This is a genomic window from Nocardia sp. NPDC052112, assembly GCF_040680135.1.
Lineage (GTDB): Bacteria > Actinomycetota > Actinomycetes > Mycobacteriales > Mycobacteriaceae > Nocardia.
Window position 1 is genome coordinate 1 of record NZ_JBFAWD010000041.1, and the last position, 57,519, is coordinate 57,519.

General features: G+C 63.7%; 34 protein-coding genes. 19 read left to right on the forward strand and 15 right to left on the reverse strand.

Annotated elements, in window-relative coordinates:
* Nucleotides 1-279: 279 nt before the first annotated feature.
* The 4 genes from AB0L58_RS40570 (at nucleotide 280) to AB0L58_RS40585 (ending at nucleotide 26,170) form a co-directional block, all read left to right on the forward strand.
* Nucleotides 280-24,918 carry an MFS transporter gene (locus AB0L58_RS40570; protein ID WP_364396208.1) on the forward strand — a complete coding sequence of 8,213 codons (24,639 nt, stop codon included), beginning with the start codon at nucleotides 280-282 and terminating at the stop codon, nucleotides 24,916-24,918.
* Nucleotides 24,919-25,180: 262 nt separating this feature from the next.
* Nucleotides 25,181-25,489, forward strand: a complete 309-nt coding sequence (locus AB0L58_RS40575; RefSeq protein WP_364396211.1) for a PadR family transcriptional regulator — start codon at nucleotides 25,181-25,183, stop codon at nucleotides 25,487-25,489.
* A complete protein-coding gene (locus tag AB0L58_RS40580) occupies nucleotides 25,486-25,842 on the forward strand; it encodes a DUF1048 domain-containing protein (protein ID WP_364396213.1) in 357 nt (118 codons plus the stop codon). The genes AB0L58_RS40575 and AB0L58_RS40580 overlap by 4 nt, the downstream gene beginning before the upstream one ends.
* 1 nt (nucleotide 25,843) lies before the next feature.
* Nucleotides 25,844-26,170 (forward strand): DUF1048 domain-containing protein, encoded by a 327-nt coding sequence (locus AB0L58_RS40585; protein ID WP_364396215.1) that lies wholly within the window; start codon nucleotides 25,844-25,846, stop codon nucleotides 26,168-26,170.
* 237 nt (nucleotides 26,171-26,407) lie between these two features.
* Here AB0L58_RS40585 and AB0L58_RS40590 read toward each other — a convergent pair whose 3' ends face one another.
* The 3 genes from AB0L58_RS40590 to AB0L58_RS40600 all read right to left on the reverse strand — a co-directional run bounded on the left by AB0L58_RS40590 (nucleotide 26,408) and on the right by AB0L58_RS40600 (nucleotide 29,937).
* A complete protein-coding gene (locus AB0L58_RS40590; protein ID WP_364396217.1) occupies nucleotides 26,408-26,845 on the reverse strand; it encodes a DoxX family protein in 438 nt (145 codons plus the stop codon).
* Between the two features lie 663 nt (nucleotides 26,846-27,508).
* Nucleotides 27,509-29,569, reverse strand: coding sequence for a heavy metal translocating P-type ATPase (locus tag AB0L58_RS40595; RefSeq protein ID WP_364396218.1), 2,061 nt, complete (start codon nucleotides 29,567-29,569; stop codon nucleotides 27,509-27,511).
* Complete coding sequence (locus AB0L58_RS40600) at nucleotides 29,566-29,937, reverse strand: metalloregulator ArsR/SmtB family transcription factor (RefSeq protein WP_364396219.1); 372 nt, start codon at nucleotides 29,935-29,937, stop codon at nucleotides 29,566-29,568. The genes AB0L58_RS40595 and AB0L58_RS40600 overlap by 4 nt, the downstream gene beginning before the upstream one ends.
* Before the next feature lie 137 nt (nucleotides 29,938-30,074).
* Here AB0L58_RS40600 and AB0L58_RS40605 point away from each other — a divergent pair, with 137 nt between their 5' ends.
* The 6 genes from AB0L58_RS40605 (at nucleotide 30,075) to AB0L58_RS40630 (ending at nucleotide 33,889) form a co-directional block, all read left to right on the forward strand.
* Complete coding sequence (locus tag AB0L58_RS40605; protein WP_364396221.1) at nucleotides 30,075-30,689, forward strand: isoprenylcysteine carboxylmethyltransferase family protein; 615 nt, start codon at nucleotides 30,075-30,077, stop codon at nucleotides 30,687-30,689.
* Between the two features lie 35 nt (nucleotides 30,690-30,724).
* Nucleotides 30,725-31,087, forward strand: coding sequence for an alpha/beta hydrolase (locus AB0L58_RS40610; protein WP_364396223.1), 363 nt, complete (start codon nucleotides 30,725-30,727; stop codon nucleotides 31,085-31,087).
* 199 nt (nucleotides 31,088-31,286) lie between these two features.
* Entirely contained in the window at nucleotides 31,287-32,714 is a 1,428-nt protein-coding gene (gene rox / locus AB0L58_RS40615) for a rifampin monooxygenase (RefSeq protein WP_364396277.1), read from the forward strand.
* A 162-nt stretch (nucleotides 32,715-32,876) separates the two neighbouring features.
* Nucleotides 32,877-33,554: a hypothetical protein gene (locus AB0L58_RS40620; RefSeq protein WP_364396225.1), complete on the forward strand. Its 678-nt coding sequence runs from the start codon at nucleotides 32,877-32,879 to the stop codon at nucleotides 33,552-33,554.
* A gap of 75 nt (nucleotides 33,555-33,629) precedes the next feature.
* Nucleotides 33,630-33,752 carry a hypothetical protein gene (locus AB0L58_RS40625; protein ID WP_364396227.1) on the forward strand — a complete coding sequence of 41 codons (123 nt, stop codon included), beginning with the start codon at nucleotides 33,630-33,632 and terminating at the stop codon, nucleotides 33,750-33,752.
* Between the two features lie 11 nt (nucleotides 33,753-33,763).
* Nucleotides 33,764-33,889, forward strand: a complete 126-nt coding sequence (locus AB0L58_RS40630) for a hypothetical protein (protein ID WP_364396229.1) — start codon at nucleotides 33,764-33,766, stop codon at nucleotides 33,887-33,889.
* A gap of 7 nt (nucleotides 33,890-33,896) precedes the next feature.
* Here AB0L58_RS40630 and AB0L58_RS40635 read toward each other — a convergent pair whose 3' ends face one another.
* The gene (locus AB0L58_RS40635; RefSeq protein ID WP_364396231.1) at nucleotides 33,897-34,157 is read right to left on the reverse strand and encodes a hypothetical protein; all 261 of its coding nucleotides are present in this window, start codon (nucleotides 34,155-34,157) and stop codon (nucleotides 33,897-33,899) included.
* Nucleotides 34,158-34,581: 424 nt separating this feature from the next.
* Here AB0L58_RS40635 and AB0L58_RS40640 point away from each other — a divergent pair, with 424 nt between their 5' ends.
* Both AB0L58_RS40640 and AB0L58_RS40645 read left to right on the forward strand, forming a co-directional pair.
* Nucleotides 34,582-35,667 carry an acyl-CoA desaturase gene (locus tag AB0L58_RS40640; RefSeq protein WP_364396233.1) on the forward strand — a complete coding sequence of 362 codons (1,086 nt, stop codon included), beginning with the start codon at nucleotides 34,582-34,584 and terminating at the stop codon, nucleotides 35,665-35,667.
* Nucleotides 35,668-35,916: 249 nt separating this feature from the next.
* A complete protein-coding gene (locus AB0L58_RS40645; RefSeq protein WP_364396235.1) occupies nucleotides 35,917-36,288 on the forward strand; it encodes a hypothetical protein in 372 nt (123 codons plus the stop codon).
* Between the two features lie 591 nt (nucleotides 36,289-36,879).
* Here AB0L58_RS40645 and infA read toward each other — a convergent pair.
* Nucleotides 36,880-37,113, reverse strand: coding sequence for a translation initiation factor IF-1 (infA, locus tag AB0L58_RS40650; protein WP_364396237.1), 234 nt, complete (start codon nucleotides 37,111-37,113; stop codon nucleotides 36,880-36,882).
* Nucleotides 37,110-37,907 carry a GNAT family N-acetyltransferase gene (locus AB0L58_RS40655; protein ID WP_364396239.1) on the reverse strand — a complete coding sequence of 266 codons (798 nt, stop codon included), beginning with the start codon at nucleotides 37,905-37,907 and terminating at the stop codon, nucleotides 37,110-37,112. Before AB0L58_RS40655 ends, infA begins: the two co-directional genes overlap by 4 nt.
* A gap of 992 nt (nucleotides 37,908-38,899) precedes the next feature.
* Here AB0L58_RS40655 and AB0L58_RS40660 point away from each other — a divergent pair.
* The 6 genes from AB0L58_RS40660 to AB0L58_RS40685 all read left to right on the forward strand — a co-directional run bounded on the left by AB0L58_RS40660 (nucleotide 38,900) and on the right by AB0L58_RS40685 (nucleotide 45,627).
* A complete protein-coding gene (locus AB0L58_RS40660) occupies nucleotides 38,900-39,541 on the forward strand; it encodes an HD domain-containing protein (RefSeq protein ID WP_364396241.1) in 642 nt (213 codons plus the stop codon).
* Between the two features lie 256 nt (nucleotides 39,542-39,797).
* Entirely contained in the window at nucleotides 39,798-40,919 is a 1,122-nt protein-coding gene (locus AB0L58_RS40665; protein ID WP_364396243.1) for a hypothetical protein, read from the forward strand.
* Between the two features lie 93 nt (nucleotides 40,920-41,012).
* Nucleotides 41,013-42,158: a LuxR C-terminal-related transcriptional regulator gene (locus AB0L58_RS40670; RefSeq protein WP_364396280.1), complete on the forward strand. Its 1,146-nt coding sequence runs from the start codon at nucleotides 41,013-41,015 to the stop codon at nucleotides 42,156-42,158.
* Nucleotides 42,159-42,205: 47 nt separating this feature from the next.
* A complete protein-coding gene (locus AB0L58_RS40675; RefSeq protein ID WP_364396245.1) occupies nucleotides 42,206-43,024 on the forward strand; it encodes a class I SAM-dependent methyltransferase in 819 nt (272 codons plus the stop codon).
* Between the two features lie 922 nt (nucleotides 43,025-43,946).
* The gene (locus AB0L58_RS40680) at nucleotides 43,947-44,252 is read left to right on the forward strand and encodes a hypothetical protein (RefSeq protein ID WP_364396247.1); all 306 of its coding nucleotides are present in this window, start codon (nucleotides 43,947-43,949) and stop codon (nucleotides 44,250-44,252) included.
* 1,066 nt (nucleotides 44,253-45,318) lie between these two features.
* Nucleotides 45,319-45,627: a hypothetical protein gene (locus AB0L58_RS40685; RefSeq protein ID WP_364396250.1), complete on the forward strand. Its 309-nt coding sequence runs from the start codon at nucleotides 45,319-45,321 to the stop codon at nucleotides 45,625-45,627.
* A 91-nt stretch (nucleotides 45,628-45,718) separates the two neighbouring features.
* On the opposite strand, the gene AB0L58_RS40690 is transcribed toward AB0L58_RS40685, so the two are convergent.
* Complete coding sequence (locus AB0L58_RS40690) at nucleotides 45,719-46,675, reverse strand: LLM class flavin-dependent oxidoreductase (protein WP_364396253.1); 957 nt, start codon at nucleotides 46,673-46,675, stop codon at nucleotides 45,719-45,721.
* Between the two features lie 244 nt (nucleotides 46,676-46,919).
* On the opposite strand from AB0L58_RS40690, the gene AB0L58_RS40695 reads away from it, so the two are divergent.
* Entirely contained in the window at nucleotides 46,920-48,392 is a 1,473-nt protein-coding gene (locus AB0L58_RS40695) for a catalase (protein WP_364396255.1), read from the forward strand.
* Between the two features lie 164 nt (nucleotides 48,393-48,556).
* Here AB0L58_RS40695 and AB0L58_RS40700 read toward each other — a convergent pair whose 3' ends face one another.
* The 8 genes from AB0L58_RS40700 to AB0L58_RS40735 are packed head-to-tail and all read right to left on the reverse strand — an operon-like array spanning nucleotide 48,557 to nucleotide 56,058.
* Nucleotides 48,557-49,690, reverse strand: a complete 1,134-nt coding sequence (locus AB0L58_RS40700; protein ID WP_364396258.1) for an MSMEG_0565 family glycosyltransferase — start codon at nucleotides 49,688-49,690, stop codon at nucleotides 48,557-48,559.
* Nucleotides 49,690-50,541 (reverse strand): carbon-nitrogen hydrolase family protein, encoded by an 852-nt coding sequence (locus AB0L58_RS40705; protein WP_364396261.1) that lies wholly within the window; start codon nucleotides 50,539-50,541, stop codon nucleotides 49,690-49,692. The genes AB0L58_RS40700 and AB0L58_RS40705 overlap by 1 nt, the downstream gene beginning before the upstream one ends.
* Nucleotides 50,542-50,550: 9 nt before the next feature.
* The gene (locus tag AB0L58_RS40710; RefSeq protein WP_364396264.1) at nucleotides 50,551-51,831 is read right to left on the reverse strand and encodes an MSMEG_0569 family flavin-dependent oxidoreductase; all 1,281 of its coding nucleotides are present in this window, start codon (nucleotides 51,829-51,831) and stop codon (nucleotides 50,551-50,553) included.
* A complete protein-coding gene (locus AB0L58_RS40715) occupies nucleotides 51,828-52,145 on the reverse strand; it encodes an MSMEG_0570 family nitrogen starvation response protein (protein WP_364396267.1) in 318 nt (105 codons plus the stop codon). Before AB0L58_RS40715 ends, AB0L58_RS40710 begins: the two co-directional genes overlap by 4 nt.
* Nucleotides 52,138-53,061 carry a carbon-nitrogen hydrolase family protein gene (locus AB0L58_RS40720; RefSeq protein ID WP_364396283.1) on the reverse strand — a complete coding sequence of 308 codons (924 nt, stop codon included), beginning with the start codon at nucleotides 53,059-53,061 and terminating at the stop codon, nucleotides 52,138-52,140. The genes AB0L58_RS40715 and AB0L58_RS40720 overlap by 8 nt, the downstream gene beginning before the upstream one ends.
* Nucleotides 53,055-54,464, reverse strand: a complete 1,410-nt coding sequence (locus tag AB0L58_RS40725) for an MSMEG_0567/sll0787 family protein (protein ID WP_364396271.1) — start codon at nucleotides 54,462-54,464, stop codon at nucleotides 53,055-53,057. The genes AB0L58_RS40720 and AB0L58_RS40725 overlap by 7 nt, the downstream gene beginning before the upstream one ends.
* A gap of 1 nt (nucleotide 54,465) precedes the next feature.
* A complete protein-coding gene (locus AB0L58_RS40730; protein ID WP_364396274.1) occupies nucleotides 54,466-55,524 on the reverse strand; it encodes an MSMEG_0568 family radical SAM protein in 1,059 nt (352 codons plus the stop codon).
* Between the two features lie 9 nt (nucleotides 55,525-55,533).
* Entirely contained in the window at nucleotides 55,534-56,058 is a 525-nt protein-coding gene (locus tag AB0L58_RS40735) for an MSMEG_0572/Sll0783 family nitrogen starvation response protein (RefSeq protein ID WP_364396286.1), read from the reverse strand.
* Nucleotides 56,059-57,519: the final 1,461 nt, after the last annotated feature.

Sequence of the window (57,519 nt, forward strand, 5' to 3'; positions counted from 1 at the left end):
GAATCACCGCAGCAGCGGCACACAGCCACACCACCCCTCGACGTGGATACCAACGATCCCGCAGCACAACCGATCCCACCAACAGCCCCTACCGGAGGCGCCATACCACCGAGCGGACGTGGACCATCGAATCCCGGCAACACACCCGACACCCCGACTCCACCACCCGCGATGTCAGGTGGGCAGCCCACCGACAACGACCAAACCCCAAGCGACCCTGAACAACACCCACACATCGGAAAACCCCCAGGCGAAAACGGGACCTTCGCCACACCTCCGATGCCCGCTTACATCCCCACAGAATCACAGGGCGACGAATACCCGAAAAAAGAACACGACTACTACACCCCACCATTCACCGACTACAACATCCTCGGCAATCCCTACGCATCACACGACCAACCCCCCGACGCTCCCCCGATCGTCAAGCACCCAACCACCACCGCGGTGCCCGAACCCCGACCCGCGATCCCCCTCACCGACCGACCACAAACCCCGGCCCGCGACGACACCCCCATCCCCGGGGCACCCACCGAAAACGACGACCAAAAACCCCGCGTCCACGACTCCGAACCACCACTACCCCGCCACAACAACACCCCTGCACCGCGCCTGCCCGCCACACCCGCCGACCACCCCACCGAACTCAACCCACCCAACGACTACGCCACCACAGCCAATCCCGATCCCCCCGGCGCTCCGCGAAAGCCCGCAGCACCGCAGCTGGACCCGCACGGACTCCAAGAAATCCCACGTGAAAGTGGCGTCCCCGCCATCGGCGGAGTCCCACCCTTGCAACCCGCCACGCCACCCAAAAACTCGGTGGAATACCGAAGCCTGGTCCACATAACGATGGGCGTGGACCCCCGCAACAAACCCAAGAAACGCAACGGCAAACAAGACACGCCACCACCCGAACCACCACAGACTCCTAACAAACCACCGGAGACGCCCACCCCCAGAACGCCGAAACCCGCTGCTGCGCAGCAACCCCGTAAGCGCAGCGGCCCGGCTGCGTCACCTATCCGCGAACTATTCATCGTCCGCCGAGACGGAGAAGATACCGGCGCAGTAGGTGAGAAAGGAGAGTGGGTCCGCGCCGCCGGACGTACTCGCGCCTGGGTGCGATCGCTGCCGCAGAAGTTCCCCTGGCTCACCGAGGATCTGGTCGAAACCGCGATACTGCTGGTTTCGGAGACGGTGACGAATTCGCTGCGGCGGACCAAGGACGAGGTCGCGGTCATCCTCACCGTGACCGACTCCGACGACGTCCGCAAAGTCCGGTTCACGGTCACCGACAAAAGCCCAATCGTCCCAGAAGACACCGACATGCCCGACTGGGACGCCGAACACGGCCGCGGCCCGTTGGTAGCCATGCTGTCGGCCGACCACGGAACCACCGTTAAGGCCAACGGCACCGGCAAATCCACCTGGTTCGAACTGCATACACCACACGGGGACGCATCAGGCCTGGGCATTCCGGTTGCCCCTCCGGACAACGACCGCCCCGGCTCCGGCGCTTCGGGGCGTGCTGCCGGGCTCCCGGATACAGATACGGCCTCGCAACTGGCACAACACAGCGATACGTCGGCGCCCCAGGACCTGCGCGAGCAGCACGGGCAAGACATATTCAGAGGCGAAGGCGCCGTTGGTGATCCGGACGGCGTGCAGGACAGCAGCGTGGCGCATGGATCTGGGAGCGGCAACCGTGACGGCGGCGGTCGAGCCGAACCGTCGCGGAATCTGAGCGCGCTGTCCAAGGAAGCACGCGAGACACTCGATGAAGCGGGCGCCGAGTTGCGCGACCTCGGTTCGGCCGACCAACTCGCGCTGCCCCCGCGTTCGCTTGTCGTCGGGCTGGCGGCTGCGCTGTATAGCGTTCGAGCTGCCGAGCAGCCCATTGCAACCGCCGGATATGACATCGTCCTCGATACCACCACCGATCGGGCCTGGCAGGGCGCGCATGCCGGTAGCGCTCGAGTCCCCTTGGCCACCACGGACTTCCACGCGCTTCCGGTCGACGTGCTGTCGGAGTATCTGCGCCTGGCCGAGGTCGCACTGCCGGTCGTACTCGACGCGTTGAGTTCGGGTACCGATATTTCGAGCGACGAATTCGTCGAGCACCTCAGCAGCCGGATCCACGATGGGCGGCTCCAGCAACATTGGCGGACCGCCACCGCGGAGCAGCGGCTGCCGTATGAGGATCCCGGCTACTCCGAGGCGCTGCGCGAACAGCATCGGCGTTTCGCGCGTGCGGTCCGCGATTTCGTGGTGTCGGCCAGTGCCATCGATCGTTCCGTACCGGACCCGTTCGCATCGTGCGCGACGGGCGCGGAGGTCGCCGCGGAGATGTGGCGCCGACATGCGGTGCACATGCTCGAATTCGATTTGCCCGGCGTGGCGGTGGAAGTCGTTCGTGAGTTCGCCCGCGCGATTCATGTGCTGTTGACGAAGTACCCCTACGTCCAACTACTCCAGATAGGGATCGGGCCCGTCTCGGGCAACCGACGATTCATCGCAAGCGACTATGTCGAGGGCACCGATACGAGATACCCGTCGACGCGGTCGGTCACGTTGTCCTACGACTTTGTCAGCGACCCGGACTCGACATGGTCGGAGATGGTGCACGCCGGAACCGCCGTGGGACCTCTCGATCAGGCGATCTATGGCTTGGTTCTGGGTGAGTTCGGCTACTCGCTGAGCAACATCGGCGGGGAGGATGCGGGCTATTACGCAATCGGACTCGCCGGCCATCATCGGCGTAGTCACCAGGGGCCGAAGCGCTGGTCGCCGGATGCGATGTATGCCTGGCGGAAGGGCGAGTTCCGCGCCTACGGAAAGGATCGCGACGGGCGATTCAGCGCGACCGCGGCACTGGGCGGAGCGTTCGCGGCCATGGAGCACGACCCGACCAGCGCCTCGGTCGGAGAGCAGATCCTGCACGACCTGTTGACCAGCACCGCCATGAAGAAAGCCGCGTACTACCGTCGACTGCGGAAACTGATGGCGGAATACCGTCCGGTGACACCGGCGGAGCAGCAAGCCAAGCTGGCCAAGATCGCGGAAATGCGCGGCAACCATGGTTTCCGCATGGTCGATTTCCACAATCCAGGCATCACCGCGGATACCGTCGGTCAGGTTGCCGAGGCCGTACAGCACATGCGCACCGAGTTCCTGGTGCTCACCGAATTGTCGGAGTTCAGGAGCGCTCCCGGGGACATCGACGAATTCGCCCATGAATCCGCTGACGGTATCGAATTCAACGAATTGTGGCTCACCGCACCGGCGCGAATGCGCGCCCACGTCATAGAACAAGTCGCGGCCGGACAGCTGCGCTATGACCCCGATCTCGCCTACCGTTGCATCACCGTCCACGAATTGGCGCATCGCCTGCGCAGGCTGGCCTCGACCACCACGACGGATGCGTACGCCGTGGTGCAAAACCACTTCGAAACGACCTACGGCTCGAAGGACGTCGCGAGCCTCGAGGCGTGGATGGCGCGGCAATTCACCTCGTCCGATCCGGAGGAGTTCGAGGCGGAGTCGATGGTGGCCGCCGAGGTCGCCACCCTGACGCCGACCGAGGGCGAGACGGTAGTACACGACTATCTCACCGCACTCGCCGCCGCCGAGGCCGAACGGCGCGGCCTCACTCCGCCCCCGGCGAGCACGGAGATGCCGGATTGGACGCCGCCTCCCTATGTCGAATACGAAGTGCGGCAACCGAACGACCCGGCAAAATACCAGCCGCAGGCGGTCGTGGGCGCCATAAGGCGCGCGATACGACGGCCGACCGTCCGGGGTGGGCTGTTCTACGGCCAGGACGGCCAGAAGTACACCACCCATGGATGGGAATACTTCCTGATCGGCGCCGACCCGGAGGATATCCGGACGGTCAGCTACGCCGAGATCCGCGACACCATGCCGGGGCTTCCCGCAGCGCACGCGGTGCTATACAGCACGTATTCGAATGCTGATGACTTGCCGATCATCTTCGGCTGCTGGCAGATCAATAACGGCGTGCTGGAGGAGTCGAGCCCAGCCTTCAGCGGAACGTTCCTGAGAGGTGAGCAGGATCACGGTGTTCAACTGAGATTCTCCACGCAGTACCGGAAATGGCTGATTGCCCATCAGATCGATCCGTCGCCGATCAAGATCGGGACCTACGGCACCCTGGATGGCGAGCTGTGGCGCCCCTTGGGTGTCGGGTCTGTGCCGCGTGTCCGTGAATTGCTCGATCGAGATGGGTTGAACGCCGAGACGGTATTCGGCAGCAGCGGCAATGAATTCTGGGTGACCGTCGGCACCGTGCAGTCGACTTCGACCCAGCTATCGATCCCGTTGACAATCAACCTCTTCGACGGCGGCAGCGGAACATTCACTCTCGAGCTCACCGAAACCACAGCCCGGGTGTCGGATTCGGATCTCACACACCAACCACACGCGACAGAACTCACCGCCGCATCCGACATCCTGCACACCCACCTCACCGCCCCGTGGCTGGCCGCATCAGGCATCGCGTTCTCCGCGCCGCCGCTGCTGAGTCAGTTCCCGGACGCCGACGCTACCGAATCCGAATCAGCCCGCACCACAACGGATTCCGGCGTTTCCACTGAGGCTTCCGATCCGCCCGCGGCAGTTGCGGAAAACAGCCAGGTCTACCACCGACTCGTGGCCCAAGTCGGCAACCCACGAATCGCGCGAGACCTCGCCGCCAAAGTCCACGCCCGCGCCGCACAAGAACAACAACCAACCGACACCGAAGCCGCCGCACAACGACTGCGCGACATCGCCGAAAACGTCCTGGCCGAACACCGAACCGCCATGGCACAACTCGACCAGGCCGGCGGCAACCAACCCACACCCAGAAAGCAACCGCGCCTCCTCCCTGTACAACACGACGGCCGCTTCTTCCACAACCTCCCCGAAAACCAACCACCCACCCCCGAAAACCCGAACGAACCAGCAGCATCCGCCCCACGAAGCAAACCCACACCCAGTACCGACGGGTCCGTAACGCGACCGAATACCGACTTCCTGCAATGGATCCGGAGTAAGGCCCCCAAGAACAAGGATCTCGCCTTGCATTACGCCGGCGCGGGCATCTCCACCATCGGCGGCGTCGGCTTGGGCGCCTATATCCCGGTGCTGGTCGATCAGATGGGCAATTCGGTGCAGTTGACCGGCCTCGTGATAGCCACCACCCAGGGCGTTGGGCTATTCGCGCAATTCGCGGCCGGAAACCTTGCGGGCCGGCATGACAACCGCCGAATGCTGCAAATCGTATTGCCCGTCGGAGTCGCGGCCACGAGCATTACCGGCGGCTGGCTCCTCGCCGGCCTACCGGGCGCGCTGGAGGCCGTCATCGGATCGGCGGTTGTCGTCACGATCGTCGATGCCATCGGCGGAAACAGCAATACGAAGATCGGGCGGATGCTGACCCGGACGGAGGAAGAGAAAAAGGATGCGATAACGCTGTCACTGCTGGAGCGTCAAGCGTCCGCCACGGTGGGCAGCTCCACCCTCCCTCCGCTCGGATATTTTTTGCCAGGGCTCCCGTTCCTGGTCGACGCGCTGTCCTACGTGGTTAATCTCCTGACGCTGCGCAAACTTCCCCTGGCGCCGCCGCCACAGGAAGAAGAACAGGAAGAAGAGCAGCCCGGCGCGTTCGACGGTTTCCGTGCCGTGTGGAAGGACCCATTCCTGCGCGGACGCGTCGGGATGCTGATTCTCTCCGGCACCGCGGTTACGACCAGTACCATACAGTCGGCAAACATCATCAACACCGCAGGCTATTCTGCGGCTGCGACGGGGTTGGTCATGGCTTCCGGCAGCGCCGGAATTCTGTTCGCGGCATTGACACCGAAACGGTGGCGCCGACGCATGAACGTCAGGTGGATCCATCCAGTCGCCATGACGACGTGGGCAACCCTCGCGGCCGCGCAGGGGATAACAACCGACCCGTTGATCCTGGCGGCCAACTCGGCAGCCGTGGGCGTGGCCCTCTTTTACAGCAACCAGAAAATCGGCGAGTACCAGCAAGAAATAGTTCCCGAGGAGACCCTCCAGGCAGCGATCTCAGTAGGTACGATCGCCAATACTGTCGGCGGAATTGTCGCGGGCGCATTCGGTGCCTACGTGCTGGAAACGGCCGGCGCCCGCATGACCGGGTTCGCAGACGCCGCAATTTTCCTTTCCCTGGCAGGCGGCTCGGCGGCACTCGGATGGTTTACACGTCCCGGACGCGGTCGGCGCAATGAACCCGGACCTACCGGTGATGGCTCGACCACGCATGTGGTGCCGGACAGCGGCCTCACCCCCGAGGTGATCAGAGACTCCGCAATCCAATTCGCCCGCGTCGACCGAGCGCTGGCACTCATCAACGACGGTTCACCCGAACCCGACCCCGAAGACCCCGTATTGGACTCCGACAAAAACTGGAAGCCCATCGAAGCCACCCGCGGAGCCCAACTGCGACCGATCCGATATGACGGTGACCCCCGCTTCACCACCCTCGCCGAAACCGTTCGCACCAAACGAAACGGTATCGATAGGGCCGACATCGTTGCCGACGACGGCACAAACGCACACATCATCACCTTCGTAAACGTCATGCGTGCGGACCAGAATCCGGACAGCGAGAGCGTCGAAGGCGAGGTTCTGGTCTTCGACACTCTCATCGAAAAGCCCGACAACCAGAGCCAGAGCGAAACACGCCATTCCACCTCGCCAGCTCACACCACAGCGCAAAACCGAGAAATACCCGTCCCCCGCGTCCGCAATCACCAGGGCGACGAAAACGGCGAAAACAAATGGGAACCGAAATTCGACAACATCAAAGATGTCTATGTAATCCTCAGTGGCGATGGCACGCCCATCCCCATCCCGGACATCCACAAACCACTCCCCAGATATCGACACCTTCGACGCCGACACCCACACAAGCTCCAAACACCACCCAGCAGTAAACCCACGCAGCTGGACACCTTGTCGGGCAACCGGCTCGACGGGCGCTCTCATTCGCAGGAATCGGTTCCGGACTTGCCCGGACGACGCCCCGCCGCACAAGCCCACCGTCAACTCCCGCACTTGGTCCCCAACCCCGAAGACGACATATTCGGTGACCTCGGAAACCCCCTCAACCCCGGCTGGCGGCGCGCAAAGAAACGAGTCCAAGAACTCGGCACAGTCCATGTCGACGGCGCCGGCTTCGGGCCGGATCCGAACCTCCAAGGCCGACCCGCAGATCCGCAGGTTCCATCCGATCCCCCTGCCGCATCGCAGGAGGCCGCCCGGCAGACGCCATGGAGCCGTCGTCAACCGACCAAAGCAGGTGCGGCATCGCACGAGCGCAAACACAGCAGGCCAACGCCATGGTCCGACACGGGCGGGCCCCAGCCCGCAAATGGAACCAGCGAAACCGATTCGTCAACTCACAGTTCCCACCACGAGTCGACAGCTCCTGAGAACGAGCCCGCATCGACTCCTCCAACGAACCGGCCCGCACGGCTCGGCACAGCCGATGCGGCGGCCACACCCGAGGGACCGTATGACCGCCAGCCGACCAGTCCGTGGTCTGGGCAGAGTGTCGAATCACCCGCCGGCGAACCCGCACCGAACCGACCCGCCGCCGCAGAACCGCGGCACCACCCCCTCATCGGCTGGGGCGACGGAGTCCCCGACCCCGACGCCCCCTGGGACGGAGGAGAATTCGAATTCACGCCCGCACGCAAGCAGGCACCTCGACTCGGCGAGGTACACATCGACGGCGGCGGCGCGGACCGTGGCAACCCTGAACCCGACCAATCGCACGGTCTCTCACCGATTGAACCGGCTGAGCCCGCGAGTCCCGACACCGACGATCGAACAGCGGACCAGCAGACCAGCACAGAGCTCGTCAGCCGACGCGAGGTAGCCATCTCCCGCGAAGAATGGGAAACCGGCCAGGGCATTGTCGAGGCGCTCCTGCCACAGTATTGGATGTTGGGGGGCAATGGGCCGGTCGCTGTTCGCATGATCTCCGCGTTGTTGAACAGTGCGTTCGAGCATGGCGACAGCGCGCGGGTGGCAATTGCGTACTCGAAGGTCGATTCGTCGACGGCCGCCATGCGGTTGTTCCGCGGGTGGTTGGTTAATGCGTTCGGGGACCACGATGGCGGGCAGGCCTTGGTGGAGCTCGATTCGTTGGAATGCACGATCACTACCGATAGCCGCACGTGGCCGACACCGGATGTGCCGGGGCCACAAAGTCCTTGGGTCGTGGAGTTGGACGGCTCGGCCACGTCGTGGGGATATGTGTTGCGGCGGACCCCACCGGGTCGGGAGGTCAGCTTCGTCCTCCCGGTCTTTCGTGATCAACCGGCGGATGAGTCGGACTGGTGGGCTGCCCGTTACAGCGAGGCCCAAGGTGGAAACGCACCGTTGGATCTGGCGACCGGCGTGCTGATCGGCCGGGGACAGCTCCATTTGATCGAGGCGGTTCGCACCGCAATTGCGCAGCTTGCGGATGCGGCGCCGAGTCAGACATTGCTTCCGGAGTTGGCGTTCTCGGCGCTGGTCGACAACGTGTTCCGGTACACGGACGGGGGCGCCTGGGTGCGCGCAACGGTCTCGGACCGGGGCGTCCTGCGGGTCGAAGTCACCGATAACAGTCAGGTCCTACCGGTGCTCGTCGACGGGGAACAGGTGCCGAGCCGGGGCGTGGTCATGGTGAACAGCACTGCCGACGGCTGGGGCGTAGACCTGGATCGACGAGGCAAGACGGTGTGGTTCGAGCACCGCGTCGACCGGGCCGTAGTTGATGCTGATTCCGACGCGCGGGCTGTCGCGGTGACAACAGTCCTCGACGACTCCGGCGACTGGCCGGACCTGGAGGTGTTGCGTGGCGTCACGATCCTCGAGGTCGCCGAATGGGCGAAGCGCAAATGGCATGTCGAGTTGGCCGGTTTCACCCAACCAGAGCAGGCTTGGATCGTTTCGCGCGGCATGAGCGACCTGCTGTCCGAATATCCGCAGTTCGTGGTACAGAGTGGCGCTCCCATCACGGTCGGCAAAGTCGCCGGCGGTATGGGCATCGGTGTCGTAGCGCATCGCGACGACACTGGCCGGATTCTGATCGAGTCGATAACGGTGGACCCGCGGCTGCTGGGTAAACCGGACACATCCGGGGGTAGACAACTTTATGCATCGGTGGTCGGCGCGATCGGCGCCGTACTCGTCGATTCCGGCGTGGGTGTCGTCCGCGAACATGGATTCCACTACCTCTTCATGCACTACCTCCGATCTCGGCCCCAGCCGACCGGCGATACCGAGAACACGTTCGAGGAATGGGCGCACCGTCAGCTCGGCGAATTCGAGGAGTGGGTGCGCGGTCAACTCGGCGAATCGGTTGTCCGGCCCCGGGGTCTGCGACTTGGTCGGCATGCGCAGTTGCCACATCGTTTCGATGTAGCGCGCGCCGCCCGTGCGGCGACAGCCGATGTGCTGGTCAACGGTTGGGACAACGCCTCGGAGGCGGCGCGGACACTGTATCGGCTGCTGTTCGCGCAACTGCGCATCGACCCTCAGGCACGGGATATCCTCGACACCGATTCGCCGGAGTTCCATCGTCCCGAACGGCGCCGCAGAATCGTCGAAGAAGATTCCCTGTCGGACGTGGTCGCGGAGTTCGAGGCGGTGCACGGCGTCCCGATAGCCGGGGCCGATATCCCGGGTGTCGATGCATTGAACTTCTTCAGATTCCTCGGGGGACTGGAGTCCATGCTCGACTCCTTCCCCGGAATGATCGAAACTCGCGCGGCGGGTGTTCGAGAAGATATGTCGACAGCGGCCACACCGGACGAAAATATCAACACCACCACGAATGAAATATTCTTCGACAAGAAATACATCAACGATGAGTATGAATACGATTACTCCAATAAATTCAGATTCGGTCGTGGATACAATCATTCCAGCGAGGCCAAGTACCGCTTCGCATTGGAAATGGTGGCCGCTGCGGGCAATGCGGTATTGGACGATGCGCTCCCCACGCTACTCTCCCGATGGCTCCATGGGCGTGCCAACGGAGAACGGGGATACGCCAAGAATTTTAGCGATTGGCTGCGCAAACAATTCACCCTGTACTGCTATCCGATTCCCAGTGGACGTGTCGACCGATCGCCGCACCTGAACGAGCGGGCAGCACTCGCAGAGTCGGTTGTCAAGGCGGTGGGCGGATCTATAGGAAATAACACAGACCTCGCGGACAAGGACCCCACCGACGGACATCGAGTGCTCTACGCGCTGCTGATGAAGCATTTGAACGCACCTTCCAGGAAACGCCCTGCCGTGCGCCCTGGGCCGCAGGGGCTGAAGCCGGAGGTGCACGATCGAGGCGCCGACGACGACGTATCGGGGAAGCCGATGTCGCGCGACAACGACGCCGGTGCCACATCTGCCGATACCGGCAACGCCCCGAGGCCACATGGCGGGGGCGGTGCCAACCCACCCGGACCCGCCGTCCCCTTCCACGAGTCCGACCTCCACGCCGCACTCGATCTCCCCGCCCCACGCAGACCGCGCCGAACACGCATGGGCGGGCCTGGATTCGCCGGAATTCCGGACGGCGGAGTCGCTTTCCATCATGGATGGGGTCCCGCCGAACACGAGCCGACGCCGGAAGTTGACGCGCCAGCACAGGAACCGACCGATAGCCGCCCCGCCGAGGTAGGGGATGTGGCCGCTCGACGGGCACGGCTGGTTCGGCAGCGCGAGCAGGTGCGCGAAGCGCGCGACGCCGCACCGATCGACGAAAGTGGGCTCCTCCCTCGTGAGTTCGAGGTGCTGGAGCTGATATATGCGGGTCTGTCGCGCAGTGAGATCGCAACAAGGCTGAGTCTGAACCCCAGGACCGTCTCGAATTTGAACAGCAGTGCGGCCAGAAAGTTCGGTACCGCGGGCGTAATTGCCACCGTCGTCGAGGCCAGGCGCCGGGGCCTGCTCTCGAATACCGACACGTCGGAATCGACGGTCTTCAATCTGTCCCGTGTGGACAGGCAGTTGCTCCGACTGATAGCCGAAGGCAAGACGAACGAGCAGATCGCCGAGAAAAAGAAGGTGGCGCCCAGTACCATCGAGCGCTACTATGCGAAAATCGGTGAGAAGCTCGGAGTTTCCGGGCGGGTGCCGATATTCATGAAGGCACTGCGTCTCGGAATAATCGACGAGGACGACGGTTCCAATGCGACCGAGCCGTCCGGGCAGAATGCATCCGATAATGCAGTATCGGGTGGTGAACCTGGTGTTTCCGTCCCATCGGAAACCTCGGTCGTTTCCGCCGCCAGCGACCGCGCTGAATACATGGAGACATCTGCGCTGGCGTCCGGATTGTCGGAAGAGGATGTAGCACTCGACGCAGAGATACGTGAGCTGGAGCGTGCGCTCGGCATCGAAACCGATGCCGAGCGCACGCTCGAACTCATGCTCTATATGGAGGACAAGTTCCGGGATGTCGCCATCGCCGCCGGCCAGGATCGACCCGAACTGCTGTTCGGGCGCAAAGAGTGGCTGAGCTGGCTGGACGCCCGGCACTACGCAAATCAGCATCTCGACGACGACTTGAGTGCGGAATTCATCCTAGAATTGCACCGACGGCTCGGTTGGCGGACAAATCCGAACGGCGCCGGGAAGTTCAGCCACGCGCAGAATATAAACCTCGGTGTACTGCACTGGCCCGCCAGCGAATATGAGAAATCCGCGCTCGATGAGAATCGGTTGCTCACCTATGTGCCTGGTCCTGTGGAATCCGGCGAATACGGGGTCGCGTTGTATCCGGCGGTAGCGGGACAGCCTGGGGCCCGCGGGATGCGTAAGTTGGAGTCACCGCTGACCGAGGCGGAGATCGCGGAAATCAAGGACAACCCGTTACTGGGATACATACCCGCACCGTTCCCCACGTGGAAACACGGAATCATCCTGTACCCCAACTTCGGCGGCCTGGACGGAGTACACGCGGACGTGGAAGCGATGTGCCGCGCGTACAACAACGCGGTCAGCGCAGGTCACGATCCCTATGAAACCGCTGTAGACCTCGAACTCTGGAGCATTTCCGGCCACCACGGCAAAGGCGACTACCACGGCCGACTGTCCAGGATCCTGTTGAACTGGGCGCTGGAGAAGGCCGGGAAGTCGCCCAGCGCCATCCCGGAATTCGACGAAGACCTGCTCACCACCCGACAGGACTGGGTGGAGAAGGTCAAGGCGGGAAGCCTGCGCTACCGGCTGCGCAAAGCCGAAGTCGAGCAATCGGGCGGCACGGTGGACCCGGTGACGCTGCTCGGTCTCGAGCGGGCGCGACAGCGCTATGAGCAGATGGGGGGCAGGCGTTCACCGTTCGTGCCGGGAGAACAACACAATGCCCACGCATGCAGGCAACTGCTCGCGATGCTGCACTTCGAAGGGTCTGTCGCCGATGGCGACGAACAAATACGGGCGATCATCAATGACCTCGCATCAGGGCGCACCGCAGCCGATTCCAACGATCCAACACCAGCCGAACCAACCAAGGCAGCGGAGCCCGCAGTCGGTCCGACCCCCCGGAGCGAGGCCCAGCCCACTGGCGGCACAGCACACCCGATCCCCGACCCCCCTGTGGGCGGAGGAGAATTCAAATTCACGGCGGTACCCGCATCACCTGAGGGTGACGAAACCGACTCGACCACAACGGAAACCGATGCGGGCCCGACCGACACCGATCCGGTCGAATTGAGCCAGGCCGTCGTCGATCGGATCGCGATCCTGCAGCAACGAGCTATCGAACTGATCCGTAGGAGTGTGCAACTCACGCGGGAAGGCATCGCGTTTCGGTCCGATCCCCTGAACGAAGCTCAGGACCAGATCCTCGCCGAGATAGCACGTCTGAGAACGTTCGGGACAATAATCGATGACGTGCCCGTGGCCGCCGGTCCGGACACGGGGCTGGCGCTCGATTGGGTGTTCGCCGACCGCCTGGTGGCACGGGCGCGCAACATGACATTGGCCTATCTCGTCAGCCGCCGGAGTGCGACACGGGCTGAGGCCCACGAGATGCTGACCGAACTGATGCGGGTGGTCACGCGCGCCACCGAACTGTCCCTCGGTACCGACCACGCCCGCGATGCCGCCGAATTAGAGTCCCTCACAGTGATTTTCGACTGGACCGATCAGCTGACCGCTGGAGGCCAACCGGCACCTGTTCTGCTCGATCCGGCCGATCCTGCGGATGACGAAATTCCCACGACGCCGACACCACGACCGCTCGAACACCCCAGTACCGCTTCGAACAGCGCGAAGAATCCGAAGACCGTTCGGCAGGAACATGATTCGACCGACAGTGCACGATACCTCTACGGCCACCGCGCAGTGCTGCCCGAGGACAAAGTGCGCGCGGTGCGCGAGCCCGTCGAAACGGCCGATCTGGGCCAGATCTCGACGCTCTACGCAGCGCGGATGCCGGACGGCAGGACCGTGCATTTCCGTCTGCTCGGCGACCCGCGTGGTTATCCGATCCTGGTGTCTCCCGGCACTCCGGTCGGGATCGACGGTCCACTGCCGGATGCCGGCGAGTTGGCCAAGCGCGGATACACACTTATCGTCGTGGAGCGACCAGGGTACGGCGACTCCGACCCACTGCCCGGACGCACGGTGGCCGACTGCGCCCGCGACATCATCCACATCGCGACAGAACTGTTCGCCTTCGACCACTACTCGGTACTCGGACGCTCCGGCGGCGGCTCGGTGGCGATCGCCGTCGGTGCGCTCGACCCCGAGCATGTCGACAAGGTCGTCTCGCTGGTCGGCACGTCACCCGTCCTCGATGGCCGCGACACTTGGATGGCGAACATGGCCGAAGCCAACCAGGCCATCTACCGGAGCCCGGATCTGCAAGCCATGGTCGCCAAGCTCACGGACATGGCCGAACAGATCGCGCGGGACGGGACCTGGCTGATCCGCTACAACCAAGATGCTTTCAAGACCCTGGATGAGATGTGGATGGGCATGCATTGGGGTCTGCTGGCCCGCGGCTATCAACGCGGTGTGCGCAACTACCCGCACGCATGGGCCGACGACTCGCTGATGTTGGTCCAACCCTGGGGCATCGAATTCGACGACTACCGCGTGCCGGTGGCTATCGTGTACGGCGGCCGAGACCAGTTCTCGCCGATCAGCCACAGTCAGACCAATGCCGCGCTGATCCCCACCTCGACGCTGTATCTCTTCCGCGGCGTCACCCACATGATGGGTATGGACTCGCTGCCCGTCATCGTCCACCACTTCCGCGCCCAACGAGACGCGTTCTGGAGTCAGGATGTGCCAGGAAACGAACGGCGACTATCGGAAATCCACCGCACTGAATCCGAGCCACTGCCGTTACCGGCTTGGACATATTGGACCCGCGGCCGCTGGGATGCGGTCGCGGACTATGACGATGCCCCGGTGCGTCGACCGACGGGTCACCGCCTTCCGGCACCACCCATAGCGTCTGGGCGAAATGACAGCGAAGCCGATCCGTCGCGCGGCGACACAACCGAACTCGAGCCGACCGCCGGCAACGGCCAACCGGACACCGTCGAACCGGGCCAAGTGCGAGCGCCGGCGGGACGGACGATCATCGAAGGTCTCGGCCTGCCCGCCGAGGTAGCCACAGCCGAGATCATCGGCGAGGATCCGACGGCGGCGCTGCTCCCGGAGGAGCAGGTACTGCTGGATGCTCTCGAGACAGATCCGGACGGGGTACGCCGCCGCGAAATCGTGTACGGACGCACGGTCGCGCACCGCGCGCAGGCACGCCTCGGTGTGCCGGTCGCGCCGGTGCTCCGTGCGGGTGGGGAGGCGACTGGAATGCCACTCTGGCAGCCCGGCCTCGTCGGAAGCATCAGCCACAAACAGGGCCTCACCCTTACCGGCAAAACCGGCTACTTCGTCGCCGCGGTATCCCGGCACCATCGCGCGGTAAGCATCGACGCCGAATACAACGAGCCGATCGCCGATGATCGGCGCGATGGCATGGCGCTGGACGCGGAGCTCGCCTGGCTCGACCGGATCGGTACCGACGGTGACGTGCACTGGGACCGAGTGTTGTTCTCCGCCAAGGAAGCTGCCCTCAAGGCGTGGTACCCGCTGACACATCGCCGGCTCCGCTTCAAAGACATACTGATCACGTTCGATATCGAACGAGGCGAATTCACCGCACAACTGCTGATCGCGGATCGCTCCACCCTGGACGGCCCACCACTGACCGAATTCCACGGTCGATTCCTGGTCGAAGGCGGCATCATCCTCACCGGAATCGCTGTGCCGCAATCGGATTCGGAGACCGCCTCACCAACACCCGGCACTGAAGCAGCCGACGTCACCGGCGCTGACAGCAGCGGGCACACGGACACCGAATCCACCGCGAAGCCTCGGGCCGCATCCCCGACCACCGAGCCCCCCGCCGAGATGGCCTTCCACCACCCGGGCCACAACCCCTTAGCCGACAAACCCCACCGCGTCGCCGGCCTCAATCGACCGAACCACATGCTCAACCAACACTTGGGCCACATCGACAACGACGAGGTCCAAGGCGACCACATCCCATGGAACAACCCGAAACAACTGCGCCGCACGCCGACGTCATCCACCTCCGAAACCGCGCCCGACGCCGCCGACACTCCAACGTCGGCCGCAGGGTGGATGGACTCCGAAGACCTGGCGACGATCTGGGATTTCCTCCGAAATGATCCGAAGTGGGCGTTCGATGCCGGACGCGACTACGGTGCCGTTGTCGTAGTCGGTAGCCCAGACGACGGCGGGTCGGCCGTCGCCGCGAACTTTGTGCACGAGCGGGGACTCGGTGAAATCCCGGTGGTGTTCTCCGGTTGGGACCGGCAGGCCGGCCGGGCGGATCGTGAACAGCGGCACTGGGCGACCGAGGCCGTCAGATTCGGATTGGCCGCGACCAAAATGGGCCTGAACCCCGACCGAATCATCGAGGAACCGCACGCACGCAACACCAGGCAAAATGCGGCGCTTTCCATAGCTGCCCTGCAAGAGCACGGTCATGATGTCGAATCCATCGTCGTCGTCTGCACACCACAACACGCACGGCGAGTATGGGCGACGATCAAGCGGCAGTGCCCAGATGTCCAGCACATCGCCATTGTCGGGGCCGAGGTTTCCGTGGACAACTACATCCGCTACGGACTGCGATCCGATGCCGATGCGCATCCCACGCCACGTGAGGTGGTGACGGAGATCTTGTCCGAGATGAAGGGCCTGATGGAGACGCCGCGCAAGGGGCACATCGTCGGACAAGTGATTCCGCGCGAAGTGCTCATGGCCTATCGCAGGCTGACCGAGACGTTGGATATTCCCGCGGCAGACAATCTTGCCGAGCATCTGCACCCCGTCCCCCTGTCCGAACAGGAAACCGAGATCCTCCCGATGCTGGTGGCGGGCCGATTCTTCACGGAGATCGCAGCGGCACTTGGCATCAGCTCGGCAGAGGTCCGCACACACGCACAACATATCCACCGCAAGTGGCGAATAAGTGAGCGGACGCAGCTCGCGGTGGCGGCGGGGCAGGCGGGAATCGATCTGGATACAACCACATCGGTTGATCTCGGCGATGCCACGAACCCCGGGGAAGCCGGACCACACGCTGCCCAGACCCTCAACGACCCGACAGCCGACGAGGCCCCCAGCGGTACAGCCACGCCAGCACCGGGCTCCGGACCGCCTACCGGCGGACACACTGCCACACTCGATCGACTCCTGACAAACACCCAAACGCAGGAGGCGATCGAACAGACGCTGGCGCTGCTGCGCCGGACGGGCGACCCCGGGGATACGGATCGCCCAACCACACCACCGATTCCGAGCAACCCTGGCGACCGACCAGAGGTGACGGCCCCGGATGAGCCGACCGCACAAACCCGCCCCCGAACCACCACCGATCCTTCCGGCACCGCGGGTGCGCCCGGACTCGGCGACCCCCAAGGACCCGAGCTGCACTTCGACGGCGGCATCGACCCTGCGGTACTGGACCTCCCCGCCCCGAAGCGTCGCGGACGACTCGCCCGCGGACACCTCGGCCCGGTAGTCAACGCCATCGGCCCCAACCCCGAGGGACACGCATTCGACCCACCCGGCCGACAGCCCGAAAAGCAGCCCGAACCGGCGACCGACTCGGAAAGCTCCGAAACCGACCCTTCAGCCCTACCACCGCAAGAGAGTGCCGCTACCGTGGAGCAGCAGCCCGATCCCGATACGGCACTCATGCGGGTTGTGCTCGAAGAAGTACATGGATTGGTGGGTGACGAACTCGTCGCGCAGGACATTGCGGCCGAGGCATTTTCGCAGGCAGGTGCACAAGGTGCCGACGCGCTGCTCGCCGTTGCCCGGAATCTGGCCATAGAGCATGTGCGCTTCGCCCGATTCCGGCAGGCGCTCTTGGTCGCTCTCATCATCGATGCGAAGGTCGACATATCCGATCCCATGGTTCGCGCCTTGGCCGAGGCGAGCCACAACGATCTGACCCGTTGCCTTGATGAATTACCCGATGAACGCGACTTTCTTCACGCGCGATTCTGGGACGGACTGACTCGCCGACAGACTGCCGATCGGCTGCGTCTGGACAAGGCTCCGTGGGCGGTGGAGCGCCGCGCACTTCGGCGCGTCGCCACACAACTGACCGCGACGCTGGTAGCGCGGGACAACCAGATATCCGAACTCGCACCGGACCCGGCGCCCGAACATCCGATACCTGGCCCGCCGATCGAGGATCTACGGCCCCTGGGCTGGTCGGACGGCATCGACATGCCACCCGAAATGGCGGCAGCCATCATCGCGGAAGCGCTGCGCAAACTGCCGTCGGCGCTGGACGGAAACTACAATCTGAATATTCGGGTCGGCCCATTTCTGGTACGGATCCGGAAGGCGGGCGTCGATAGTATGGACGCCAGACTGACCTCCGAACCACGGGTGCTCGAATGGATCGCCAAACGCGATATCGAGGTCGAGATTCCACTGTTGTACTATCTCAAGAATGGTGTCGTGATGCCTAATGGAACTGTCGTCGATGGCGTACAGATCCAGGGATTCGTGGATAATGCCGATCTACTTCACGATCTTCCGGAAAAGCCGATCGCTCTTGTGGTCGCGAGTCTCGCGAAACTACATGACCAGACGAGTATGCGCTCGGCGACTATGAACCTCCATAGTTTCGTCCAGAAGCTGGTCGACGAGAAAATGAATATCTTCACAAGAGTAAATGCAGAATTCGGCGACATTTTCGACGCGTTGGGAATAACTGAATTTCCCTATGCGCCTGTGCTGGCCATGGTGCCGGAGAATGAGCGGATAGCACCAGCTCTAATACATACCGACGCACATTTCAAGAACATTTTATACGATATCGACAATACAGTGATAATCCTGGATTTGGAGCTGGCCAGGCCGGGAGACCCGGCCTTCGACTGGGCTCGCATTCGCCTCCTCGAAGGGGCTGGCCCGAGCGCGGAACTGCTCCGACAAATCCTGCCCAAAACCAGCCGCGATGAAATGTACGACCTGCTATCGCAGATAGAGCGAACCATTACCGACACTGTTCGACACAGACGCGCGGCGGTGTTCGGTCTACTCACTCCCGAGATGATCCGATTCGCGGCAACCGAGTTGGCAGATGCATTCAGAGCATCCAGAAGGAGCCAGGGACTCCCACACCTGTCCATACACCGGTATTTCGAGGCCATCGGAGTATGGAGTCCGCATCCCCTAGAGATAACCGGCACCGAGATGCGGTCTGTCGCATACGAACCCAGGTATCGCGCCCCCAGTCCACCCGAACCGACCGAAACCGTGGTGCCGAGTTTCCGCGACGCGCCGTTAGCGGAACTCATGCAATGGGCACGCCAGGTCCCATTGGACGAGATTCAGCAGATCATGGCCGGGCGCCGTACCAAGATCACCGAAGTGCTGGCCGATTTTCGCCGTGGCACATTGCCGTTGTCCGGGGAAGCGATCACCGTGCCGGCACGTGCGCTGAATGCGATCATCCTTTCCCTGTGGGAGAGCGTCACCGATGGAATAGCATTCCTCGGCGATACGCAATATGTAGAAATGCTCGACGACGCAGCATTGTCGTACCTCGCGAACTATCTCGCGGCATGGGCGCCGATCGCCCGCGAAATGCATGCCAGCACAAACGCGGTGTTCGACTGCATCGGGAGCATTACGATGCAAAGCGAGTTACAGACAAACCTTCGTGAACTTTCGGTAAGGACCGGACTTCTCGCGCACAGGCTGGAACTGCTGGCCGAATCGGCGCACGTCGGAGACACACCCAGTCCGTCCACCGATCCGAGGGCAACGAATCTCGAACACATGATCTCAGCGCTGGCCGTGCCCATGGATCACGGGAACGAGGACCTCACCTTCTACACAGACATTGCCGATAGCTATCTGCGGCTGTTGAGCGGCCGACTCGACCCCGAGGTAGCCGATGCCTTCGGCAAGCTGTCGGACCTGGCGAACGCATTCGATCGGGCACGAGACGGCTCCGAGCGTGACTTCGCCGCCGCAGCCGAGTCTTATCTGGTGTGTCTGGTTACCGTGATGCGGAACTACTTGCTCAAAACCAGCGACTACGCATCCGGCCTCGAGCATCTCAGCCGCCTTTGCAACACCCTGCACGTTATCGAACTGCGTATGAGTGGACACCAGATACCACACACAGCTGCCGCCGCCACACGCGAACTATATGAACGACTCCAGGCGCGAGAGCGTACTGCGCCGAACTATCTGCGGCTACGAGTGATCGGCGAGACCGCATCCAATCTGCTCGTCCTCGACACATCGGTCGCCGACGCCGTGGATCGGACTCTCGCTCTGCTTCGCCAGCTGAAGGGTCCGGTCGTGGATTCTGGCGATCAACCCCAGCCGACCGCGAATGAAACCGTTGATGGCACACCGAAATCTCAGGGCTCGTCCGCCGAGTCACAGCATGCTCCGACGGAGCACCCGTCGACCGATCCCGGCGTCCCTACTGCCGGCGGCCCCAGCGCACATCCTGAACGCAACGCCGTCGACCCCGAGCCCTTCCACCACCCGGGGGACAACCCGCTCGCCCCCGAACGCCACCGCCTGGCCGGTCGCAAACAGCCGCAACACCTCGCCAACCAGTTCCTGGCCTTCCACCACGATGACGTTCACGGCGACGCGGTGGAATGGAATGAACCACATGCGCAGGGCAACCGCCCGCACCGGCCGCGACCGGCCGACGACCCCGGCGCAAGCCCAGTGGAGCCCGTTCCGGCAGACTCCGGCAGCGTACCGGTCCCGCATACTCATGAACAGTTCGTCGTCCGCGAGGCTACCGATACGCCCGAGAACCAGGACACACGAATAAGTGCTGCCTATCCGGCACGCGACCAACTGTTGCAGTTGCTGGGTGAACGGTTCACGTGGCTGACCAACGAGCAGGTCGCGGCGGCAAACCTGCTGTTCACCCAGTTGGTGGTGCAAGCAAGACAGCAGCCGGGCAGCCGGATCGAGGCCGTCGTGTCGGCGACAGACACCGAAGACATCCGGAAAACACACATCGAGGTCGTCACCATTACCGCGCCGGACAGCGCCGATGCGCCCTCTGAACATCAGCCCACCGTGACGCTCAGAGCCTTCTCGGACGACTTCGGCACCGCTCATTCCGACGACGGCACTCGGTATTCCGCTTGGTTCGAACTCCATCACCAGTTGGACACCAGTCCCGAAGAACCGCTCCCGCCTGGCGCCCGGGTCGCGAGACATCCGCACTCCAACGGCCCCGAGGACACGGTATCCGGAGTGCTCGTCGTCGATTCGCCCGCGTCCTCACCAACAACCCGCGAGCGAGATCTCGGAATCAGCGGGGTTGTCGTCAGCGCGGAGTACCGCTCCGGTGTGCTGGTTCTGCATGCCTCCGAAGCACTGCAATTCCGGAGCATCGAGGACGGTCCCGGCAATGCGAGCCTGGTCACGATCGATACTGGAACCGGCGATCCTCCGGTCGGGTGCTGGATCGAGTACGCGCTCGACCCGCACGGAAACGCCCACGCATGGGTCCAGTTCAACGATGTGGATAGCACCGGTCACGACCTCGGGTACACCGGTGCCCGGTCCGACGACATTTCGAAAATGATCGATGCCGCCCTGCACACTCGCTTCCCGACCAAAATGATCGCGGTACACGACGACCAGTATTCGTCGGGTTCATGCCGGTACATCCGGCCACGAGCACACGCACTGCGGACCGATGGCAACACCGACGCCCGAGGTGAATCGGTGCAGAGCGCCTCCGCCATACGAGCTGACGTTCCTGCCGATATCACCGATCCGAGCGATTTGACCCTCGACCAGTACAGAACTGCGATTCGGCGAGCGGCATTCGCGGCGAAATGGTTGGCGACGCATCAACTGTTCGAACGCCATCGCCTGCACAGATTCTCCTGGCCAGATGGTGCGTCCGGCGCGGCGACGACGGACATGACCTGGACATTCACACTTGTGGGCGCGATACCGGCCGACGTCGCTGTCGAACCGCTCCTGCAGGCATTCCAGACCCTTTTCCCGGTCGATGATGGGGCACTTTCCGCAGAGCGGGTGCGGGTTGCGAACAGCGCCGGATATCCGGCGGTCTTCGAGATGTGGCCCGACGAATATGCCATATATCTGCGGTACGGGTCCCCGCTCGGCGCGTCCACGGCGACCGTCCGCCGCGTCGCAGCAGAGAATGTCAGCCTCGCGCGCCTGGAAGCTCTAGCCGCCGCCACGGAAAGTCCCAGGGCCGCGCAGATGCTCCGCCGGTTGGCCATCGAACTGGCGCAATTCCCGGCGGATCCGGGCCCCATCTTCGAAGGTTTGCACGATGAGAACCGAGCCGCCTGGACCTGGCCGATACAACAGCGATTCAGCTTTGAACAGCGCAGATCCGGCGCACTCCAGCCGATCCACTTCCCGGTGCCCGAAGAGCTCATAACCACCACGGCTGCGGCTGCCGCGCGGCCGATGGAATCACCGGCACCCGACACATCCCCGACCAGCCGACCGAAGCCCTTCACTCCCAACGATCTGGCAAAAATATTAGGCCGACGACGCCCGACGAGCACGCCGCCGCCCCAGCCTGCGCACCATGTGGTACTCCGCCAGGTAATGGCCGTTGTGGGCGCCGCCGAAGCGGCCGACGCGATAACTGCGGAGACGCTCGCGGATCACGGGGGCGACGACCTGGAAGTAGTCATCGCCCACGCCCGCACTCGCGCGATCGAACACGTTCGGTTCGAACTCTTCCGGCAGGCCATGCTGCGCGCATTGATCGAATTCGTGCAGGTCGACCCCGCCGATCCCTTGGCTCGTGCGCTGGCTCCCGGACGGACCAGGCGCGATATCGAACGCGGTCTCGAAGCACTGCCCGATATCGAGCGTGATTACCTCATGGCCCGGTTCTGGCATGGTTCGGCACGTGACGAGATAGCCAATCGGATGCGGCTCGACGAGCCACCGCGGCAGGTGGAACGCCGCGCACTTCGCCGACTGGCGGCGGCGGTCGACCATAACGCGCCTGAGCATGCGAGCGATCCGGTACCGGAGGCTGAGCGTCCCATACCCGGTCTGAGGACCAACGATCGGTACACGCCGATCGGCGGAACAACCGGCGAAGCCATGCCCGACGAAATTGCCGAGGCACTTCTCGAGAGGGGACTTCAACGGCTGGAGACGGCGCTGGCGGGGAGTAAGAACGCCAACGTTCCGGTCGGCTTCGTCGACGGGAAGCCGCAGTTCATGATGCGCATTCCCGCGAACGATGCGGCCGCTGCGGACGATCTGGATAAGACCAAGCTCGTCGAATGGCGCGTCTATCGGAGGTTCGCCGAAGCAGATAACCCAGACAACCCGTTGGTGCCACGGGTATACCGGGTGTTCTACGACGTCGAAATGCAGGATGGCCGCCGCATCGATGAAGTTGTCCTCATGGAATACCTGGACGCAGAACAGCTGGCCGACGCAATTGAACGTGGGGGCGTGGCAGACGAACTGATCAACCAGGTGATCGAACTTTTCGACACTCTCCACCGGCAGACATTCCTGGGGATCGGGGACCGCCGGAAATTCATCGAGGAGCTCGTCGCCGAGGAAATGTCCAATATCCGCGCAGCGCTCCATGAAATCGCCGACTGCTTCGCCGCGCTGGGTATCCCGGAGCAGCCCTTCGAACCGGTGCTGCGGTGGATCCATTCCCGCGTCATGTCATCGGAAATTCAAGCACCGTTCGCCATCGTGCATCTCGACGCGCATTTCCGGAACCTACTCCGCATCCTGAGTGGTGCACGAGCCGGGAAAGTGGTCGCGGTGGACTGGGAGCTGGCCAGGCCGGGTGACCCTGTCATCGACTTCGTCCGCATGTACCACCTGACCGGGGCCGGACCGGCCACGCAGTACTTACGGCAGAAGACATCCGCTCCGCCGAACGTGTGGGATGTGTACTTCCTGTTCTTCGAAATCCAGCGAATCATTCACGACCTCATCCGCCTGCGGCGGGCAGCGAGGCACGGTCAACTCACCCCGCAGCAGATTCGGTTCGTCGGCAAAGAGTTGTGCAGTGCGTTTGTGACCGCCAGACCGGCGTGGGCCCAGAGCCCGAAGGTGTCCAGTACAGAGATATTCGACGCCCTCGGGGCTTCGACTCCGCCTGCGCAGTGGAGTCCCGGCGATCCGTTGACGGTGCCGACCCGAGGCGGCGAAACCGACACGGTGGATATCCCTCGCGCGCTGCCGTTGCGAAGCGAGACGGCCTTGCCGGATCTCACCACCGCCACATTCCAGGAACTCGGGGAGTGGGCATCCGGGCTGAGCTTCCACGAGGCTCGGCTGCTGATGTCCGAGGCACGGGAAGAGGTCACTGCTCATCTGGCGGCGGTCCATCGTGGCGATCCACCACCGATCGCGGAGTTGACCGACGCGGCACGGAGACTGAACGCGCTTACCACTGCACTGGCGAGGCATCTCGAAAAGCAATTTACTTACCCGGGCCAACTCGGGCTCGACCCGGGAGTATTCAACAACGAAACTCTGTCCGAGATGCTGTTCACTTTCGCCGGCTGGAAGCCCGTCGCCTATGAAATGTGGCTCAGCGCGTGCCTGGTACTCGATAGCGTGGGCGCGGTCCGGGAACCACTGGCCAGGCCACACCCACTACACCACATTCCAGTGCCGTTCTGGGAAATTCACCGCAATCTGGAAAAGATTGTCGAAGCCGCGCACGAAGCCAGAGAAGTCGTGTCCAACCGCGGCATCAGCCGGGACGACCCCCGTCGTGAGCGATTGATCGCAAATATCCAAGAGGCAGTGCAGCGACTCGCGGAATTGTCCGGTCCGCGGGTTCGGGCCCGGTACAAATCGGCCGATATCAGCTTGCGGGTGCACTCGGAGGGAAGCTTCGCGCCAGCACTCGTAGATACCTTCGGTAACCTGCGCGACCGAGCCGAGGCATATCCTTCCCGGATTAGATCCGATAACAAGGGCAAAAAAATGTTCGCCGCCGCAGCCGAACCTTATCTGTGGAGCCTTATCGGCGCAGGAATGTACGCCACGAACCAAACCAGCCGCTACACGTCCGGACTCCACTATTTCGGCCAGGCTGCCGACGTACTCGACGAGATCGCGCGAACCTTTCCCGTGAACTGGGCACCGCGCACAGCCGCACGCGAAATCCGCAGGTTGTACGACCAGCTCAGCGCACTCCATCGCGACCTGCCCGCCGGCTTGCGCGGACCGCAAATGAGCGAGGCCGTTGCCGAGTGTCTCATCTACCACTCAGAGGCTGACGAAGCGCTTCAGGAGACGCTGCGTCTGCTACGCCGTGAGGCGGCAACAACACCGTCCTAGGCTCGCCCTCAAAGCTATACGAGCACGTGGCCAACCCGAGCATACGGCGGTATGAATCGTCGCTGGTTCGGGACGCGCTCCGAACCACGCCCAAAACCCGGGAGAACGGCCGGGGTTGTTCCCTAGCGGCGGAACGGAGACGCTCGGGGCCGGGCAAGGGGGGTCTCTCGCCATCTACTCTGTGATACAGTCTAGTGGTAGTCAGTACCACTGAATAGCTTGAGTCGATCGAAAGAGGGCTGCCACGGACAATTTGACGGAGATGCTGAAAGGTACGCTCGAAGGCTGCGTCCTCGAGATCATCGACACCGAGGAGACATATGGTTACGCCATCACGCGCCGGCTGAATGAGCTCGGTTTCGCAGACGTCATCGAAGGGACGGTCTATGCCATCCTGCTGCGGTTGGAGAAATACGGTCTGGTCGATGTTTCAAAACGACCTTCCGAAGTCGGCCCGCCGCGCAAATTTTACGCACTCAACGCCGCGGGACGCAAAGAACTCGCGACATTCTGGGCGAAATGGGAATACCTCTCATCGCGCATCAATGAGCTCAAGGAAAGCAAGAAATGAACTTCTGGGAGACAATCACAGGCAGCGATCTAACCAGGGAATACCAAGCCTTCGAAGCTCGAGCCGAGGCCCTTCCGACCGAATATCAAGCGGCGTGGCAAGAAATCAAGATCCATCTCTTCCCCTACTCGGGCTTCACGGGCCGCAACTTGATGCCGATTCTCGACGGCACTCTAGGGTTCATAGAGGTGACAGCGTCAGAGGGGCAGAGTGTCCACGAGGCACTTGGCGACGACATCAAAGGCTTCTGTGCGGCAATTGCTGGCGCAGAAGGGGCCAAGAGTTATCGCGACAGGTGGCGCGAGCAGTTGAACAAGAACGTTGCCAGGAAACTGGGCCGGCTAGGAGGATAAGGTGGGCATCCGCGACATCATCGAAGGTAAGAGAGAGTGGCGGGCGCACGTGGCGCGGGTCAAGGCGCTCCCACCCGATTACCAGATCGTCTACAAGGAGATTCAAAAATACTTTTTCAAGATCGGGCCAGTCGAACTGGTCGACGGGAATTTGCTCTCGGGGATTCTCGATTTCTTCGAGGAAGGGATCGCAGCCGACAAAGGAGTCATGGAACTCCTTGGCAATGATGTCGCGGCCTTCTGCGATGACCTGGTAAAAGACTCACGGACATATGCCGACATCTATCAGGAGTCTGTCGGCAAGGAAGTCGGTAAGGGAATGAAATGATCCTCGTTGTCCCGCTGTCCAGGGCGAATCCCTGCACGCGCTGCGACGAGCGCTGCCCTGCGCCCACGATGGCGTGGTCCGGGCCGCCCCAGCCCACGTTCGAGCGCCACCGTCACCGCCGCGCGGACGTGATGGCCGCTGGATCGATCGCCGCCGACCAGACGGGATCGATGGCGAGAACGCACGACCGGCGATCGGTGGGTGGGCCACCGATCGCCGGTCGTAGGTATGGATTTGTCATCGCGAGAGCGAGTTGCGCAGATCGGTGATGGTGGCGCGGCGCTCGTAGGCGATCCAGGCGAAGATCGCGGCGAGCACCAATGGGAAAATCCCCATCGAGGGCATGTCGGCGATGAAAGCCTGCGTCCCGGCGGCGAGCACGGTGAGAACGGAAAGACCCGCGGCAGCCAGGGCACTGAGCCGTGGCACCATCAGGCCGAAACCGCCCGCGACCTCCACAACTCCGATGAAGATGAGCAGCCCGAGGGGGATGGTCAGATTCTCGGGGGCGTTGTCCATCAAGGTGTTCGGCATAACGAGCTTCGGCCCACCGGAGGCGATGATGAAGAACAGGCCGAGCAGGATCTGCAGGGTCCACAGGACGCGATTGCGGATCTTGCCGGGACGGTCGGTGAGGTCGTCGGAGAAGTTGGCGGAGGGGTTGACGGTGGTCATTTCTGGTCCTTCTGGTCGGTCGCGCCGGGTTGGTAGCGCGTTCAGCAGATAGGACGGAGCACTGTCGCAGGAGTCATCGCTGTCCGCGAAGATTTTTCGCAAACCGCTGCCGAACCACCGGTTTGGTCGTGCTGGCCCAGGGGTTGGCTGACACTCTGGCGATTTGCTGTCGATGGTCACGACGGGTTGGCATGACATCTTCAAATACCGCGTCGGTTCATGCTCGGCGGTGCCGTGACAGCCTCGACGGGCCTCGCGCTCGGGGCGTTGCCGCTGTACGAGCCAGGACCGGCCGTGGCGAGTCCCGTGGATCCGGCGGGTCCGCAAGCCGAACACCGGTGGTCACGGCGGTGGGGTCAGCGGACCGACATTCCGCAAGGGCACCGTCGTCGACCATGTGCGCAATGGGTTCAATCCGACCCCGTCAACAGCTTCCACATCCATCGACCACTACCCCACCGGAACCCGCCTGCAGCCAACGGAATTCACCGACACCATCGTGCAGGGCCAGGCCAACGCGGCATCTGCGATGCTTCGCTTCCCGCATCCGGGCCAGTACATATTCCACGCCCACAGAGATCGTCATCCAGTAGCGCCACAGACCGCCCGGCTCCCGGAACCTGCCCGGCAGCCGGCATCGAAACCAGAGCAACGCTCGAGTGATCAGCGGTCGCGGAGGGTGAGCGGGAGCGGTGTTGCGGTGACCTTGGGGGTTATCTGTGTGGTGGTAGGCGCGCGGCAGCCACACCCGTCGGTATCGACCGACGATGAGCTCGCTGGAAGTTGTTGTGGGGCAATGGGTTCGGGTTTGGTCGCGCCGGGCAGTGGGCGTAGCCGCCCGGCGCGGATGCCGTTGCCGATGACGAAGACTTCGGCGAGCTCGTGGATCAGGACCACCGTCGCCAGCCCGAGGACGCCGAAAGCGGCTAGTGGGACCAGCGACAGCACGATCGCGGCGGACAGGCCGATGTTCTGCAACATGATGTGGCGAGCGTGCCGGGCGTGGGCGAGTGCTTGGGGTAGATGGCGCAGGTCGGTGCCCATCAGTGCGACGTCGGCGGTTTCGATGGCGACGTCGGTTCCCATGGCGCCCATCGCGATACCGACATCGGCCGTGGCCAGGGCGGGTGCGTCGTTGACGCCGTCGCCGACCATCGCGATCGCGCCGCGATGGGTGGCGCGCAGCCGCTCGACGAGGGTGGCCTTGTCGCTGGGATGTAATTCGGCGTGTACGTCGGTGATACCCGCTTGGGCGGCCAAAGCTGCTGCGGTGCGCAGATTGTCGCCGGTCAGCATGCTCACCGAGACCCCGGAAGCGCGCAGGGCGCCGATCGTCTCGGCGGCTTCGGGGCGAAGTTCGTCGCGGATACCGATGACCCCCAGCACCGTGTGGTCGTGCTCGATGACCGCGACGGTTGTGCCCGCGTCCTGCAGCCGCGTCACCTCGGCCTGCACGGGGCCCGGCGCGATCCAGCCGGGCTTGCCCAGCCGCGCGGGGCGTCCGTCGACGACGCCTTCCACCCCCGCGCCGGGGACCGTCGTCACCTCGTCGGCTGGCCTGGATTGTGGTGCGGCGGAAAGAATCGCGGCAGCGAGGGGATGTTCGCTGCGGGATTCCAACGCTGCGGCCACCGCCAGCACCTGTTCGGCAGTGACGCCGTCGGCGGGCGCGATCTCGGTGACGGCGGGTCGGTTGCGGGTCAGGGTGCCGGTCTTGTCGACCGCGACCGCGCGGACCGCGCCGAGTGTCTCCAGCGCCGCACCGCCCTTGACCAGCACGCCGAGGCGACTGGCGGCACCTACTGCGGCGACGACGGTGACCGGCACCGAGATCGCCAACGCGCACGGCGCGGCGGCCACCAGCACGACCAGCGCGCGTTCGATCCAGGTCGCCGGATCCCCCAGTAGCGCACCGACTCCCGCGATCACCGCGGCCAGGACCATGATCGCGGGCACCAGCGGGCGCGCGATCCGGTCGGCGATCCGTTGGCGGGTGCCTTTGCGTTGCTGAGCGTCCTCGACGATCCGCACGACCTTGGCCAGCGAGTTGTCCGCAACGGTCGCGGTAGCCTCGATCGTCAGCGCACCGGTGGCGTTGATGGAACCCGCGAACACGGTATCGCCCGGTCCGATCTCGATCGGCATCGATTCGCCGGTGATCGCCGAGGTGTCGACCGTGGAGCGCCCGTGGCGCACGATGCCGTCGCTGGCGACCCGTTCCCCTGCCCGCACCACCATCCGGTCACCCACGACCAGCTCGTCCGGCTCGATCGTGCGCTGGGTGCCCGCACGCAGCACGATGACCTGCCTCGGTACCAGAGCCAGCAGGACGCGCAGGCCACGGCGGGTGCGGGTCAGTGCATAGTCTTCGAGGGCTTCGCTGATCGAGAACAGGAACGCCAACGCGGCGGCCTCGGCGAACTGCGCCAGGACCAAAGCGCCGACCAGCGCGATCGTCATCAGAGTGCCAACCCCGATCCGGCCACGCCGCAGTCCACGCAGCGTATCGGGCACGAACGTCGCGCCACCGATCACCGCGGCACCCAGATACGCCACCACACCCACGATGTGCGAACCCGCCAGTCCGGCAACGAAACCCGCGACCACCAACAATCCGGCCACCGCGGCGAACCGCAGTTCCCGCACCTGCCGGATCCGCTGCGCTGCGTCCTGGTCGTGATCGTCGTGGTCGCGCTGGTCAGCGCCGCAGCAGGCATCGCTCATACCGGGTCTCCCGTCGCCGAGGCGCCCACAGCGGCCTCGAGCAGGGCGTGGCCGACGGGGTTGAGCCGATACATGACCAGCTTCTTGTCCCGACGCGAGTCGACCAAACCCGCCGACCGCAACTGACGCAGATGATGTGACACCAACCCCTGGGACGCGCCGACGATCCACGCCAGATCGCACACGCACAACTCCTCGCCCACGTGCAGGGCATGCGCTATCCGCAACCGGGTCGGATCCCCCAACGCTCGCAGCCGCTCGGCGCGCACGGCGATCTGCTCCACCGCGGGCAGCGCGGTGCGCAGCGACTCGGCATGGTCGAAGTCGATGCACAACAGGTCGCAGCGGTCCGCATTCACATGAGTCAATCTAATGCACGTCGATATGTTCGGACAACATTCGGGTTACACGGCTCCGCGCCGGACAAACGATTGAACATATAGTGATGTGTGCATATGATTGCCCTGTAAAGCCGAACAATCTTGCGAGCGGATAGGACATCACCATGGCAGCGGTCGCACTGATCCTGTATTTCCTCTTCGGCGTCCTCGGATTCGGTTGGCGCAGTTGGCAACAGCACCGCCGCACCGGATCGACCGGGTTCCGCGGCATCAGCGGGCGTCCCGGGTCGCTGGAATGGCTGGCCGGAGTCGGCTTCATCGCCGCGATCGTCGTCGGCGTCTCGGCGGCGCTGTTGCAACTGACCGACGTGCTGGCCGGGTTGGACGTCCTGACCGCCGGACCGATCCAGGCCACCGGAATCGTCCTCGCGATCGCCGGTATCGCTGCCACCCTGTACGCGCAGAACGATATGGGCGAGTCGTGGCGCATCGGCGTGGACGCCAGCGAGACAACAACATTGGTCCGCGGCGGCGTCTTCGGATGGGTACGCAATCCGATCTTCACCGCCATGCTGATATTCGCCGCAGGCATCGCCCTCATCATTCCGAACATCATGGCGCTGGCCGGATTCGCGTTGCTGCTGGCGACCATCGAACTCCAGGTCCGCATCGTCGAAGAGCCTTACCTCCTGCGCGTCCACGCCCACGACTACCGCGACTACACCGCCACAACCGGCCGATTCCTCCCAGGCGTCGGCCGACACAGCACCCAACGGTGATCCGCCGAGCCGATCCGTCACAGTTCGGAGCCGATATGACTTCCATCCTCGACCGCGCGACAGCGTTCGACCGCGACCACGACAGAAAGAGCGTCGATGCCGCCACCCGAACCGGCGGCCAACAGGGCGCGATCAACTCCTACCTGCGGCTACTCGATGCGGCACAACAGCTTCCGCACCGGCAATCCGAACCCGCTTGGCAGGGACCAACCCTGATCATCAAGGCCGACGACGACCCGCTCATCACTACCGCACACACCCAGCGGCTACGCGACCGTCACCCCGCGGCGGAGTCCCGCAGATTTGCCGACGGCGGCCACTCGCTACCGATCAGCCGCCCCGATGACTACATCGCCACTGTCACCGAATTCCTACAACGACACACAAGGATCGACTGACCGATCCGCACGGCATGCTCCCCTCCCCCTTTCAACATATATCGCTTGCGGCAAGACCCGGGGGTGCCACACAATAGGCGACCGATGCCAGGACCTGCGGAAATCCGGAGTCAGTGAGATGGGTGCACACTCGAGCGCGCCTTGACGACGGGGACGCACGGAGACTGGGATGGCAGAGAATCGGGCGAATGGGTGGTTCATGTTCGATGCGATCATTGCCGGGTGCGGGCCGACCGGCGCGATGCTGGCCGCCGAACTGCGGCTGCACGATGTGCGGGTACTCGTTCTGGAGAAGGAAACCGAGCCCGTATCGTTCGTTCGCATAGTCGGTCTGCATATTCGCAGTCTCGAGCTGATGGCAATGCGCGGACTGCTGGATCGCATTCTCGAGCGGGGAAGGCAGCGTCCGGTCGGCGGTATCTTCGCCGCCATCACCAAACCCGCGCCCGAGGGCCTGGATTCCGCGCACGCCTATCTGCTGGGCATTCCGCAGCCGGTCATCGATCATCTGCTCGAAGAACATGCGATCGAACTCGGTGCGCAAGTCCGGCGCGGCTGTGCGGTGGCCGGTTTCGAGCAGGACGAACAGGGGGTGACCGTCGAGCTGGCCGACGGGGAACGGCTGCGTTCGCGTTACCTCATCGGCTGTGACGGCGCGCGCAGCACGGTGCGCAAACTGCTCGGCGTCGGCTTCCCCGGCGAGCCCGCACGGACCGAGACGCTGATGGGCGAGATGGAAGTGGGTGCGCCGCAGGACGAGATCGCCGCCAAGGTAACCGAAATCCGCGAGACAAATAAGGTATTCAGTCTCGGGCACTTCCGCGAAGGGGTCTATCGCGTCGTCGTCCCCACCGTGGGAGTCGGCGAGGATCACGCGGAACCGCCCACCCTCGAGGATTTCAAACAAGGGTTGCGCGCCATCGCCGGAACCGATTTCGGTGTGCACTCCCCGCGCTGGCTGTCCCGCTACGGCGATGCCACCCGGCTGGCCGAGCGTTATCGGGTCGGTCGGGTGCTGCTGGCCGGCGATGCGGCGCACATCCACCCGCCCACCGGCGGTCAGGGCCTCAACCTGGGCGTTCAGGACGCAGTCAACCTCGGCTGGAAACTGGCCGCGCAGATCCGCGGCTGGGCACCGGAGACATTGCTGGACACCTACGACGCCGAACGTCATCCGGTCGCCGAAGACGTGCTGGAGAACACCCGCGCCCAGATGGAACTGCTGTCCACCGAACCAGGCCCGCGGTCCGTGCGCAGGCTGCTCACCGAACTGATGGACTTCGACGAGGTGAACCGCTATCTGATCGAGAAGATCACCGCGATCGGCATCCGCTACGACTTCGGCGCAGGCCCCGACCTGCTCGGGCGCCGCCTGCGCGATATCGACCTGAAACAGGGCCGCCTCTACGACCGACTGCATCGAGGCCGCCCCCTGGTACTCGACCGCACCGAACGTCTGAGGGTCGAGGGCTGGTCGGACCGAGTCGACCTCATCGCCGATCACGCTGCGGCACTGGATGTTCCGGCCATCCTGCTGCGCCCCGACGGCCACATCGCCTGGATCGGCGAGCACCAGCAGGAGCTGAACTACCACCTCGCCCGCTGGTTCGGCAAGCCCGCCAACTGATTTCACCTGAGCAACCGAAAGTGTGGGCGAACATGGCTGTCTCGGGACAGAGACTCCTACCGCGGATGACGTATGGCAAGCTGTGCCGACCCCGAGTGAACACAGGGCTGGAACAGACAAGCGGGCAGCAGCCTGTTCGCCGTCGCCCTACACTCGACGCACATGCATGCTCTCGACGGAGGTGATCGGCGGTTGTACCCCAGGGATCCGCGCGACCAGCACACTGCACATTACGAATCCGGTTATCAGCCGGGGAACTACCGCGACCCCGCGTATAGCCAGGATCACGGATACAGCCAAGACCACGGATACCGCCAAGACCAGGGATACGACCAAGACCAGGGATACCGCGGAGACCACGGATACAGCACGTACCAGCAGTCCGATTATCCGGACCGGCAGTCTCGACCACAGCAGGGGCCGGACGTCAACATCGGTACGTTCGCCGGTGGTGTGTTCGCGGCGGCGGTGGTGACCGCGCTCGCGGCCTGGCTGTGCGCCTGGATCATCGAGATCATCGCCACCCGGGTGACGGAGAGCGGCAAGTTCGGGGTGTGGAACCCGATGGCCCAGCACGCGTACTGGTTTGCCGCCGTGGCGTTCATTTGCGCGCTGCTGGCCGGGGTACTCTGGTATCTGCTGCGCCTGGGTACTCCGTCACCGGAATTGTTCTTCAATTGGATCGTGGGCATCCTCACTGCCGCGGCAGTGATCATTCCACTGGCGCTGTCCAGCCACCTCTGGGTGGGTATCTCCACGGCGGTCGAGCATTTGGTGATCGGGCTCCCGATTCTCAGCATGGTGCGCATGGTGGGCGCGAAGAGCGTCGTAAACCGGTGAGGAACGGATGGCCCGTTCAGCAACTGCGATGTCGATGACACGCTCGCCGTATCCAGCGGCGTAGCGGTCTCACTCGTGAAAGCGCAGGCATTCTTCGGCGATCGCGACATCGAAACGCGCTTGCCGTCTACCTTGTTCGCCGAGTTCGGCGGAATTATTTTCGCCTGCGCGTCGAATTCCTTTGTGGCGCAACACTGACCGTCTCGGCGATGACACGGGCGAGCTGGGTCCGCTTCCCCGCTGTCGACGACCGGGTCGTCGGGCCAGTTCTCGGCGATCAGGGGACGGCCGTCGCCTCCGATGAGGAGGAGATCGCGTTGCTGAACCAGCCGTAGGTCACACTCACCGGGCTCCGTTGACATAGCAGCTGGTGTAGAAGCCGGGGCGGGTGCCGGCTCGCACCATGATCTTTGTGCCGTCGAGTGGCGGATACGGTCCGCCGAGCTGATAGGCGGCCACCGCTGCGGCCGGAAAGCCCAGTGCGCCCGCTGAATCCGATATCTCGGACGAGGTAGCCGGGCCGGGCTCGGGCGCACCAACATCGGGCGGCGAACACGCGGAGGTGAGCAGTAGCCCGGCGAGGGGTGCGACCAGGATTCGCATCAGCGAGTGTATTCGAGCTCAGTGCGGCGAGCACTATGCCGATGGCGACCAGCAGGACGCCGCTTCGACAGTTCGCTGTCGTGTATCAGCCCGATGCTGCCGGCAGGCGCGGGAGGCGGGTGCCGTCGACGGCTTCAGTACGGGATGGGCTTGTTCTCCGCCCTCGTTGATATCGAATTCGAGGTACAGACCGCGATCGTGCGTATAGGGGCTGTGAGCGGAGGTCCGGTCCGGCGACCCGGATGTGTTGGCCGGCATCCAATATCACACTGCAGTCCGATTCCATGTCATACCAAAGGGTTACGGGTAACGAGAATCCGGCCGATAGCTTCGCGGTATCGAAATCGGCGCCGCTCCGACGTCGACCAGCCGGCATAGTCGACGGACCGAGGTGGCGTCTCCGACCCAGCTCTCAGGAAGATCTATGACGACACCTGCCTTGGTCCCCGAGTCACTTCCGCGGTCACCGCGGCGCGGCGCCGACGGTGATTACACCCGTCTGTTGCGCCGGATCTCCGACGCGGGACTGATGAACCGGCGTCCCCGCTACTATGCCGTCCGGCTCAGTCTGGTCGGGATCGCGTTCGCAGCCGGCTGGGCGGCGTTCGTCCTCATCGGCGATTCGTGGTGGACCCTGCTGGTCGCGGGGTTCATGGCCGTGACGTTCGCTCAAATCGCACTCGTCATGCACGACGTCGCGCACCGCCAAGTCTTCCGGCTACGGCAGCCGACGGAGCTCGTGGGCCGCCTCGTCGGCAACGTCGGCATCGGCCTGGGCTACGGCTGGTGGCAGGACAAGCACACCCGGCATCACGCCAATCCGAACCACGAGGAACTCGACCCCGATGTCGCGCCCGACATTCTGGTCTGGTCACAACAGCAGGCACGGTCCAGCCGCGGTCTGCCTCGTCTCATCGGGAGGGCGCAGGCGTTCCTGTTCTTCCCCCTCCTGTTGCTGGAGGGCCTGAACCTCCATGTGGCCGGCTTACGTGCGCTCAGAAATCGATCGGTCAAACACCGCGGATTGGAGGGCATATTGCTGTGCGGGCACTTCGTCGCCTATCTGGCCGCACTGTTCGCGCTTCTGCCCGCCGACAAAGCCCTCGCGTTCCTTGCTGTCCACCAGGGCCTCTTCGGGGTGTACATGGGCTGCATCTTCGCCCCGAACCACAAGGGCATGCCAACCTTGATCGGCGACGAACGCCCCGACTACCTCCGTCGCCAGGTGCTGACCTCCCGCAACGTGCGGGGTGGCGCGTTGACCGACCTCGCCCTCGGCGGGCTCAACTATCAGATCGAGCATCATTTGTTCCCGAGCATGCCGACGCCGAACCTGCGGCACGCCCAGGTGATCGTCCGCGACTACTGCACCGAAATCGGCGTGCGCTACCACGAAACCGGGCTGATCTCCTCTTACCGCGAGGCGCTGAGACACCTGCACCACGTCGGCGTTCCCCTGCGCACTCCCGATCGACACCCGGGTGCCGGAGTGCCACAACGCAATCGTTGACCACAAGCTGGGCATCACGAATTCCCGGACACCGGGGACGTCGGCAGTTGCGGCGTGCGCTCGTCGGCATATGCGAGCGCAACAGCGCAGCTGATTTCGCCCGCCACGCCGAGGGGCGCCAATGCTGGACCGATGGGGCGAACTCTCACGACGATCCCGACCTCGACGGTGTCCCGGTGCTCACCCAGGTCCAGCGCCGCGTGAAGTCCTACAACCCCTGCACCTACTACCAGGAGTTATGGCCACGACGTGAACCGCTGGTCCGAGAACACCTACGCAGACTGGGGCTCGAACACCTTCACCACCGCCCGAACAGCCCCCACTTGGTGGATGAACAGGCCCACCCACAAGGACAACATCCTCGACCGCAACGTCACCAAGCTCGGTGGAGGTGTCGTGCCGGCGCCGCCCGCCCCGGCTTCGACACCACCGACCCCGCGGGCATCTTCGTCCAGCAATTCGTCTCCTGCAGCTGAGTTGCCGTGCCTTTCTACTATTCGGTCAGCGCACTCTGCCCGGCATCCCCGGACGCTGGGAGTTGCCGGTTGGTGCGGGTATTCGGGTGGCCTATCCGGTGATGTCTCCACCGTCGACGGATACCTGTGCCTGTCATTGAAATGATCGAGAACTGTTGCAGCCCTGCGGGACACGGCCGGTCGTCGGAAATCCTGTGGTGAGGTGACGGCGAGAATCTACCCCCAAGACTGGAAGTACCATTTTCCATTGCTCTGGTAGCAGTTATCCGTGTTGTTGTAGGTGGAGCGCTGCGCTTCGCAATTTTGCGGACTCGAAAATGGACCGTGCAGGTTACTGGGTCTCGCCAACGCAGTACCCCCGGATCCCAGGGCGAACCCTGCCGTAATAAGAACCGTTGCAAGGGTCTTTCCCATCATCTCTTTCTCCTGAGACTCGAATTTGCACTGGTACTGGCGATCTCACCGACGAGTGTCGCAAGTACCTGATGGGAGGGGTCCGGCACCGTCGGTGCTCTCGCGGGGACTGGCAGTGGCGAAAACCGTTGCCGCAAGGTACGTGGGGGCCAGAGACGGGGTAAGCCGGGTTCAGCGTTACGGCTGGTCGAGGTGGTGCCGATGAGTGTGCATGTCGGCTCTGTGACGGCGGACGAGATGGTATCGGCGACCGGCTTCGAGCCGGTCGCCGATACCGCTGTCTGTCGGGGGCGACGTCGATTCGGCGGCGTCCCCACCTCTGCTACGTCCTATACCGGAAGAGGATCCGGCCGCGGGTGAGGTCGTAGGGGCTGAGCTCCACGAGCACCCGGTCATAGGGCATGATTTTGATGTAGTTCTTCCGTATCTTCCCGCTGATGTGTGCGAGCACCTTGTGCCCGTTCGGGAGTTCCACCGTGAAGGTGGCGTTGCGCAGGCACTCGACGACGGTGCCCGCTATTTCGATGCCTCTGCCGTTCTTCGCCGTGTTCGTCATCGCAGCACCAACTCCAGGTTGCTGCTCGCACGTCGGGCACCGATGCCTTCGAACAGCGCCAGGGCTGCTGCGTTGGATTCGTTCACTTCGGTTGATGCCGTTTCGATCCCGTCGCGGTACAGTGCGCCCAGCGCGTGGGCAAGCAGCGCCCTGGCGATGCCGCGCCGGTGCTGGTCAGCCCGGACCGCGATCAGCCCGATCCGTGGCTGCCGGGTCACCTGCACCACTCGGACCAGCCCCACGTATCGATCGGACTGTGCTGCCACCGCATACTTCGACGGATCCAGCAGGGTGTCCCCGTCCGTGCGTGGCAGCACCTCGGCCGGCATCTCCTGCCATCCGACCGTTTCCTCGACCTCAGCGCGAATCGCGGTGTCCAATGCGCGCAGCGGGCCCTCCTTCGCTTCACCGGCAGCCACGATCGTGACACCCGGCGGCGGGAGCGCCGCATCGAGTCCCGTGACCTGCGGGTCGGCGGGCACGAGGTATTCCCACTCACGGCGTCGGGTCGTGAAACCGGCACGCTCCCAACTGCACGTCAGGTCCAGGTCGGCCTCGTCGACCACCGTGTACAACGGCGTCGGCAACTCCGCCAGCATCGCGTCGGCGAGTTGGTCGAAGACCGCGTCGTGCCACGAGTCGATGCTGAGGAAGGCCCGACCGTCGGGCCGCCGCGAAACGTCGCCACGACCGACCACCCGGTCGGCCGCCACCGCGTGCCACTGCGTCTGCGCGACCCGCGTGATCACTACGGTGGGCTCACCCGCACCCGAAGTGAAATGTACAGAATTCATAGGTTGTCGCCTTTCGGGATAGCCCTGTCTCTCAGGCGCTCCCGGCGACACCTACATCGTTCGCCCAACCGTGACGACGAGGGGGAGCACCCACATCGATACAACGTTCATGGGTCTCACCTCCTCGCGTGATGTCACGGTCTCCCGGACGCTATCAGCCCGCATATCGGCCTGCCCAATCATTTTCCTGCCGAGCAACTGAGGCCTTCCCCGCGCGGACACCTGTTCGTTCCGATGAAGGTGTTCGATCCCAGATCAACTCCATCGAGCGGCTCGCGCCCGAAGACATCGCCGACGCGGTCACCTACTTGGTCGGGCGGCCCCGACGCGTAGCTGTCACCGAAATACTCGTGCGCGCGGCCGACCAGAGCTGGTAGGTCCGACCCGGCAATGCCGCAGCCGATCTCGGGAAGGCATGCCCGCATGCTGTCGATACTTGTCGGCACCGGAGTCTGCCAGTGCGACATCGCCATGGCGGCCGCAGACAACGGGAGTCGCCCCATGCGCTGGGCGTAATTCGGAACGGCTTCCTCACGCACAGACCGTGAATCGTGCGACGCGCCGGAGTTGTCAGTGAAATAACGACATGTCACCGCGACGAGATGGACGAAACATGCCGGGTTCGTCGCAGGCCGGCGATCCCGAACACCGCCGCCAGTCTTCGCGCCACCGACCGTCGTCGCGGCGTGCTGGAATACCGTCGCACCGAAGGCATCTGATCGGCGCCCTCGGACCGGCGATCGGACAGAACTACTACCGCATCCGAGATCGTAAGCGGTAGTCCAAATTTCGAGTGTTCCTGTTTCGGATACTGTGACAACGGTCGACCCAGACCCGGCCCGCGCAGACGAGGCGGCATCGTTGGACCGCGGGACCATCGGCGCGCGACGCCTCCGTCTGCCCGAGGTTTGGCTTCCGGGAGGGATGGCCCCGACGCTCCGGCACCCGTAGAGTTAGAGGACTCTTATCCGGGAAGCGTGTTAGGAGACCGAGTGGCTGATAGCACAACCGAGCTGGCCGAGGTGGGCGTGGTCACGACAGTCTTGGAAAAGTTCTCCACGAACCTTGCGCAGATCGCACGCGCCAATGAAATACCGGATTCAGCTAGCGGATTTCGGAAAGAGAACGACGCCGAGCACAGCTTCGAATTAGCGTTGGTCGCTATTGCGGTGGCTGATCTCATCGATCCGGGACTGGATCGCGGTCTCATTGCTCGGCTTGCCCTCATCCATGAATTGGAAGAGGTCTACTGCGGTGATGTCTCGGTATTCGATTCCGCCAGTCGGTCGGAAACCCGCGCCTTGGAGAAAGAGGCGGCCGAAATCCGAGTGCTGCACGATCTGGACACTCTGCCCCCCTCGATCTCCGCAGACTTCAGGGCATATATGGCGATGGACTGCGACGAGGCCAGATTTGTTTATGCGCTCGACAAAATAATTCCATTCTTCCATGTCTTACAAAATGGTCGCCACCACGCTCGGCCAACTTTTTCCGAATATCAAGAGAGTTGCGTAGTCGCGCGCAGGAAGGTGTCGAAATTTCCAAAACTGCTGCCACTGTTCGATCAAGTATTCAAAGAAGTCGGATCACGGCTTGCATCACTGAATGGTGACGCAATTTCCGATGTCTCCTAAATAGATACCCGTTCATCTTTCGCCACATATCGTCGAATGTCGCGACGGAAGTGGCTCGAGGTAGGATCAAGCCGCCCACCCATCGGTACTTCCCTCTTCGACGGTGTCCGTAATCGCTTCCGGCAGGAGAGCGATTCTTCACCACCGCATACCTTTCCACGAGAAGGGAAGACCGACGAACATGAGCAACTCGCGCGCACTCGACGCATCCGCACATAAACCGTGGCCCTATAACCCGTTGGTTACACTGATACGTTTGCATAGCACCGAAATTACCGTCGATACGGTTGATCGATACGAAAGAGAGCACGACTTCAAGGCGAGCTCGTTCGATCTGGCGGTTCAAATGATGATTGTTGCGTGTAGCTATGAGCCAGCAGACATTTGGCTCGCAGGTAATGATGACGTGGTGCGGACCGCGTCCGGGCTTGTAACGGAAGGCGCTGCAGATTTGGCTTTTGACCTGCTGGAACACGCGATCAAGCAGCACCGCGTCCGTCTCAATCTGGATCTCATAACGGCGATCGCCACGCAGCAGATATCGAGGCTCCATCGCCTCCATGCGGACCGCAAGGAGGAATTCGATTTACCTGAGCATGGCGACGAGACGTTATCGCCTTTTTCTTCCGGAGCGGAAATCGCAGGGCCGCTGCTCATGGACGACCGCTTTCAAGACAGGATAGGTGAAGCTGTAGCCACGGAAAAGTTCACCGGAAAAAAAGTTATATTTCGACCTATGGATTTGGATCTCACGAGGGCATATATAGAGTCATTTCATTACCTACACACGGCGCGGGTAGACGATTCGCTTGCTTTCGGGGCGTTTGCAGACAAGGCGAATTCACCATTCGCAGTGGTTAGCTACTCCCCCGTCAGTCGAACGTATACGAAGAATATTCTCAGCGCGGCGGGGATCGATCATCGATGCGCACTAGAGCTCACTCGTGCCTGGAATAGCGAGGCCGCGCCGAAAAACACCATGAGTATGCTGTACGGTTATGCTCATGCCAGTATTCAGAGGTTGGCGGACAGCGCATCCGTTGAGCAACAGGCCATAATTACGGCAGTGAACCCGAATTTAGGTTTCAAGGGTAGTGCCTTTCGCGCGGTTGGCTTCGGTCTAATTGGCGAAAAGCCGACCGCCTATCATTATCTAGTCGATGAGAACGGGCAAAAGTCTTATGTGCCACGGCGGAGCTTGACCGATATTTCACGAATTCCATCGACCAATGCTCGCTGCGTAACGGCCGCCCTTCCGTTGTTACCTACCAAGGAGTTGGCCGTTATTATGCGGGGTCGAAGAAGGTTGAAGCCGGCTACGCACGTCATCTATCGGGTCAGCGAAGCGGAGTATCGCCACGAAGCGCTTTCTGTCTGATTGATACCCCAATTCAGTGGCGGCAGCCCCGTGTTGGGGCGGGTACGTTCCACCGCGAGGCGGGGAATCGTGCTGTGGTTCTGCGGACAGTCAGTGCCAGGCGCGTGGTCGGAAACTACGTGTAGCGGTCAGCGCCGTGGCGTACATCGCCGTTTGGATACTGACCGCAGGTCCATTGTCGAGCTCGGCTGCGGGTGCGGGGCCGGGTGCAGTCGCGGATCGGTTACACCGGACCTACGTTGCTCAGCGAGGCATCTGGCTGGCATAGGCGGAGAAGCGGTTTCGGACGCCAACCGGATCGAGAACGGTAGTCGCGGATACAAGCCGAAAATTCCACCGGTCCAACGGCTTCTGCCTATTGATTTACCGACTTTATTGCACCCCGGCCGTTTTCGGTCGGTTCGGCGAAGTTCCTTACGCCGGCAATTGCGCGGAGCCGATACCCCCGCGCTTGCTACCAACACGTCCGAGTGGATCACAAAGACAGAACGGCAGGTCGCCGAACTGATCGCCGAAGGCCTCTCCAGTCGGGTGATCGCCGACCGATTGGTGATCTCGCCACGAGCATCGCCCGCGACGAGCGAGCCGGTCATCGCGCGGCCTGGGGCCGCGTCAGGGCGCGCCGACTTCGGTGAGGCCGCTGGGTCGCCGGGTCCGATCCGGTCGCGCAGCGGTCGCGGTGCGCGGGTTTCAGTTATCGGTCGTGGCGGATCAAAGGCTCCCTTCTGCGAGGTTTCGGTGGGTTGCTCGTGGAGCGCGAACGAGATCGCTGCGTCGAAGCCGAGATGGAGGCCTTTTCGGTGGGCAGTCGTGAATGCTCGGTCGCCCAATGTCCGACCGATCGTTTGTTCGCATGGTCCTCGAGCCGGGAATCGCGGCGGTCGTGATAGCCGCTCGTCCCCCTGGGCTTCCGAGCAGGATCACCACGTCCTCGGCGATCTTGACCTCGGTGCCGGGGACGTTCACGGATCGTGGACAGCACCAGCAGCACACGGCTCGCTTCACCCATGTCCGGATGATGGGCTTCGTTGTCAGCCGGTGTCAGTACTGGAATGTCGAGTTGCTCAGCCTCGATTGCCCTGCCAGCAGTATCGTTGGGTTCGATCGAACCGGGAGCTGACCATATCGAGCCCGAGGACCGCCGCGACTGGCGATTGCGGTACCGCATCGAAGGATGTACCAGCAGAACCCGCTCACTTCTCCTGCACAACAGCCGACTTCGTGACTTGTTGTCAATAGATCAGGTACGGCAGCGTCCGTCGGCCCGATCACAGAAGGAGTATCAGATGATCGAATCCGGCCCGGCTGATCTCAAGGCGCGGCATCGGGCAATGTGGGCACGGGGCGACTACCCGGCCGTCGCCACCGAAGTCATCCCTGGGCTGGGTCGACGCCTCGTCGAGGTCTGCCGTATCGGCCCGGGGCAGCGCGTGCTGGACATTGCGGCCGGATCGGGGAATGCAGCGATCCCGGCCGCGGAGACCGGTGCGGACGTCATTGCGAGCGACCTCACGCCGGAGCTGTTCGATGCTGGCCGGCGTCTCGCCGCCGCACGGGGCGTCGACCTGCAGTGGCAGGAAGCCGACGCCGAGGCATTGCCCTACGCCGATGCCGAGTTCGACGCCGTGATCTCGTGTGTAGGCGTCATGTTCGCGCCGTTCCACCGGGCTGCCGCGGACGAACTGGTACGGGTCGCCAAGCCGGGCGGCACGATTGGGCTGATCAACTGGACACCCACCGGATTCATCGGGCAGATGTTCGCCACGATGAAACCGTTCGCTCCGCCGCCCCCGCCCGGTGCGCTGCCGCCCCCGATGTGGGGCGACGAGACACATGTCCGGTCGCTCCTGGGCGATCGGGTCGCCGACCTGGAGTTGCGACGCGAAAACGCGGTCATCGATCGTTTCGCCGACGGCGCCGAGTTCCGCGACTTCTTCAAGGCCTATTACGGACCGACGGTCACCGTGTACAAGGCCATTGCCGCGGAACCCGACCGGGTCGCGCGGTTGGACCAGGAACTCGCGGATCTCGGTTCCCGACACGACATGGGCAACGGGCGGATGGAGTGGGAGTACCTCTTGGTCACCGCACGCCGATCGGCCTGAACTGGTCATACGGCGCTACCTGGACCGTCGGAAAGCCACAGTGGCCGATGCGAGAGCCGTCGCACAGCGGCTAACCATGACAGGCACAGCAACTCATCCGGAACCGGACCGATTGGATGTAGCGATTCGGTCCGAGCTGATCGCGCAAGCCGTTGGTTCCGGTCGTGACCGTGGGCTACCTGAAGAAGCTCGGACCACCGACCCGCGATGATCCGGCCGCGGGGGCGGCGGGCGGCCGTCTCGGCCCAGGGGCACAACAGGTCACAGCGATAAATCAGGTCATTCCGATTGCTGAGCGTATGCAACGACTTCCAGATCGCGGGTTCGCGTCACCTGCATCAAGCTCGCCGTCTCCAATCGGGCGCAGCATACGCCGTCAATAGTCGGCGATGTGATGTGCGTCACATATGCCAGCAAACTCCCTGGATAGGACCACGGGACGAGGGCGCACCTGCAGTTTTTCGTCGCAATCCCTACCCACGCTCTATGCATGGTTAACTGATTGTGCGTAAACTGTGACCGAGTTGATATCAAAAGCTCGGGCTGGGAAGGTTGGTAGCCCTATGGACGCTCGGTTGCAACGACCGCACGTCTGACAGGGTGCCTGCGAGTCGGCGAGCCCAATTCCGCAACCGACTCGCGATCTGCCAGCTTCCCCTCGGCATCATCGCATTCGAGGATATTGAGATCCCCGCGAGGCTGCGGTCGGTTACATCTTAACAAGAAGGAACCCGGCGGTGGACGAGCAGCGGCTCATGGTGGTCGATCTCGCATTCGAGGCCGCCAGCGAACCCGTACCAACCACCGCGCCCGTTCTCTGGGATCCGAGCCAATACTCGCGACAGGCGGGTCCGATCTCCGGCGTGCCGAGCGCGCCATCCAGAAGTGCAGATTCAGAGAGAAGATCACTAAGGAGCTGGCAATGCACAAGAAGGTTGAAAACGCACTACGTCAGGACTTCGAGCGGTGGACCGAACTCGTCGACCGGGCCGCACACGGGGAGAACGAAGTCGAGAGGGAGAAACCCGCCTTGGCTGCGGCGGCGCTGAAAATGCAGTGGATCCGCGCGGCCGCCGAAGACTGGAGAGCATTGCACGATCAATGGTGCGAAAGAATCTACCCGACGCAATCAGGTGTGAAGTCTGAAATGCACAGTCACATCGGCGAATCGAACTGTGCATGTGAACGGTCGGGGCAACGACGGACTCGCGCGGTCGTCTACAGGTGATGACATCTCGGGTGGGTGCACAGCTCGTCAACGAGTCGCCTTGCCACATGCAACGCAAGACTCGGCGAGGATCGTACGGCCCATAATCAACCGCATCTGCCGAGCGCGCCGATCCAGGCGGCCTTGCGCGGCTGATCCGCCAATACGAACGGGGGCGGCGAGTTGAGATGCGACAAGCAAGCACTAAAGCACTGAACCGCCGAAGCCAGTCCTGAGCTACTGAAATTTGCCGAGTGTGCGCCAGGTCGGCGCCGCCGGTTACCGCCAGCGGCCGCACCGCTCGGTCGACCCCACGCCGTGTTCGGCGTTGCGCCGGTTGTCAGCGGTCCGAGGCGGCTCGCTCAATTGGGCGAACAATCGGGAGAGGCCGCGAGGGGGCCTCGGCTCACCATCATCGACCGGGCCATCGCACGCGCGCAGGCGCCCGCGGCTGGACGTCGTCCACGCGTCGCCGCGATCCTCATCGCCATGCTGCGCAGTGAATTCATGCGCGGGGCATGCCGGCAGTACTCGGCGAGGTCTTGATGGACGCCGTGTACCTACCACTCATGGTGCCTATGAGTCCTGAAAGCTGTTCCAACGCAAGCGGATACCGCCCATCCCACGCTGGTTCGAAATTCGGGCGAGGCGTCCGGGTGCCATGATTGCGCCCAAGGCGACATCAACATCACACACGGCTGCCCGAACCTCGCCCGGTAACGCCGGATCGCCGCCATGTCAGCGGGCCCCGAGCACGTTGTCGGCTCGTGGTCACGGTGCCGGGATCGAAGTTCCGCTACGAGATCGGGTCCGCCGCAGGCGGTTCCGTGGCACCGTCGAAGAAATCAATCGAATTTGATCAAGAAAGCAATCCGATTTGATCAAGAAATCAATCGAATTTGATCATGGAATTAGCATGACGAATGAAGATCAAATTGTGTTACCTTGCTAAAATCTGCAGTTTGCACATTATTAACGGTGATTATTGACACAATCAGAAAGGTGGATTTGCAGATCTCTTCTTCATAACATTTGTGGTGCGCGCCGTGATGGCGTCGTTATCCATCTGTGAAAGGAAGCTCCGTACATGGTCTCTCGCAAGGTCTTTGCCGCCGCCGCCACCGTCTCCGCCGCCGCCCTGTTCTTCGGCCCGGTCGCAGTGGCCTCCGCCGCCAACCCCGCCGCTACCCCGGTGGCCAAGTCTGCCGCCACCGGCTCCGCGGGCTCGGGTTCGGCCGACGGCGGCTCGTCCACGGGTTCGGCCGGATCGTCCTCCGGTTCCGCCATGCTCGACTCCGGCAGCTCGGCGCTCGACGGCGGCACCTCCGCCATCCTCAACATCATCGATTCGATCACCGGGATCAGGGACCTGACGCAGCCCAAGCCCGCCTCCTGATTCGGTCTCGGTAGATCACGACTTCGTCCGTGTCGCCCCTCGGGGCCGGATTTCTTTGGTGCCGTTGCGCTATGCATCGGGCGACTACGGGCTATTGCGACAAATTTGCCGGAATCGAAGTCGTCACTTCCATATCGAGTTGCCACGGCAGGTGAGCTCCGATGGTTCCGTTTGCCTGCCGATGAGATAGCTCTCCGTGCTGTACGTCCGGGGGCTTCCTTGAATACCGGGTTTCGTGCCGTCCGGAGAACTCGCCGGACGGCACGAAATTTCCGGGGAGTTCGAAACGCAACCCGTCGTGGCGGCAGTGCCGATTCCCGTACCGCTCATGCGCGCGAGTTTGTCGGCAACCTGTTCGGCGGTGCCCACCAGCGGCAACGCGTCCCATCCCGCCGACGTAGGCTCGGGCCCGCTTGGCCACGACCTCGGGCGGGAGGGCCGGTGCGCCACCGCTGATGATGTTGTTCGCCAGGCGCCGGGCGGTCTCCAGATCACCGAGTTCGTCGACGTACCACTCGAAATGACGCTTGGCTTCCGCTTCGGTGTCCTTCACCACGACGGTGCCGAAGGTCAGCGCGTTGAGCTCGCGATTCAATCCGGCAGCGTGCGTCTTGCGGCGCTGCATCCTCTGCCCGAACAGGTCCCAGTTGTCGCCGGCGACGAAGCAGTAGTCCGCGTGCGTGATCCCGAAGTCGAGTCCGGCGGGCGACCGGCCGGCAGCGACGATCACCGGCTGCAGTTGGATCGTTTTCGGCTCGAGATATCCCTTCCCGATGGTGTAGAACCTGCCGTCATGGTCGAGTTCACCGTGCTTGGCCCACAGCGATTCCATGATCTCCGGCCACTCGGCCGACAGTAGGTAGCGATCGTCATGCGGAAACTGCTCGATGCCGAAGCATTCCAGCCCGAAACGATATCGAGCCCGAATCGGCCATCGACGGACTGATTGTCTTGGGCGGCGCGAACCATGCCGTGACCGCGAAACTCTGTGCCCAGAACCGGATTCCGATGGTCTGGGTGCGCAACAACAGGGACTGTGTCGACGCATTTGTTATCGGCGCCGACCATTGCTGATCCTCGACGACTTCGGCATGCGCGAACTCGGTCGAAGGGTATGATTCTTTGCGCAGAGCAGTGTGGGTGCGGTGGCGTATTCGGCGCCGGTAACGCTGGGGTCACGGGCGATCTGCGTTATGCGGCTGGATGCCGCGACGGTGTGTGGATTTGTGCGCCATGGGGTGCGCCGCGTTTGGTCACCGCCAGGAATTTCTACACACATGAGAGGTATGGGTATGTCCACCTCGAAGTTCACATTGACAACGGATTCGGGTATTCCGGTCGAGAGTGACGAGTTCTCGCTGACTGTCGGTCCCGGAGGCCCGATTCTGCTGCAGGATGCCTATCTGATCGAGCAGATGGCTCAGTTCAACCGGGAGCGAATCGCGGAGCGTCAGCCGCACGCCAAGGGCAGCGGCGCGTTCGGCCGGTTCGAGGTCACCCGTGACGTCAGTGCCTATACCAAAGCGGCAGTGTTCCAGCCGGGCACCTCGACCCGATTGGTGGCCAGATTCTCGCAGGTGGCCGGGGAGCGCGGGTACCCCGACACAGTGCGGGACCTGCGTGGGTTCGCGCTGAAGTTCTATACCAGCGAAGGCAACTACGACATGGTCGGCAACGCCACGCCGATCTTCTTCGTGAAGGACCCGCTGCACTTCCAGCATTTCATCCGTTCGCAGAAGCGCCGTGTCGACAACAACCTGCGCGACAACGACATGCAGTGGGACTTCTGGACGCTACTGCCGGAAAGTGCGCACCAGGTGATCTGGCTGATGGGCGACCGCGGGATACCGCGTACGTGGCGGCACATGAACGGCTACAGCTCGCATGCGTACATGTGGATCAACGCCAGGGGCGAGCGGTGCTGGGTGAAGTATCACTTCAAGACGGATCAGGGCATCCAGTGCTACACCCAGACCGAAGCCGACCTGCTCGCCGGGACCGACCCCGACTACCACACCCGTGATCTGTTCGAGGCGATCGAGCGCGGCGAGCACCCGAGCTGGACGCTATTTGTGCAGATCATGCCGTTCAATGATGCTGCCGGCTATCGGTTCAACCCGTTCGATCTGACCAAGGTGTGGCCGCACGGCGACTACCCACTCAGCGAGGTCGGACGGCTGACTCTGGACCGCAATCCGGTCGACAATCACACGCAGATCGAGCAGCTCGCCTTCCAGCCCAATAATCTGGTCCCAGGCATCGGCCCGAGCCCGGACCGGATGCTGTTGGCGCGCCTGTTCTCCTACGCCGACGCGCACCGAGCCCGGCTAGGTGTGAACTATGAGCAGATCCCGGTCAACGCACCGGTTGTGCCCGTACACACCTACAGCAAAGACGGCGTGATGCGGATCCAGAACCGCACCGACCCGGTCTATGCACCCAACTCCAAGGGCGGACCGCGTGCCGACAGCGAGCACTACCCACCTCCCAGTTGGTACACAGACGGCGACATCATGCGTACCGCCTATGTCCGACACCGCGAAGACGATGATTGGGCACAGGCGGGCACCCTCGTCCGCACTGTGATGGACGCCGCAGCACGCGATCGCCTCGTCGACAACATCGTCAGTCACCTGCTCGCGGGCGTGACCGAGCCGGTGCTGAAACGTGTTTTCGAGTACCTGCGCAACGTCGACACGGACTTGGGTGACCGGGTCGAAGACAGCGTCCACGCACACCGAGGTGTACCCGCTGGAAGAGTCTGACCAGCGCCGCATCGACGCGAGCTCATCGACATGCCGCATCGTCGTGTTCGAGGCGAAATCCGAAAGGGCCAGGGCATTCTGCGGCTGACGCGCACCGATGTCCGGACCGCGGCGTAGGAATTGACGGCGACATTCGAAGGAGCCTTGTCCGGCCGGAGATGACGTTACGGCGCCGGGGCCGACAGCACGCTGGTCGTGCCCCGCACACCGCTCTGTACCGAAACATAGAAGTCGAGATGGCCCGATGCCGCTGCATCCCAGGTGAATTCGGCGGCCAGCGCCCTGCCGCGGTCCCGGCGGGCGGTATCGGGCACAATCGCCGAGGTCATCGCTTCGGCCATTGTTTCCGGGGTCGAGGCGTACTCGACCGCATCCGCGAAGACCTCGCGAAGGACCGGGAGATCACGGGCGACCACAGGTGTTCCGGCGGCCAGGGCTTCCATGGCCGCCAGGCCGAATCCTTCCTTGGTGGACAGGAACGGCAGCACCGACGCGGCAGCGACCAGTGCGGGTAGGTCGGTGTGCTCGACGGTGCCGAGCACCACTGGGTCGATGCCGAGTTCGGTCGCCCGCGCATCGAATTCGCTTCGATATGCCCGATAGTCGAACAAGGTTTCGCCACCCGCGATCACCAACTGATGCTCGGGTGCGCCTCGTGCGAATACCGCGAAGGCCTCCAACAGGTCGAGGCTGCCCTTGCGGGGTTCGATGCCACCGACCGCGAGTACATACGGGCCGAACCGCTCTCGCCAGTCCGCGCGCCGCGCAGACTGGATCGCTCCCGTTCCGGTGGCCTGCGCGAATCGTTCGTATTCGACACCGTTCGGGATAACCGTCGGCTCGAACCCCCAACCGGTCCTGACCTCTTCGGCGACCGCGGCCGATACGCAGATCCTGGCGTATGGCAACACGATCGCCCGTTCGTGACATGCCGCGAGCTCGGGAGTGGTGAACTGATCGAGATGGTGGATGGTGCGGATGCAATGCCCCACCGCGTTGGCACTGATGCAGTCCTGCGCGTGCACGACGTCGTAGTCGCCGATCCCGAATGCCTTCCGCAGCACCTCGATCGAGCGGATGATCCGCTGTCCGACCGTTTCCGAGGCGTTCGCCTCGAAGGGCACCACCTCGATGTGCACGCTCGGGTCGACCGGACGGAAGAACACGCGGTCGCCACCGCGTCCCAACGTCCACACGGTCACCTCGGCACCTGCCCTGGCCAGCGCCTCGGCGAGGTTCAGAGTGTGCACGACCCCGCCGCGTGGCTTGGTGGAGTAGGTGAGCAGTGCGATGCGCATCAGCGAGTTCCCTTCTCGCGCAACAGATTGCGGTAGGCGTCGACGCGCCGTTCGTCGAGGTGCCGCAAGGTTCGGCGAGCCCGCTCCACCTCCCGCTCGACATCGACGTCGGCCACGGCCAGCCCACCCTTGGACCACGTCTTCGCCAAGATGTCGCCACCGGGGCCTACGACCTTCGCCTGGCCGAGGAAGCGGAGCGAGCCGGTCACACCGGTTTGGTTGGACGAGGCGAGCACAACCTGGTTTTCGGCGGCGCGGGCCATGTCGTAGAGGTCGAACAGCCGGGCCTGCCGGTCATTGGGCATCCGCGAGGCCCGATCGGTGACGCTGGCCGGCCAGGCCGACAGCGCGCCGATGATCTGGGCGCCGTCGAGGGCGAGGGTGCGGGCCGACTCGGGGAAGGTCTTGTCGTAGTCGATCAGCATGCCCAGCCGACCGACCGGAGTGTCGAATGCGGTGAAGGTCTCCCCCGCCGCATAAGCGAGGTGCTCGCCCGCGGGCTGATGCACCTTGCGGTGGTGTCCGAGGACACCGTCGCCGGTCAGACAGCTGGCCGCGTTGTAGCGTAGGTCGCCGTCCCGCTCGGCGTATCCCACACACACCGTCATCGGGCCCGCCATCGAGCACAGCATGCGCAACTCCGGCCCGTCGGGATCGATCGGCTCGGGCAACGGCCCCATCGTCGGGTTGCGCAGATCGCCGATATACCCGCCGAGGGTGGCGTCGGGCAGCACCAGCAGGTCGACCCCGTCGTGGACGAGTCGCTCGAAGATGCCATCGAGTTTCTCCAGCGCGCGGCCGATATCCCGGCCGAAGTGCCCGGCCAGCGCGGCAATCCGTGTGGTTCCCATCGGCGCTGCCTAGGCGGTGCTGTTTCGAACGACCTGTAGGCGGTCGCTCGCGACCGCCGATGCATGGACACGCACCGCGATGTGATCGGCGAGGAACTCCGCGTCCCTGGCGATGGCGGCGAACCGGCCCGACCCCCAGGTGTGCAGCCACGGTAGGCCGAGGAAGAACAGGCCAGGTGCGGTGGTGACGCCGCGATTGTGGCACGGATGGCCTTGGCCGTCGAACACCCCGACGCGCAGCCACCGGTAGTCGGTGCGGAATCCGACCGACCACACCACCGAGGTGATGCCGGTGTCGGCGAGATCCAGTGTGGTGACCTCACTTTCGGGTCGCCATACCGGGACGTAGCGTGGTTCCCCTGGTGCGTCGATGTTTTCGCGCGCGATGTAAGCGTCGATCGAGTCCTTGATGCTCTCGGCGACGGCATCGGCGGCATCGAGCGATTTCTCCAATGTCGGCGCGAACCGAAATGTCGTGCCGTCGAAGTCGAGCAGTCTGCCGTACAGCGACATACCTTCCATGGCGAACTGGCGCAGGTCGATGTCGCGGCCGCCGTCGCGACCGGTCACATAGTGGTTGGTGTTCTCGCGCTTGCCGAGCCCGCCCGGCTGCTCCTCGATCGGCAGATCGTAGTGCCCCATGTCCTGTAGCCAGGCCACGCAGTCGCGGCCACGGTAGAAGCGTGCGACGCGCGGGGCGTCACCGGCGACCAGGTGCACCTTGCGACCGTCCAGATGCAGGTCCTCGGCGATCTGCGCACCGGACTGCCCGGTGCCGACAACAAGTACCTCGCCCTCGGGAAGGGCTGCGCCACTGCGGTATTCGACCGAGTGCAGCTGTTCGACGGTCGGTGGCAGCTTCTCCGCGTAGCGCGGCACGATCGGCTCCTGGTAGCCACCGGTCGCCACCACGACCTGGTTCGCATGTAGTGGCCCGGCGCTGGTACCGATGTCGTATCCGCTGTCCGCGGCCTGCCGGACGGAGGTGACCGCTACCCCCTCGCGAACCGGGGCGTTGAACACGTCGGCGTAGGCACGCACGAAGGCATACACTTCGTCGCGCTTCATGAATCCGTCCGGATCCGGCCCGCTATAGGTGTAGCCGGGCAGCACGCACTGCCAGTTCGGTGTCACCAGAGTGAAGTTGTCCCAGCGGCTGTCGAGCCACTCGTGGGCGATGGTGTCGCGTTCCAACACGATGTGGTCGATGCCGTGGCGGGTCAGCTGCCAGCTGATGGATAGACCGGCTTGACCCGCGCCGATCACCACGACCTCGTATTCGGTGGTCATGGTTGTTCTCCAACGGTATTCGCGACGACCAGCGCCGGTGTCATCGAGACGACGCGGATGAATTCGCACGGCTCGAATTGCGCGGCGCTGTGCTCGATCACGGTCAGCTGATCCGCCGCCGAACTGCAGTAGTAGCCGAACTTCGCGCGTACTCGCTCGCTGGCCTCGTTCAGGGCCGTACGCGTGCGAGCGAGGAATTCGGCGACGGGATAAATCTTTCCGGCCTCGAGGTGATCGTGCATCACCAGTGACGGCGAATAGCACGATTGACTGCTCCCATTCGGCCACTCGATCACGAACGTCATCTCAGGCATGAGCCGACTCCAGTTCTGCCGGAACCGCCGGCTGTCCGACGACGCCGTATTCGCGAATCACGCTGTGGTACAGGTCGGGACGACGATCGCGCAGGTTGTACATGCCGCCGCCGCGAGCCAGCCCGAGCACCTCGGCGACGTCGACCGTAGCGGTGGCCAACCCCGGCTCGACGCCGGTGGTTGCCAGCACATCCCCGCCGGGTCCGACGATCTTGGCGCTGCACACGAACCGCAGCGATCCGAAGGTGCCCGCCTGGTTGGACGCCACCCACACCAACTGGTTCTCCACCGCACGCGCCTGGTCGAAGATGTCGAAGCGCCGCTTCCACCGATCGTCTTCCAGATTCGGCACGGTCTGCGTCCGGGCAGTCGGCCAAGCCGACAACGAGGTGATGATCTCCGCGCCATCCAGCGCCAGCGCCCGCGCAGCCTCCGGGAACGCCTTGTCGTAGCAGATCTGCATACCCATTCGGCCGACCGGCGTATCGAACGCTTTGTACTCGAAACCGGCTGCGTAGCACAGATTTTCACCGAGTGGCTGATGAACCTTACGGTAGGAGCCGAGGATTCCGTCACCGGACAGCGTGACCGCCGCGTTGTAACGGTTTTCTCCGTCGGCCTCGCAGAAGCCCAAGGTGATCACCAGATCGCGGGCCATGTCGACGACTCGGCGCAACTCGGGGCCGTCCAATGCGAGTGCGGGTGGCAGCGCGCGCAGTCTGCGCTGCTTGGCCTCCTCGGACTCGTTTCCGCCCCCCAGACTGGGCAGATAGCCGCCGAGGCAGGCTTCGGGCAGCACCAGTAAGCGGCTGCCGCGGGCGCGGGCCTCTTCGATGAGGCGGGCGATCGTGCGATAGCCCTGTTCCATATCGCGGCCGAACTCGGCGGCAGCGACGGAGATCGTGAGGTTCATGATTCTCCCAATCCGGTCACGGTGCTGTGCACCGCGCGTGTAGTGATGCCGTCCGGCCACCGCAGCCGGACACCGGGGGTCGAGACGAGTCGTCCGCAGACCGCCGAGGTGGCCGGTCCTGGCGACACGATCGGCGCACCGGGCCGGTCCGCGGTGATCATCGCGAAACCTGGGAAACAGGTGAGCCATTCCGCGAATGCGACGGTGTCGGGTCGCGGGATACGCGCGACATCCAGCTCGGCTCCGAGGCCGCTGGCCTCGGCGAGCATGCCGGAAGTGCCTGCCAGCCCGGCCATGCTGACGTCCTTGGCGGCAGCCGGGGCGGCCCGCGCCACGAATCCGGCCAGTGCCCGCAGTTCCGCACCGCTGCGTCGCGACGTGGAATCCCATTGCTGGCCGTGGTATCCGGGGCGCCACCCGCCGGAGAGATCGGCGGTCAGCCACAGCTCATCGCCGAGCCTGCCACCGCCGCCGCGCACCGGGGCCGCGGCGCGGCCGAGCGCTGTCACCGACAACGATGGCGGTACCGACACTTGTGTGTGCCCGCCGAGTACCGGCACATCCCAGGCCTCGGCCGCGCGGGCAAGCCCGCGGATCACCCGGGTCAGCAGTGAGTGGGTCGGCGCACCGACCGCATCGAGCAGGCCTATCGGGGTGGCACCCATGGCCGACAGATCATTGATATTGACCAGGACCGAACACCAGCCGGCCCATTCCGGATCACGTTCCACCATCGACGGGAGGATGGCGTCACATGCCGCGATGAGGTCGCTGCCCGGCACCGGGACACCGTCATCCCCGCGAAACCCCTTGCCGCCGAGACCGAGCGGCGATCCGCGCAGCGGGGCCAGCGTCTGCGCGAGCAACGCCTTGGTGGCGCCGACCAGCCGCTGCACCCGATCGATCGGCCACCGCATCCAGGTGTGCTCGACGCCGCCGATCACCTTGTCGCCGAGCCTGATCCAGCCGAGGCGCGCGAACATGGGCTCGTAGCGGGTCTGCACGGTGGCTTCGAACCGCAGCACATTATGACTTTCGGCGTACGCGCACGCCGCCACGACCAGGGCCGGGCCGACCCCGACGGCGCGGCGACGCCGATCCACCACCAGCCTGCTGCCGGTCCACCACCCCAGATTTTCGTCGGTCGCGGGCGCCAGGCGCACGCCGCCGAGGACGACGCCGTCGGAATCCAGCGCGACCAGTACCTGGGTGCGGGCATCGTCATCGCTGTCGTCGGCGTCGCTGCCGGCGAACAACCCCTGATCCACGACGAATTCGGCGCGCCGCAGTACCCGGTAGGCGGCCAGCTGCCGCCGGTCGGCCGGTTGGATAAGGAAATCCGTTGCGCGGGAGTTGTCGACCGACGCACCGGCAAGCAGGCATAGGTCCGCGGCTGAGCTGTCCATCTCAGCCGCCCACGTTCTGCAACACGCTGCACGCCCCGCAGGCGGCGCATCCGGCGCGCTGGTCCGCGCCGAGCATCCCGGCCCGCCGCAGTTCCTCGGCCACCCGGTTGGTGACGTCGGCCAGCAGTTGCGGAGTCGGCGCGGTCGCCGCGTCCACGTCGACGGCGAGCGTGCCCGCCAGCGGACGGAACGGCACCACGAACGGATAGACGCCGATATCGATGAGTTCGGCTGCGCCGGAGACCAATTCGTCGGGGTTCTCGCCGAGCCCGACCAGCAAGTAGGTCGAGACCTGATTGCGGCCGAACACCCGTACCGCCGCTGCCCAGGCCGCCCGGTATTCGCTCAGCGGCACCGTCGCCTTACCCGGCATCCACCGCTTGCGCACCTCGTCATCGAGCGATTCGACGTGGATGCCAATGGAATCCGCGCCCGCTTCGCGCAACTCGGTGAGCGCGTTCAGATCGCCGGGCGGCTCGCACTGCACTTGGATCGGCAGGTCCGGCACGGCCGCCTTGACCGCCCGCACGCAGCGGGCCAGATGCCGGGCGCCGCGGTCTTTGGCCGCCGAGGTTCCGGTGGTCATCACCATCTGCTCGACGCCGTCCAGGCGGACCGCCGCCGCCGCGACCTCGGCGAGCTGGTCGGGCCGTTTCACCGCGATGGTGCTGCCCGCGGCCAGCGAGGCCTCGATGGCGCAGAACCGGCAGCGCTGGTCCGCGCCGTAGCGGATGCAGGTCTGCACCACCGTGGTAGCCAGTACGTTCGAGCCGTGTAGTTTGGCGATCTTCTCGTAGGACACTCCGTCGGCAGTGGCCAGGTCGTAGAACATGGGCCTGCGGACGGGCTCGATCTCGATGCCCATATCGGTGCCGGACCGCAGCAACCGGTTGCCCGCTACCACGAAGGGGCTGTCGGAGCGGATCGGAACGGCGGCGCCGATGCCGTCGATGAGTACGTGGCCGTCGTCGCTGGGGCCCGCACCGGAGCGGCGCCCCACCGGCATCTCGGCGCGGACGCCGAGCAATGCCAGATCGACTCGAGTGGACAGACCTGTCATCGGGTCACCTCAGAGCTGATAGGTGGAGTTGATGATGGCGCCCTTGCGCGCGTAGTGGATCAATGCGTCCTGAACATCGAGCGGGTGTGCCGGGATGACACCCTCGATGAGGTCCTCTTCGCGAGCACCGTGCAGGGCGAGCCCGAATCGGCAGGCGAACACCTTGCCGCCCTCCTTGATGAAGGTCGCCAGCGCCTCGTTGATGTTCTGCTCACCCGGGAAGCCGCTATCGCCAGTGGTCGGAAAGCCTCGGGTGGCAACGGCATTGATGGCGCCGGGACCATAGAAGTAGATCGCCGAATCGAAGCCCTTGCGCAACGCCCTGGTGGCCTGCAGGATCGCCACGAAACTCACCGACGACTCGTGCGCGATGCCGTGCACCAGCGTGAAGTAGGTTTCGCCTGCCTCGGCCCGATAGTCCGGGAAGATCTTCGTCGCACCATAGATATTCGTGCCCTTCGGCAGCGCGGGGTGCGGGATCTCGGCGAGCGACTTCTGAATGTTCTCCTCGATGGCCTTGTCGATCTCGGCGATGGTGGGTGCGGACACGGTTCCTCCTGCGATGTGCTGACGATGACCGAGGCTTCGGTCTCGGCTCACTCCCGGTTCGGGGCGAAGCGCTGCTGACGCGATATCCGATCCCTTTCTGCTGCGATCGCAGCAGATCGGATAAGTAGATTTCACGCGCGATCCATTGCCGAATGGTTTCGTCCAGAATAATTGGGAGTTAGCCGAACCTCACGACGCTCGCCGCCGGCGATCACCGAAATATGTTTGGCTGCAACATATTTTGCTCACGAGCATGCGAGAATATCCAGATGCTCGGCGCGCGACTTAACACCGCGAAACATATGTCCACGTTTCGCCAGGACGGAATTAACCACCAGAACACGACCGCAGTCGGCACCGTCACCACATAGGAATTTTCCGGTAACAAATAACTCCGACCTCCGGTTCGAGACCCCATCGCCTTCCCGTCCGCGGCATCGAGCTTGCTGCTGGCATGCGGGCGGCAATACCGGCTGGCAGGAAGCGCGGATGGGCGTCAGCGGTGGCGACATGGGTTCGCCGAGGCGCGATTCTGGATGAGTCCAGGGTCATCCAGGGAGGCAACCATGCGTATCAGAAGCTACGTCACACCAGTGTTGGCGATGGGAGCTGTGGCAATTGCTATCGCCGCAGCTCCGGCGGCCCAAGCCGATCCCGTTTCGGCCGCGCCGGCCGTCGTCGACGCCAGAGCCGGGGCCGCCCATGCCGGGTCGGCCGGTCAAGGTGACGGCTTTCACCGCAGTTTGGATCATGGCTGGAATGGCGACTGCGGCCTGCCCTGGGCGGGGACTGTTTGCGGTCCCGCATCTTATTGAGAGCCGTCCCCTGCGACCGCGCCTCGATCGCCGAAGTGCCTGAAGGGCTTCGGTCGATCGGATTCCGGCCCCGAGCGGACTGGCGCTCACCGCGCAGGCCTTATCGCAAGAGAGTTGCTTTTATGTGCTCCGCGCGAATAGTCTCGGTCTCCAGTCGGCGGTGACGTCGGCGAGAGTCAATGCCCGGAATCGCGGTGTCGGATGCGATGGCGGACGCCTTCTCCATCGCAGGCACGCCCGAAGAAGCCCGCGCCGCCGGGGAGTCCTGGTGACCGGCGTGGCGTTTACTTCGCCCGGACTCGGCCACACCCTCGACGAGCTGCGCGCGAACTGCGCGTCGATTCGTGATGCGTTTGCCGTGTCGTCCAAAGCTCGAGGATAAGCGTCGGAAGTAGCCCGGCGACGGTCGTCATGGTGCACAGCAGGCGACATATCCATGCCGCGCACAGCCGATTCACAGCTGCGACAGGGCTCCGGGACAGGACGGGTTCTTAGGCTACTACGGTCCGAATTCATCGAAACGACGCAAGGACCAGTATGGCAAGGGATCTGACTCAACTCGAGCTGCTCACGGAGTTGGAGCCGGTTGCCGAAGAAAACGTCAACCGGCACCTCTCCCTGGCAAAGGAAT

Coding starts and splice junctions, on each gene's coding strand:
- AB0L58_RS40695 (WP_364396255.1), top strand. CDS start 46,920: ATGTCCACCTCGAAGTTCACATTGACAACGGATTCGGGTATTCCGGTC.
- AB0L58_RS40675 (WP_364396245.1), top strand. CDS start 42,206: ATGATCGAATCCGGCCCGGCTGATCTCAAGGCGCGGCATCGGGCAATG.
- AB0L58_RS40590 (WP_364396217.1), bottom strand. CDS start 26,845: ATGACCACCGTCAACCCCTCCGCCAACTTCTCCGACGACCTCACCGAC.
- AB0L58_RS40570 (WP_364396208.1), top strand. CDS start 280: ATGCCCGCTTACATCCCCACAGAATCACAGGGCGACGAATACCCGAAA.
- AB0L58_RS40610 (WP_364396223.1), top strand. CDS start 30,725: ATGACTTCCATCCTCGACCGCGCGACAGCGTTCGACCGCGACCACGAC.
- AB0L58_RS40705 (WP_364396261.1), bottom strand. CDS start 50,541: ATGGGAACCACACGGATTGCCGCGCTGGCCGGGCACTTCGGCCGGGAT.
- AB0L58_RS40595 (WP_364396218.1), bottom strand. CDS start 29,569: ATGAGCGATGCCTGCTGCGGCGCTGACCAGCGCGACCACGACGATCAC.
- AB0L58_RS40580 (WP_364396213.1), top strand. CDS start 25,486: ATGAACTTCTGGGAGACAATCACAGGCAGCGATCTAACCAGGGAATAC.
- AB0L58_RS40700 (WP_364396258.1), bottom strand. CDS start 49,690: ATGCGCATCGCACTGCTCACCTACTCCACCAAGCCACGCGGCGGGGTC.
- AB0L58_RS40605 (WP_364396221.1), top strand. CDS start 30,075: ATGGCAGCGGTCGCACTGATCCTGTATTTCCTCTTCGGCGTCCTCGGA.
- infA (WP_364396237.1), bottom strand. CDS start 37,113: ATGACGAACACGGCGAAGAACGGCAGAGGCATCGAAATAGCGGGCACC.
- AB0L58_RS40685 (WP_364396250.1), top strand. CDS start 45,319: ATGGTCTCTCGCAAGGTCTTTGCCGCCGCCGCCACCGTCTCCGCCGCC.
- AB0L58_RS40715 (WP_364396267.1), bottom strand. CDS start 52,145: ATGCCTGAGATGACGTTCGTGATCGAGTGGCCGAATGGGAGCAGTCAA.
- rox (WP_364396277.1), top strand. CDS start 31,287: ATGTTCGATGCGATCATTGCCGGGTGCGGGCCGACCGGCGCGATGCTG.
- AB0L58_RS40575 (WP_364396211.1), top strand. CDS start 25,181: ATGCTGAAAGGTACGCTCGAAGGCTGCGTCCTCGAGATCATCGACACC.
- AB0L58_RS40620 (WP_364396225.1), top strand. CDS start 32,877: ATGCATGCTCTCGACGGAGGTGATCGGCGGTTGTACCCCAGGGATCCG.
- AB0L58_RS40655 (WP_364396239.1), bottom strand. CDS start 37,907: ATGAATTCTGTACATTTCACTTCGGGTGCGGGTGAGCCCACCGTAGTG.
- AB0L58_RS40640 (WP_364396233.1), top strand. CDS start 34,582: ATGACGACACCTGCCTTGGTCCCCGAGTCACTTCCGCGGTCACCGCGG.
- AB0L58_RS40680 (WP_364396247.1), top strand. CDS start 43,947: ATGCACAAGAAGGTTGAAAACGCACTACGTCAGGACTTCGAGCGGTGG.
- AB0L58_RS40710 (WP_364396264.1), bottom strand. CDS start 51,831: ATGACCACCGAATACGAGGTCGTGGTGATCGGCGCGGGTCAAGCCGGT.
- AB0L58_RS40635 (WP_364396231.1), bottom strand. CDS start 34,157: ATGCGAATCCTGGTCGCACCCCTCGCCGGGCTACTGCTCACCTCCGCG.
- AB0L58_RS40730 (WP_364396274.1), bottom strand. CDS start 55,524: ATGACAGGTCTGTCCACTCGAGTCGATCTGGCATTGCTCGGCGTCCGC.
- AB0L58_RS40725 (WP_364396271.1), bottom strand. CDS start 54,464: ATGGACAGCTCAGCCGCGGACCTATGCCTGCTTGCCGGTGCGTCGGTC.
- AB0L58_RS40690 (WP_364396253.1), bottom strand. CDS start 46,675: ATGCGTCGACACAGTCCCTGTTGTTGCGCACCCAGACCATCGGAATCC.
- AB0L58_RS40630 (WP_364396229.1), top strand. CDS start 33,764: ATGACACGGGCGAGCTGGGTCCGCTTCCCCGCTGTCGACGACCGGGTC.